Here is a 57,671-nt window from a genome sequence, read left to right on the forward strand (position 1 = left end):
CAGAACTTTTACTCGGCTGCTTTTCAGCCTCCGATCATCGGGAACAGAACTTTTACTCGGCTGCTTTTCAGCCTCCGATCATCGGGAACAGAACCTTTTTTGAGCTGTTTTCAGGACAAATCCGCATCCGGGCAGATGCCGAGATAAGCATCAAAGAAAACCCCGCCGACCTCTTTTGCAAGATCGGCGGGGTTTCTTTTATGAATAGTTTAATGAATGCGGAAAGATCAGGCTGCAAAGAAAACCATCAATCCTCCTATGATGATGTATCCGAGAGCATAAGGCAGTGCGGAGCGGAGAATATCTCCATCCTTGCCCGGCATGTCGCAGGAAGCTGTCGCAATGGCAATGCTCTGCGGAGAGATGATCTTGCCACCGGTTGCTCCCGTAGTGTTTGCCGCCACGAGCCAGTTGGGATCGGCATAGTTGAGCTGACCTGCAACGTTGGCTTGCAGCTTGCCGAAGAGGATATTGGAGGAGGTGTCGGAGCCTGTTACAAAGGTTCCGATCGCTCCGATCAATGGTGCGAAGAACGGATAATAAGCTCCCGTTGCGCCTGCCAATGCGGTTGCAATCACAAGAATCATTCCGGCATAGTTCATCACGGATGCCATGGCAACGAGACTGATAATGGTTACTGTCGTTTTCCTCAGATTGACAATGGTCTTCGCCAGTACCACCATGAGCTTTTTGAATGAAAGTCCTTGTATAAGTCCTCCAACAATGGTGCCGAGGAACAACATCAGTCCGGCATTGGAGAGCCAGCCGAAAGCGAAATACTTGCCTTGTTCATAGATGGGAAGATGAATCTTGGAGACCAGTGTGGACTTTAGAAGTTCGTTGATCGGCTTTACCAACGGTCCGCTCAGTACAATGAAGAGAAGGATGAACAGGTAAACACTCCATGCCTTGAAAGCACCGTAAAGCGTCGTCCCGGAAGAGGTGTTCTCTTCTTTCTTTGGTGCAAAAATCTTGGCATAGGCTATAATCGCCAGGATTGCAGCAATACTTCCCAAGATCGCAGGCGTCTCTGCTCCGAGATTCTTTGCAACGACATACTGCACGACAAGAGAGATACCTCCCACCCAAAGAGATAGTAGAATGTTCTTGACAATCTTCTTTGCGGAAGGATCCGTAATGGTGAGTATCACAAATGGTATGAGTATCATCAGCGGAGAACACTGCAAGACAAACTTTGCAGAGATGTCGCACACTTCCGCCTGAGTAGCCACACCGTTGGCAGCAACCTCATTGGCAAGAGTAGTAACCGGAACGCCTACGGCACCGAAACCTGTCGGAACGCTGTTGGCTATCAGCGAAACCAATGCAGAGAAGCCGGGCTTGAAGCCTAACCCTATAAGTATCGCCGCAGGTATGGCTACCGCTGTTCCAAAACCTGCCATCCCTTCCAACAGTCCGCCAAATCCCCAAACGAGCAAGAGCACCATTATTCCCTTGTCGTCCGTAAGAGAGGTAAACTGTTTCTTTATCACCTCTATCTCCTTGCTTTCAAGCAGAACATTGTAGCTGTATATAGCCATGAGAATGATGATAAGGATAGGGAAAACTGCTTTCAAAATGCCTTCCACAACAGCCCAACCTACTCCCGGCATAGAGAAACCATCCTTTGCAAACCCAAGAGCCGGAGCAGCAAACAATGCTATAAGAATGGTGATACAAAGAGTAATGAATGCGCTTCTGTGTCCGGGCTGCTTAAGCCCCAACATGAGCACAAACAGAAGCAAAATAGGTAATACGGATAATAAGACTGCCATAATTCTACTATTATTTAATTACACATATATACACCTTCTCTCTTGTCAGATCAAGAGGACCACAGACTCTTTTGCCCCGTGAGCTCCTTTTACCAAAGCCTGTTCGATATCTGCCGTCTTGGAGGGACCGGATATGAATCCTCTGAATTCTCCCTCAAACTTATGAGAGATGCGCGGCATCGCTTCGTGCATGGTATCTACCAATTCACTCTTAGGCAGAATAAAAAGAAGAGACTCGGCAATGAAGTAGATGGCTCTCTGCTTATACTGTTGCTCGTAATAGACTGCGCCATTTTCGCAGACACCAAAGATCCCCCGACAAACAACAAGGTCCGTTCCATTGAGTTCCGCAGGAGTATTGACATTATCCGGATTGAGCGTGGCACAAGTTACTTCCGGCATATTACAAGCGATGCTCTTTGCTTCCGGATATATGCGCTTTATCGCTTCGTCTATGGTTTCTCCATCTTGAAGCTCATACGCTTCGCCTCCCACTCCACGACATATCTCTTTGAACTGATCTACCTTATTTTCAAATCTCATGTGAGAGATACGGATCTCCGGCTTCGGGAAGACCTCCAGAATGTTCTCTCTCAAACTTTGTAGTATCGTATCTTTACTGTTCATAGGATCTGCTTTGTCTTATTTGTTTCGTATTTGAGTCTTTTTCCACCAGCTCTCAAAAGACTGCTTGGCAAATGTAGGCATCTCTCGCCCTTTACCCCAGCCGTTAAGACCGTTATAGATCAAGAAACGAGGCATATTATTGGCTATCGGAGCCATCTTCAGAGTGCGGTGAAACAGCTTCGGTCTTTCCATCAGGAACTTCATTCCACTACACATAAGCTTCTTCTCTCTGCTTGCTTTTCCTATGCCGTCAAGCTTTTGACGCCAAACATATATCTGCTCACCGAGATCTATCATTACAGGACAGACAAAAGAGCAAGACAAACAAAGAGAACAGGCAGAGACATTACCGCTATACTCTTTCGGATTATGCAGCATACCTAAATTTATACCTATCGGACCGGGAATGAAATAGGAGTAAGAATATCCTCCACTTCTGCGATACACCGGGCAAGTGTTCATACAAGCACCACAACGTATGCAGTTGAGTATCTTACGATGCTCTTTCATGCCCAATATCTTGCTTCTTCCATTATCTACGATGATGAAGTGTTGTTCCCCTCCTCCTCTTGGTCGTCCGAACATGGAAGTATAGGTAGTAATAGGCTGTCCGGTCGCAGAACGAGCCAATAAGCGAGTAAACACACCTGCACTCTCCAAATCGGGAATAAACTTATCTATACCAAAAGCCGTAATATTCAGCTTCTGGCAAGCCATCCCCATATCTGCATTGCCTTCATTGGTACAAACCATCACCTCTCCGGTGGAAGCTATTGCAAAGTTTCCTCCCGTCATTCCGGCATCGGCATTCAAGAAATCCTGTCTGAGAGCTTTGCGAGCCTGATGAGTGAGATAGGTAGGATCGTAATTTCCTTTTTCCGATCCCAACTTTTCTTCAAACAAAACTCCCACGGCTTCTCTCTTGATATGTATGGCAGGCATGACAATATGACTGGGATGCGCTTCCATAAGTTGCAAAATACGTTCTCCAAGATCTGTTTCTACCACATCTATACCTTTAGACATAAGGTAAGGATTGAGTTCACACTCTTCGGACAACATGGACTTGCTCTTGACAAGCTTCTTGACGTTATGTCTCTTAAGAATACTCTCGATGATTTGGCAATACTCTTTATCATCCTTGGCAAAATGAACATGACAGCCATTAGACACGGCATTCCGTTCAAATTGCTCTATAAGCTCGGGTAGATGAGATGTGCTATACATCTTGATCTCCCTTGCCATGTGTCTCAACTCTTCCCATTCCGGTATTTGATGAGACTGTCTATCTCTCTTCTCTCGTACAAAATAGAGAGTTTTATCGTGCCAGCTTGCATTCTCCTTATTCTTCAAGAACGCTGCTGCGGCTTTTGAATGATACGTACTCATAGCTGTGATGTTAGTATTTCAAGAAAATGGATAGTCTTTATAGGTAACTTCTCTCTGTCTATGACTCCCTGCATGTGCATTAAACAGGAACTATCTGCTCCGGTTATAAAAGAAGCTCCCGTTGCAAGATGGTTTTTCACTTTATCTTGCCCCATGCACACAGAGACATCATGCTCTTCCACGGAAAACAATCCTCCGAAACCGCAACACTCATCTATACGCTCCGGTTCTCTTACTGTTATTCCTTCTACTTTTTCCAAAAGAGCCCGAATCTTGTTGAAGTAAGGAACAGTCAGCTCGGAAGCAGAAGAAAGTCCCAGCTCTCTTACACCATGACAACTGTTATGCAGGCTCACTACATGAGGGAAGCTCGCGGGTATTCTCTCCGGCTGTATTACATCGTGAATAAATTCCGTGATGTCGTATATATGTTTTGCACTACGACATTCATGGTGTTCATGTTCGGCAAGAAGACGGGGGTGATTCTCTTTTACAAAAGAAACACAGCTGGCAGAAGGACCGACTATATAATCATAGTTTTGAAAAAGCTCTTCAAATCTCTTAGCCAACTTAACAGATTCTCCCTCAAATCCTCCATTTGCCATTGGCTGTCCACAGCAAGTCTGTCCAAGTGGATAATCCGCATCGACTCCCAGTTTTTTGAGTAACTCAAAACACGCTATTCCAACCTGCGGATACACTGCGTTGATATAGCAAGGAATAAATAATCCTACTTTCATAATCGCTTTTGTAATAGTTATTCTATTTCCAAATGTATTGTAATTCCACTAAAAGAGCAAATCAAACCACTCATTATTATCTTAAATTAACAAGAGATACATAATAAAGGATGCAAAAAGTGGAGCTTAAAAAACAAAAAAGAAGCATCTTTCAGGTAAAGATGCTTCTGCAAACAAGTTCTAAATTTCTATTGTTCAGTATCAAGATAAGTAGCAAAATCTACTGCTTCAATCCCAATACAATTTTATTCTGAAGAGCGATGGACTCATCATGTATGAGATCGAATATAGCTTTTATAAGAGCTTCCGAAAGTTCTTGACTTTTAGAGAACTGCAATCTCTCTTGCAAGAGAGAGTTGTAGCGTTCCGGCTGTACCACCGATATATCGTTAAGGGCTTTCAGCTTAGCTATCTCGGCAGAGATGGTCATGCGTTCGGAGATAAGTTCTATGATCGAATGATCCAACCCGTCTATCTTCTCTCGCAACGGAGCAAGGATAATCTCAGCATTGTAAGGAGACTCCTGAATGCAGATATGTTGCAATATCTCCAAGAAACCGTCCGGAGTGAGTTGTTGAGCCGCATCGCTCAGCGCCAAGTCCGGAGAGGGATGTACCTCCAACATGATGCCATCATAGTGGAGATGTATGAGTTGCCGGCATAAGCTGGGGATGAGATCCCTTCGTCCTGCCATGTGACTGGGGTCTCCCACCAAAAGGAGATTCGGAATACGAGATCTCAGTTCCATGACGAGGCTCCAATGTGGAGGGTTTCTGTACAACCCTCTTCCCAAGCTGGAGAAACCTCTATGAATAGCAGCGATTCTACGCAAACCTGCATTGTACAAGCGATCTATGGCTCCAATCCAAAGCTCAATATCCGGACTGACAGGATTCTTCACCAACACCGGAATATCTACCCCTTGAAGAGCATCCGAAATCTCCTGCATCATAAAAGGATTGGATGTTGTACGGGCTCCTATCCAAAGGGCGTCCAATCCGTACTCAAGGCAGAGACGCACATGGGTAGCTGTGGCAACCTCAGTGCAGAAAGTCATATACGGAAACTCTTTCTTGAGCTCCCGTATCCATGACAATGCTTCCTCTCCCATGCCTTCAAAGCCTCCCGGACGAGTACGAGGCTTCCACACTCCGGCTCTAAACCATGTAACACCCATGGCAGAAAGAGCAAGAGCTGTTTCTCTCATCTGCTCATAACTTTCGGCACTACACGGACCGGCAATCACCCAAGTACAAAGAGAGTGTGCACTTGGATCTTCTATTATAGGTAGAAAGTGATATGTTTGTTTCGTGTTATTACTCCTCATCAGAGGCTTTCATGTTTGTAAAGACATTTTGCACATCTTCATCTTCTTCCAGCTTCTCTATAAGCTTATCCAGTTGCTCGCGTTGTTCCGGAGTAACTTCCTTTTCATCGTTAGGAATACGAGTAAACTCTGCGGAAGTGATCTCAAAGCCTTTTTCTTCCAAGAACTTTTGTATTGCACTGTTTTGGGCAAACTCTCCGTAGATGATCACCTCTCCCTCATCTTCTTCAAGCTCTTCCACGCCATAGTCTATAAGCTCAAGTTCGAGTTCTTCAAGGTCGAGTCCGTCCGGTTTATTCACATGGAATACACACTTGTGGTCAAACAAAAACTCCAAGCTACCTGTTGTTCCGAGACTGCCTCCGAACTTATTGAAATAGCTTCTTACGTTTGCCACAGTACGTGTTGTATTATCGGTAGCGGTTTCTACGAAGATGGCTATACCGAAAGGTCCGTATCCCTCATAGTTCATCTCCTTATAGTCTGTAAAGTCTTTGGATGATGCTTTCTTGATAGCCCTGTCCACATTTTCCTTAGGCATGTTCTCTTTCTTTGCTGTTTGCACGAGAACACGCAGGCGAGGATTGGTTTCGGGATCAGGTCCGCCGGCTTTCACGGCAATAGTGATCTCTTTTCCCAATTTCGTAAAGACGCGAGCCATATTGCCCCATCTCTTCATTTTTCTCGCCTTTCTGTATTCAAAAGCTCTTCCCATGATTCTATTTTTATGATATAAGTTTTACGTTTTTCTTATCTGAGTGATGCACCCAACTCCTTAACCAATGCAGCATGTATGCGTTCCATTGCCGACTCTATGGCTTTATCGCTAAGAGTCTTTTCTTCATCCTGCAGTTCAAAAGCAACGGCATAAGACTTCTTTCCCGAAGGAAGATGTTTGGGATCTTCATAAACATCAAACAGAGTAATGCCTTTCAAAAGTTTCTTCTCCGCTTTGTAGGCCACTCTCTCTATATCCACCAAAGAGACACCATTGTCTATCAGTAGAGCAAAGTCTCTACGTACGGCAGGGAATTTGGATATACTCCTCATCTTGATCTCCGAGGAATGCGCAATCTTATACAGCTTGTCCCAGTAGAGTTCGGCATAGAACACCGGGAAAGCTATGTCCGCATCGGAAAGCACCGCTTTGGATAGACGACCCCATCTCGCCAAAAGCTCGCCTTTAACGTCTCGGATCTCCTCGCATACAGCAAACAGAGGACTATCACTCTTGCTCTCATAGCGGACATGATAAGGAGCAATCCCCAAACGTCTCATGATATTATAGACATAAGCCTTAAGATGGAATACGGTAGAGACACTATCGTTATTGGTTGCCCAGTGATCGTTCCACTTGTCTCCGCTCATCCACAAAGCCAGCATGCTGTCTTCTCTGTATCCTTTGGTAGGACTCTTCAGCTGTGGATCTATCCGGTGATAAACAGAACCATACTCATACAGAGATAGAGGTCCGCTCTTTCTCTTGGAGTTGAAGTCTATCACTTCCAATCCTCCTTTTACCATGCTCGGACGCATCACGTTAAGATCCGAAGAGAGCGGATTCACAAGCGTTACTATCTCATCTTCTCCCACGAGAGAGTGGTCAAGGAAAAACTTGGATGAGGTCAAAGAGTTGTTCAAAATCTCTGCAAACCCTGCGCCTGTGAGCATTTCGGCTATGATGCGTTGTGCTTCGACACTCTTGTCCGTCTCGGTAACATGGTTGAGAGAAGCCTTAAGGGTATAAGACATGGGGATATTGTTGTATCCGAATATTCTCATCACCTCCTCTATCATATCTATCTCTCTGGTAACATCTACACGATAACGAGGAACATCCAAAGCCCATAACCCATTGCTTTCTTTTGCAATGTTGATGTCCAAGTACTTCAATATGGTGCGTACCGTAGCTTCGGGTATTTCGTATCCGGCGGTGGCTGTGAGCTTTTGGAGAGAAAAATCGACCCGATAAGGCTCTTTCTTTTCCGGATAATAGTCTGTAAGAGGAGATGCTATCTCACCCCCGGCGATCTCTTTGAGAAGCTCTGCTGCCATGACCAAAGCCGGCAGAGTGGCTTCCGGATCCAATCCACGCTCGAAGCGGAAAGAGGAGTCCGTATTGAGTGCATACCTGCGTGCGGTCTTCCTGACGCAAGTAGCGTTAAAGTTGGCACTCTCCAAAAAGATTCGAGTGGTGGATTCGGATACGCCCGAATCTTCTCCTCCCATCACGCCACCCAAACAGAGCGGACGCTCTGCGTCTGCAATGACGACATCTTGAGGCACAAGTTCGTGTTCTGCTCCGCTAAGGAGAAGCAGCTTCTCCCCTGCCTTGGCACTGCGAACGGATATGGTATGTTGGGACAGCTTGTCGAGGTCGAAAGCGTGAAGCGGCTGACCGATGCTGTGAAGCACATAGTTGGTAACATCCACCACGTTATTGATCGGCTTTTGCCCTATTGCTTCCAATGCTTTTCGGAGCCATTCGGGGCTTTCTGCCACTTTCAGATTATCTATTACAATGCCGGAATATCTCACCACGGCACTCTCCTTATCTATCGTTACGGTAACAGGATTTTTCATACTTTGCTTCTCGTGAAGAAGCTCCACACTCTTCATCGGAGGAGTGAACGATACAATCTTCTCCGGTGCATGGGTTTTCAGATAGGCATGAAGCTCTCTTGCCACACCATAATGGCTTGTGGCATCCACCCTGTTGGGCGTTATGTCCACCTCTATGATATAATCGCTTTTGAGGTCAAAAAGTTCGGCTGCCGGCGTACCTGCTTTCACATCGTCAGCCAACACCATTATCCCATCCGAATCTTGCCCTACCTGAATCTCTTTAGCCGAGCAGATCATTCCGAAAGACTCTTCACCACGTATTTTGGACTTCTTTATGGTAAAGCTGTCCTCTCCGGAGTAGAGAGTTGTTCCCAATGTGGCTACCACAACAGTCTGTCCGGCAGCAATATTGGGAGCACCGCAAACGATTTGTGTAGGCACTCCATCGCCCAGATCAACCGTTGTGATATGAAGGTGATCGGAGTTCGGGTGGTCTATACAAGTAAGTACCTTTCCCGCGACCAAGCCTTTGAGGCCGCCGCGAACCGACTCATGCTCCTCCACTCCGCCTACTTCGAGACCGATGGAGGTGAGTATTTCAGACACTTCCTGTACATCCAATGTACTCTGGATATAGTTATTTAGCCATGCTAACGAGATGTTCATAATACTTTATATGTGTTATATCTATTTTCTGACCTACAAAATTACGATTTTTTCCCCATTCATTACTTGAGTTATCATTCTCCACTCTCCGCCCTCTCTTTTTTCACTCTCTTTTGTATCGGTTTCATCTGAAAAACAACCCGATGGAGATCTCAAAATAAACCTGTTCACAACTTCTCTTTAACACGTTCGGAAAAAGCTTTGATGCCTTATAAAATATCAAATCAAGGCTTGAACCTCACAAACCGGGTCTTAATCTTTAAGAATCAAAGCTTGATTTCCATACATAAAGGCTTGATTTTTAATTTTTAATACGTTTGGCAAAAGATACAAAGCTATTCGGAGCATCTTTCTAACAGGTTCGCAAAGCTTTTGCTGCTTTCAAACAGAGAGACTCTATCTTGAAGGCAGACTTAAACGACTCTTTTGCCGATTATCTTGACCTCCACTCCCTTAAATATCTTAAACTTTGCAGATACTGCACAAAAGGGGTTTCTCATCTCGTTACAATTGGTTATCTTTGCATGCTAATAGTATTATATACTCTGTAGAACAGTCATGCACAAAACATATAAAATAGTACTTGCTTCCCTTCTAAGCATCTTTCTACTCTCTTCTTGCGGAGAGTATGTTCGGGTACAAAAGAGCAATGACATCATGGAAAAGCTCTCGTATGCCAAGAAGTACTATAACACAAAAAAATATAGCCGCACCATAGAGCTGTTGGAAGAGATTACCCCTTACTTCAAAGGGCGTAATGAAGCGGAACAGGTGGATTATCTGCTTGCGGATTCTTACTTCCAATCCAAGAACTACGACTTTGCGCACCAGTATTTCAAGAAATACTACTCCTCTCATCCCACGGGCGAATATCAGGAGTATGCCAGATACATGAGCGGCTATGCACTTTTCCTGCACTCTCCGGATGTGCGTCTGGATCAGGCGATGAGCTTGGAGGCGATCAACGAACTGCAACTCTATCTGGACTACTATCCTACGGGGACTTATGCCGATGAGGCTAAGAAGATACTTTTCGAACTGCAAGAAAAACTTGCACAAAAGGAGCTTCTCGCTGCCAAACTCTATTACAACCTCGGCAACTACCTATTCAACAACTACCTTTCGTGCATCATCACCTCCCGTAATGCCATAAAGGACTATCCCTACTCCAAGTACAAGGAGGAGTTTAGCTACCTCATACTGGCTTCTCTGTACGAAACGGCTTACAACAGTATCGAGTCGAAGAAAGGAGAACGTGTGAGAGAACTTCGGGACGAATATTACAGCTATCTGAACGAATACCCGGACGGGGCGTTCTTGAAGCAGACCGTCAAGTTCAAAAACTTTATAGACAAGATGCTTCCTCAGGATGAAGATCTGGTGGAGACAGAAGAAACAACTAAAGAAGATACCGCCGAAGAAAAGGCGTAACAAGAATATAAAAGTACAAACCAATAAATATCAGGTTCTTTCATAATGGACTATAAGAAAATCAATGCCCCTCTGACTACGGCAACACGCGATGTGGTAGAACTCTCTAAGCCTACCGGCAATATCTATGAGACGGTAATGGTGATATCCAAACGTGCCAATCAGATCTCTCAAGAGATGAAGAAAGATTTGGAAACAAAGTTGCAAGGCTTTGCTGCCGTATCCGACAGCTTGGAAGAGGTCTTTGAGAACAGAGAGCAGATAGAGATCTCTCGTTACTATGAAAAGCTTCCTAAAGCATCTCTCATAGCGACAAAAGAGTTTGAAACAGGCAGTCTCTATTTCCGCAACCCGGTTAGAGAAGCAGAGACAGCAATAGAGAGAGACGACGATTGATGTTCGCCCTTGTCGATAAAAGGGAAAACAGACAACAAAGCACTCTTTACAACCTTATACAGTCATGATTCAACGTATTCAGACCATATATCTGCTGGTAGCCTCTATCCTTATGGCGATGTTGTCGTTCATACCTGTGGCTACCGTTAATCTCTCAGGAGATATTTTCTTACTTGACGGAACAGGATTTATGTCCCTTGACGAGTCTCTGTTTGAAGCCAAGTGGGGATTGTTGTTTCTTCTGATTCTTTCTGCTCTCATTCCGATGATTGCAATATTTCTCTACAACAGAAGAGTATTGCAGATGCGCTTGACAATGTTCTCCGCGCTTATCACATTGGGCATGATCGGGGCATTCCTGTTCTATGGCTACCAAGCTTTGGGCGGAACATTGGAAGGATTCAAACCGACATACGCCTTCTCATTTCCGATCGTAGCGGTTATCTTGGAGCTTCTTGCCTATCGGGGCATAGCAATAGACCATAGAACTATAAAGTATGCAGACAGATTGAGATAACGTCTAAACAACTCCTTTTCAAAACATCAGAAAAAAAGATTCGCATATTTCTATGCGAATCTTTTTTATTTCTCTGCAACTGTATTGCCCACAGATCTACATAGATCTGTCCGACAAATGCAGTAAAAACCACTTCCCTTTCTTACAAACAAAGACGGCCTCAAGGTTTATACCATTGTTTACACCTTGAAAGTGCACTATCGTAGTATCTTTCCGTTCTATAATCTCCCTGTCGTAAGCATCGGTTTCTCGTGTTTTATAGGATGGATCCCAACTTAGATCCACTTCCTCCCACTCCTCTTCCGGTATCTCTTGAAGCATCAAAGAGTCCGTTTCAATATCATACCCCTCGTATTTAAGAGGAAAAATCACCCGGCTTTTTTGAAACGAAAGATCCTCGTTGAACTGTTTCATGAAGAGGTCAAACTCCTCCACATTGTTTCCATTACAGGCTGTAAGAAGAAGAGATAGGAATAATCCTAAGAATAAAAAATGTCTCATAAATAGAAATGTTTGATAGAAAGCCAAAGTTACAAATTACAAGAAAAATGAAGTAAAGAGAATATGGTTCCTCCCAAACGATCTGCGCACCGAGATAAAAAAATAAAAACAAAAAAGCCTAAAGCAGTAAAATAAATACCATAAAGAAAGCATCCGCCATAAAGCTCTTATACTCTATCGACGGATGCTGCAATTCTTTGAAAACACGCACTATTTGACAACTATTCCATTCGCTTCATAACTTTCGATGTAAGAGTCTCCTCAAAATATCAGATTCTCTCAAAAGGATTCTTGCGTTAGTTATTCATTATTCAAAGCTCAATAAGCTCTTGAAGCAGACTTTAATAATTGACTTGTTTTACACTACAAATGTAGATCTTTAGCCGGCTTCGACTCTTCACTATATCTGCACACTTCTACATTTTCAGGGCATTAACAGTTGTGCCTATCTGTACTATTCAAGCATAAAAAGCATATAAAACACTTACTGCCAATAAAATAAAAATATAGACAAAGAAGACAAAATAAAACAAGGAAATCGTGTAAGAATAGACGATTTCCTTGTTTTTTATTGAAGAATATGCTTTTTAGGCATTATGTGTCAAGCGTCATTTTCTGATATTGAGAGGGAGGAACGCCCACTTCTTTCTTGAAAACACGAGAGAAATAGTTCGGATCGGAGAATCCGCAAGCATCGGAAATCTCTACGATGGAGAGAGATTCTTCTCTCAACATCTTCTTTGCTTTGGAGAGTCTGATCTGAAGAACATAAGATATTGTAGAGTATTCGGTCAAGGCATTCAGCTTTCGATTCAGTTGAGAGGGGCTCATAGCCATCTTGTCTGCCAAGTATGAAGCATTCATTTCAGGATTTCTCAACTGAGAATATATGAGATCCGTCACTTTCTGTAAGAACTTCAAGTCTCTATCGTTAAGCTCTCGAAGCTCGGATCCGTTCTCTTTATCTATAACCTCCTTATACTTCTGTTTCAAAAGACGTCTGTTTTCAAGGATATTCCGCATCCTTATCCGAAGCTCTTCCGGGCTGAATGGTTTATGCAGATATGCCTCTACACCCAAGTTCAAAGCCTTTAATCGATCCGGATCGGAAGCTTTTGCCGTAAGCACTATAATGGGAATATGATTGAGTAACATACTCTCCTTCATCTTTTTACAAAATTCAAATCCATCCATGACAGGCATCATAATATCCGTTATAACAATGTCGGGAATATGCTTTTCTGCCAACTCCAATCCCTCTTCCCCATTCTGAGCAAACAACAGATTGTAATGCTCTCTTAGCATAGACTTAAGATAGAGAGAGACATCATTGTTATCCTCGACAATAAGAATCATCGGCTGTATGCCGTTAAGCTCGGAAGACTCTATCGGATCGCTTTTCTTATGATCTACAATAACAATATCGGATGGAGATAGAAGAGAATGAGAAGCCTCGTCAACGGGTATAGACTTAAATGGAGCCTTACTCCTTACCGGAAGAGATACCGTAAATGTGGAACCCTTACCCGGCTCGCTGTAAACGGAAATCTCTCCATTCATTTTCTCCACCATCATTTTACAGAAAGAGAGACCTATTCCGGAGCCGGTATCATTCTTGGTATTCGGACTCTGATAAAAGACTTCAAAGACCTTATCCTGCTCTTCTTTCGGAATCCCTTCGCCTGTATCCGATACTTGCAACTGGATATTTTTCTCTTTTCGTCCCTTAGTAAGTACAACGTTAATAAATCCCCCCGGAGGAGTATGCTTGATGGCATTGGAAAGCAGATTGCTAAAAATCTTATCTATATAGAATGGTATAAAATCCATCTCAAGAACATAAGCCCGGTTATAAAAGTTTAGCGTAACTCCTTTTTCCGCTGCGTATAGCTTGAAAGTCTCTACTATCATCTGAAGATAAGAGACAATATCTCCTCTTCTCCAGTCCGGCTCATATCCTCCACTTCTCAGCTTCGCAATATCAAGTAGCTGATTCACCAGCTTTAACAGGTTGCTCCCCTGCCTGTCTATGGCTGAGTGATAGACTTGTCTCTCTTTCTCGGACAGATTTCTTGCTTCTGCAAGTTGTCTGTTCAGCCCTTTTATAACCGTCAAAGGTGTCCGAAGTTCATGCGTAATATTGGTAAAGAACTCCGTCCGACGACTTTCAATCTCTTTCAGAAGTCTATTACTCCGAGTCCGTTGCCTATACGCATAGTAAAAAAGAGCCGAGGTCATGAGAGCCACTAAAATCACCGCCCAGAGCGTGTATATGGCTCTCTCTTTTTCGGTTTTCTTCTTTTTCACCTCAGTTTCTATCTCTTGAAGTTGGCGAAAAGTTTGTTCGCGTTCGTAGTTTACCTTCAGTTCTATATACCGATCTGCCTTCTGAACACTCAAGATACTGTCTTTAATGACCTGACCTTTCTTGTAATGGTTGAGAGCGGAGTAGAAATTTCCATCTTGAAAATCCCGCTCATGCCTCAACATATATATGGTTGAGAGGTGCTCCGGAGCATTTATCTCCAAAGCCGTTTGCTCTGCTTGGCATATATAGCGTTCAAATTCCGACTTGTTACCAACAAGATGATTGATCTCGGCAATAGATATACAGGAAGTAAGCCAATGGAATCTATCGCTGTGCTCCTGCATTATATCATAAGACTGTCGGTAGTATTCCTTGGCTTGTTCGTAGCGTTTCTGCTTCTTATAGATATCTCCCAAATAGGAGAGACAAAGCCCTTCCCCAACATAGGATTTGCCCAGCCGATTCTGTTCCAAAGATTTCTCGTAATACTCTTGAGCAGCATCATACTCTTTCCGAGCCTCATATACTGCTCCCAGATTAGCCAAGTTGATCGCCTGCCCGATATTATTTTCAAGTAAGACTTCCCCCTCCAATGCTTGCTTAAAATACTTTTCAGCCTCATCGTAATGTCCAAGAGTCAGAGAGATGTTCCCGATACCATTCATGGAGGAGATCTTACCTTTCAATCCTTCGGGAGTGTCTACTTTAGAAAATGCTTCGGAATAGACCAATGCCCGGTAGTGATACTCCGATGCTTGAGAAAGTGCTCCTATACGACGGAAATCGGTACCAAGATTATTCAATCCCTGTACAATAAAAATAGTATCGCTTAATTTAAGGGACATCTCAAGTTCTTTTCCATGAAACTCTATTGCTTCCGAAAAGGAGGAGTTTGCTCTATGAAGATTTCCAAGAGTCTTATAACATAACATTGCCGCTCTGTCATCTCCTCTATCCAAACTTCTATTCAGTAAGTAGAGAAGAGAGTCTTTGTTTTTTCTATTTCGAAACAGCTCTTTTGAGATAGCATGAGAAGAGAAAGAGCTACGTGCATCTTTACTCTTACGAGAACAGGATACTAAAAAAGACATACCCCAAAACAGCACCATTAAGAGCAGATAAAATCGGAGAGGTCTATATGTAGAGAGTCGAATCATGACTCATTGCTTCGTTTAGATTATTGTACCAAGTTTTCAACAAAGATAAGATATTCCAGAAAATAAAGGAAAATGAACGAATTTCTTCATCTACTCTGCTGGTCGTTCTCTACCGACAGAAAAAGTGCTGACTGGACTTGCCTTGTTTCCGAACAAAATTCACTTGTCAAATTCACCTAAAACTCAAAAGGAGAAAAATATTTTTTATATATTCCATACACCTCTTCCCATTCCGTTTTTTAGAGTTTCTATTTTGATCGAAGAGGTTGTTTTCAGAGCATAACCGAACTGTTAAATTCGGGCTGTTTTATTAACACAAATTTCGACACCTGTTAAGCAAAAACACTAAACGAGCATATTCTTTCGGCTTAACGTGTTTAATTTTTCAATGAACACGTTTACCGATTTCATTAAACACGTTTACCGGATTCGGTTAACGTGTTTAGAAATTTCACTTATAGTACTGACAGTTAGAGGATTGAGTGTTTTGCGCTCTTTTTTGCTGCTTTTAGGCTCAAAATCGCATTAGGTTTCATTCACAAACATGGGCGTTAAAATTCACCTATATTAACGCAGAAACAGCCCCTGAATCCGACCAAGAGGAAAAATTTTCCGAATTTCCACTTTTTCGTATTTCCCTTATAGTAAGATATTTATATAGTTCGTCTCTTTATGTCTTGAGTGAAGATGATTTGAAACAAGAAGGTCTCGAAAAAGAAAAGAGTCCACTAACGGAATCCGTTTTTATATAAAAAGACACGCCATGATCCCCTTTTCTCCTCTTGGCATTCCCTCTTGGCATAGTATATGTATGTATAAACTTCGGAAGGTTTTACCAAAGAACATGACCGATATGAAGCAAAACAGATACAATACTGTCTTTACAGACGAAACAACCGATAGCCCATTCATGACAGCTGTCATGGAAGAGGTAGTAGACTCTGCCCTTACAGAGCAGCCCTCTTCCGAAGAAGAGGGAGAGTCTTGGGACGAACTACTGACCGGAGAAAACGACAAAAGCAGTGCCGCAAAAACCTCTTCCGACTCCGGAAAAGGCAAAGGGAACAAAAGCCGTACACCCAACCTCGATCTCTATGGTATATCTCTCAATAGAAGAGTAAGGGAAGGAAAGATAGATCCGGTATATGGAAGAAACAAGGAGATAGTGCGCATCGCACAGATTCTTCTGAGAAAAAAGAAGAACAATCCGATTCTGCTCGGTCTGCCGGGAGTGGGAAAGACCGCAGTGGTAGAGGCTCTTGCACAACGCATAGAGCATGGAGAAGTGCCTCCTTTCCTTATGGGCAAAACCATATACTCTCTCGACCTTGCAGGCTTACTCGCAGGAGCGGTGTACAGAGGTCAGTTTGAAGAGAGACTGAAAAAGCTCATAGATGAGGTGCAGAGCAATAGCGACATCATCCTGTACATAGATGAGATACACACCATCATGGGTGCGGGAAACTCTCAAGGCAGTTTGGATGCTGCCAATATACTGAAGCCGGCATTGGCTCGTGGAGATATCCGCTGCATCGGAGCCACGACTCTGGATGAGTATAGAAAGTCCATCGAAAAAGATGGTGCCATGGAACGAAGATTCCAAAAGGTAATGATAGATCCTCTGACAGAAGAGGAGACCAAAAATGTCTTGCTCGACCTGAAAGAGACCTACGAAAAGTTTCACCACGTTCAGTATGAAGAAGAGGCTCTCGAAGCATGTGTCTCTCTTACTGCCCGATATATAACAGACCGCAACTTCCCCGATAAGGCGATAGATGCAATGGATGAAGCGGGATCTTATATTGCAATCCTCGAACAGAATAAACCAAACAAGCTGGACTCCCTAAAAGAATCCCTTAAAGAGATCAGGCTGAAAAAAGATGCCGCTGTAAAGGAGAACAACTACGAACTTGCAGCGAAATACAGAGACCGGGAGTCTGCCACAAAAGAGGAAATAGAGCGTTATCTGGAGGCTTTGAAGAATAAAGACTTCACGACTCCCCCTCCTGCCGTGACGGTCGAGGATGTCGAGCGCACGGTCTCTCTCATGTCCGGAGTACCGGTCTCAAACATATCGGCGGATGATCTTACCAAGCTATCTACTCTTGCTCCTACGATCAAGTCCAAAGTGATAGGGCAAGATCATGCTGTGGAGACACTTATAAAGAGCATACAACGCAACAAAATCGGATTGAGAGACCCTAAAAAGCCTATCGGTTCGTACCTGCTTTTGGGATCTTCCGGTGTGGGAAAGACTTATCTCGCAAAGCAGATAGCAATAGAACTTTTCGGAACCGAGAAAGCTCTCATCAGGGTAGACATGAGCGAACTGATGGAGAAACACACCGTTTCTCGCCTTGTGGGAGCTCCTCCGGGATATGTAGGATACGACGAAGGAGGACAGCTGACCGAAAAAGTGCTCCGCCGTCCCTACTCTGTGGTGCTCTTCGACGAGATAGAGAAAGCCCACCCCGATGTGTTCAATATCCTGCTTCAGGTGTTGGATGATGGTATCTTGACCGATGGTAATGGCAAGACCGTGAACTTTAAGAACACGATCATCATCATGACTTCCAACATAGGCACTCGCCAGCTAAAAGACTTCGGCGTTGGGATAGGCTTCCGCGACACATCCGGAGACCTTAGCTCTCTCTCTCAGCAAGTGATACAAAAAGCTTTGCGCAAGACTTTTGCTCCGGAGTTTTTGAACAGAATAGATGACATCATCACCTTTAATGCACTGGGTACAGAGTCTATACTTAAAATAGTAGACCTCGAACTTGCATCTCTTCTTAAACGTATCGCAGAGATAGAAATATCGGTGCAAATCTCTCCAGAAGCAAAGTCTTTCCTCGCAAAAGAGGGATACGATGCCACCTATGGTGCTCGTCCTCTCAAAAGAGCCATAAGCAAGTATATAGAAAACAAGATATCGGATGGTATGATTTCGGGAGAAGTACAGAAAGGAAAGTGCTATCTGATAGATGTTGTCAAGGATGACAACGGCAATGCAACCGATACAATCGTAAAGGAAGTGTTCAGTATGGAAAACCTGAATATCGAACCTCAAAAAAAGGTACAGGAATAACACCAGCACTTCCAACAGACAGGACATAAAACAACAATAAATGATATGAGTACAAAACAAGGAAACATTGGTGTAACAAGCGAAAACATTTTCCCTATTATTAAGAAGTTTCTCTACTCCGATCATGAGATCTTTCTGAGAGAATTGGTTTCTAATGCAGTGGATGCCACGCAAAAGCTCAAGACTCTCAGTGCCAAGAACGAGTATAAAGGAGAGCTGGGAGACCTTACCATACGTCTGCGTATAGAGGATGACAAGCTCATCATATCGGATAGCGGTATAGGTATGACTGCCGAAGAGATAGAGAAATATATCAATCAGATAGCAATCTCCGGAGCTGAAGAGTTCATGGAGAAGTACAAAGACGATGCCGCTGCCATCATCGGGCATTTCGGTCTCGGCTTCTACTCCTCTTTTATGGTGGCTTCCAAGGTAGAGATAGACACTCTAAGCTATAACGAAGGAGCAGAGCCTGTTTTGTGGAGCTGTACCGGTACTCCCTCTTTTGAAATGCAAAAGGGTACTCGCACGACACGAGGTACAGACATTATATTATATATAGATGAAGAGAATAAGGAGTTTCTCAATCCGGACAAGATAAAAGCCCTGCTCAAGAAGTACTGCCACTTCCTTCCCGTACAGATTGCTTTCGGATACGAACAGGAGTGGAAGGATGGCAAATATGTGGCTACAGATAAAGAACTTATTATCAACACCACAGAACCTGCATGGACCAAGAAACCTGCCGACCTGAAAGACGAAGATTATCTCTCTTTCTATAATGAGCTTTATCCCTCTGCAGGTTTCGGCGGTATGGATGAGCCTCTCTTCTGGATCCATCTGAACATTGATTATCCGTTTAATCTTACCGGTATTCTCTACTTCCCTCGTATAAAAGATAATATAGACCTCTCCAAGCATAAGATACAGCTGTATAGCAATCAGGTTTTTGTTACTGAGAACGTAGAAGGTATCGTTCCGGATTATCTCAACATTCTGCATGGTGTGCTTGATTCTCCGGATATTCCTCTGAACGTTTCTCGTTCCTACCTCCAAAGCGACCGCAACGTCAAGAAAATATCTTCTTACATCACAAGAAAAGTGGCAGATAAGCTGGACGAACTGTTCAAAGACAACCGTCCTTCGTACGAGGAAAAGTGGTCTGCTTTAGAGCTATTCGTGAAATATGGTATGCTGACGGAAGAAAAATTCTACGACAGAGCCAAGAAGTTCTTCCTTTTGAAAAACTCGGAAGAGAAGCTCTATACGGAAGAGGAGTACAGAAACCTTATCTCCTCTGTTCAAACAGACAAGGATGGTAAGCTTGTTCTACTCTACTCCACCAATATAGAAGAGCAATACTCTGCCGTAAAAGAGGCAACGGATAAAGGATATGATGTACTTCTTTTGGATGGCAGACTGGATATGCCTCTTGTATCAATGCTCGAACAAAAGTGGGAGAATGTTCGCTTTGCACGCGTCGATAGCGATGCCATAACAAACTTGATCCCCAAAGAAGAGAACAAAAAAGAGGTAGAGAAAGAGCTATTTGCAGGTCTTAACGGACTCTTTGCAGGGGCTGTTCCTAAAGCAAATGGAAAGAATTTCCATATCATTCCTTCTCACATGGGGTCAGATGCAAGACCTATCACTATCGTCAGAAATGAATTTATGAGACGTATGAAAGATATGTCCCAATTCCAGCAAGGGATGAACTTCTATGGGGATTTACCGGACAGCTTCGAGCTTTTGGTAAACGTGGATCACCCGATAGTGAAAAAGGTTTGGGAAGACTTTAATGCAACTCACGCAGAAGAAGCAAAAAGGCTGAACGGAGAGCTGAAAGGATTTGAAGCCAGAAGAGATGTGCTGACACAACAACTCTCTACCGATAAGACGGAAGAGGAAAAGAAAACATTGGAAGCCGATCTTGAAGAAACAAAAAAACAGCTCTCGGATATCGAACAGCAAAGACAAGATCTGTTTGAAAAGTACGGCAGTGAGGACAAGATAATATCACAACTGATAGATCTTGCACTCCTTGCCAATGGACTATTGAACGGGAAGCAGCTGGACAGCTTTATTTCTCGCTCGCTCGAAATAGTTGGAAAATAAATGCTATTTTTGTACAGGTGGAATCTTATGTTAGGTTTCACCTGTAACTTTTTTGAAGAACGGACTAAGAGACAAAGTAGCTTGTCGCTGCGCTAAGGTTTCAAGGCGGAGAGGAAAGTCCGGGCAACGTAGAGCACCATACTTCCTAACGGGAAGCTGCCTGTCCTTTCATGCGTGATAGAGAAAAAGGCAGACTAATGCAACAGAAAAGAACCGCCATTGGAGTCTCGACTTTAACGGTAAGGGTGAAAAGGTGAGGTAAGAGCTCACCGGAGGCATAGTGATATGTCTCGTCCATGTATGTTATGGGTTGTAAGATCATGTATACCGACGTCTAAGTGTTGCTCGCACAATGTCGGGGGGTAGATCGCTAGAGATTGCAGGCGACTGCAATAGTAGATAAATGACAAGCACCTGATCTTCTGAGAGGGCACAGAACCCGGCTTATAGCTTTGTCTCTTTCGTTCTTCACACTTTATATTCGATATATGACAGACTCTGCTCCAAAGAAGAAGCCTGACGGGCAAAGAAAACCCAAGAAGAGCCTTGCAAAATGTATGTCTTACTCCTTCCGGATGGCGTACAAATTTATCACTGTAGATATGTGGCGCATATTCCCTGACGAGACTACCGGAGTGAAGGGAAAGATGACCAATACTCTTAGGGTGCTTTATATCACCATAGCGGAGTTTATTGAAGGTAACACGATGCGCAAGTCCGCAGCTCTGACCTACTCTACCATTCTGTCCATTGTCCCGTTATTGGCTATTATTATCAGTATTGCTGCCGCATTTGGTGTACAGGAAACCGTACAACAGCAGCTGTATGAATATCTCCCTGCACACCGCTTAGAACTGTCGCAAGGGCTGGAATTTGCTCAAAAGTATATCGCTGAAACAAAAGGAGGAGGGCTGTTCATCGGTATTGGTGTTATCTTTCTTCTATGGGCGGTAATCTCTTTGCTCTCCTCGATAGAAGATACTATCAATGATGTCTGGCAGATTAAAGAAGCTCGAAGTTGGAGCAGACGTATTCTCGGATACCTTGCTGCCTTTATCCTCCTCCCTGTTCTGATGACTTTAAGTTCCGGTATCAACATCTTCATTTCATCCTTAGGCAACGTAAACATAATAGATAGCATCAGTCTCACACCCATTGTTACACTTCTTCTTCACGCCGTTTCTTTCTGCATCGTTATAGGTATATTCACTACCCTCTTTCTCATCTTTCCCAACACAAGAGTACACTTCTCCAGTGCGCTCATAGGGGGAACGGTTGCTGGTATTGGTTTCTCCCTATTCCAATGGGTGTATATCTCCGGAATGCTTTGGGTTACAAAATATAATGCGATATATGGAAGTTTTGCAGCTATTCCACTTCTACTCATGTATATCAACTTTTCATGGGTCATCTGCCTATTCGGTGCGCATCTAAGCTATGCCATAGAAAACACATCGCTATATCTGTTCCGAGCAGAAAAAGATAACGTATCCAGAAGATTCCAAGACTTTGTTGCCTTGATACTAATGAAGAAGATCGCCACGGCATTCAAGAATGAGAGAAGCAAACCATACTCTATCGAAGGTCTTTCAAAAGAGAGCCGCATCCCAATCACCGTTGTAAGAGATATGTTAAACAGGCTTGTTGCCACAGGGCTTATACGTGAGATCCCCAATATTGATCTCCCGAGAACTCTCAGATACATGCCCAACGTAGATATTCATACCATCAGTGTGCAGAAAATATTACACGCGTTGGATACCTTGGGCTTTGAAAATCTTTCACAAGAGACCTATAAGCGGTTCGATCAAGAGTGGCAAACCATATTGGCAACAAGGGATATCAGAAAAGACGAAGCCGTAATGCAGCAGAATATTCTCGATATTTAGTTGATTCCCAATTATTTCTTCCGGAACAAAAACAGATAGTACACATTCAAGAATAAAGATATTCTATTAAAAATCACAAATCAAAATCATGAAACTAAAAAGAGTTTTGTTAGGAACGTTCTTCGCCACGATTGCTTGGAGCGGTGTTGCTCAAGAACGTCCCTTATGGATGCGCTATCCGGCAATCTCTCCTGATGGAAAAGAGATTGCGTTCAGCTACAAAGGAGACATCTATAAGGTATCTGCTCAAGGCGGTCAGGCTGTCCGTCTTACTACAAACGAGGGGTACGAGAAAAGCCCTGTCTGGAGTCCCGATGGCTCAAAAATTGCTTTCACCAGCACTCGCAACAATGCCGGTGTAAACATCTATATCATGTCCTCAATGGGAGGAGTGGCTAAGCAGCTTACTACTCACTCCACTACGGAAACGCCATACACATTCACTCCGGATGGCAAAAGCGTGGTATTCAAAGCACACATCCAAGACCCTCATACCAGTGCCCTTTTCCCCACAGGACGTTTATCCGAGCTTTATGCCGTGTCTGTCAATGGAGGAAGACCCGAGCAGATTATCTCCACACCTGCTGAAGCTGTATCATACTCCAAAGACGGTAGCAAGTTCTTGTATCAAGACCTCAAAGGATTCGAGAATGAGTGGAGAAAGCATCACACTTCCTCTGTTTCCAGAGATATTTGGGAATATGACCTCAAGAGTGGTAAGCACAGGTTTGTAGTCCAACATGATGGAGAAGATAGAGATCCGGTGTACAGTTCGGACGGGAAAAAAGTCTACTTCCTAAGCGAACGCAAGGGTGGCTCTATGAATGTATATGAAACAGACATCAATGGTAATGGCGAGACTGTCAAGGCTCTGACATCGTTCAAAGGGGATCCGGTTCGCTTCCTTTCCACATCCAAAGACGGAAAGCTATGCTTCGGATATGCAGGAGAGATATATACCATGACTCCGGGACAAAAGCCTCAACGGGTCAATATATCTGTTGCGACAGACATCTCTGATGTTCAAGACAGACGTCTTTTCCTACAAGGCTATCAGTCTGCAAGTGTCTCTCCCGATGGGAAACAGCTTGCTTTCGTATCCAGAGGCGAAGTGTTTGTAACATCAGTGGATTACAGCACAACAAAGAGAATAACCAACACTCCTTCCGGAGAGCAAAGTGTAACCTTCGGAGCAGATAACCGCTCTATCGTATATGCAAGCGACAGAAGCGGCAAATGGGATCTCTACAAAGCAACAATAGTAAACAAGAACGAGCAGAACTTCCCCAATGCCACCATTATTAAGGAAGAACTTCTCATACCGGGCAATAAAGTGGAGAAGATGCATCCGGCATTCTCTCCCGACGGAACAGAGGTAGCATTCGTGTTGGGACGTAAAAAACTTGCCGTGTACAACCTCAAAAGCGGAAAGATAAGAGAGATCACCGATGGTTCTACACAGCATGGAGAAGATGGCGATATGAACTTCGAGTGGAGTCCGGACGGCAAATGGTTTGCCATTTCTTACGTTGCCAGAAACCACGCACCCTATTATGACATAGGTATCGTTAGTGCCAAAGGCGGAGAACCGATATTCAATGTAACCAACAGCGGCTACTTCGACATGAATCCGCATTGGGCTATGGACGGCAATGCCATCATCTTCCACAGCGAACGTTACGGTATGCGCAACCACGCCTCTTGGGGTTCTCAGTCCGATGTCATGATCGCTTTCATGAACAGAGAAGCCTACAACAAGTTCAAGATGAACGAAGAGGAGTTTGAACTCTTCTCGGAAGAAGAAAAGAACATCAAGAAAGAGGCAGAAGAGAAAGAGAAGAAAGAGAAAAAAGGAAAGAAGGAGGAGGATAAGAAGAAAGCATCCGAAAAGAAAGATCTCAATATCGAGTTCGACAACATGGAGGATCGCATCATTCGTCTTACACCGAACTCTTCTGCCTTGGGAGATGCTATCGTCACCAAAGATGGCAAGAAGATGTACTACCTCTCTGCATTTGAAGGCGGATACGACCTTTGGTCTTATGACTTGAGAAAACGCTCCACAAAACTGCTAAGAAAGATGGATTCGGGAGGAGCACAGTTCCAGATGGACAAAGAGGGCAAGCAGATCTTCATCCTTGGTGCTCAACCTCAGAAGATGACCGTGGCAGGAGAGACCTTTAAGCCGATCTCGTACCAGGCTGAATGGAAGACAGACCTTGCCGCTGAGCGCGAATATATGTTCAATGTCGTTAAACGTGAAGAAGGTCTTCGCTTCTACGATGCCGGCATGCACGGTGTAAAGTGGGACGAACTTACCAAACACTACTCTCGCTATCTCCCTTACATCTCCAACAACTACGACTATGCCGAAATGCTGAGCGAATTGCTTGGAGAGCTTAATGTCTCTCACACCGGATCCGGTTACAGAGGAAGCGGAGCTTCCGAACCTACTGCGGAGCTCGGACTATTCCTCTCTTGGGAAAAGGGCAAGGATGGTCTGCTTGTGGATGAAGTGATAACAGGTGGTCCGTTTGACAACTTCAGAAGCAAAGTTAAAGCCGGCGACATCATCGAGAAGATTGATGGTGAAGATATCAAGGCAGGCGAAGACTACTTCCCTCTCCTTAATGGAAAGATCAGACGCAACATTTCCGTATCATTCTACTCCCCTAAGAGCAAAGAGCGTTGGAGCGAAACCGTGAAAGGTATCTCCTCTTCACAGCTCGAAGATCTGCTATACAAGAGATGGGTTAAGCAGCGTGCCGATGAGGTTGATAAGCTATCCAAAGGACGTTTAGGCTATGTACACATCCCTTCAATGGGAGACCCAAGCTTCCGTACGGTTTACTCCGAAGTGATGGGACGCTATTACGACCGCGAAGGCATCGTTATAGATATTCGTTACAACGGTGGCGGACGTCTTCATGAAGACTTGGAAGTATTCTTTACCGGAAAGAAATATCTGCAACAGCAGATTCGTGGAAAAGATTACTGCGAAATGCCGTCTCGCAGATGGAATCATGAGTCTGTCATGGTCATGTGTGAAGCGGACTATAGCAACGCTCACGGTACACCATGGGTGTACAAACACCTTGGAATAGGTAAGCTCGTCGGTATGCCTGTCCCGGGAACCATGACGAGTGTCAACTGGGTTACACTTCAAGATCCAAGCTTGTACTTCGGTATTCCTGCCGTTGGGTACAAAACCGCAGAGGGTATATACCTTGAAAACTACGAGCTGCACCCTGACGTTAAAGTGCGTCTCGACTTTGATAAAGCCCTAAAAGGCAAAGACACACAGATGGAAGCAGCAGTAGAAACATTGCTAAAAGAGGTCGGTAAAAAAGAGTAACCTCTTCCGTCCACAATATTGGAGAAAAGCTCCGGTGTGAAGATTGAAAAATCTCATACCGGAGCTTCTTTTTTATGTCTCTCTTTTCTGCTCCTTTTGCCCCAAAATATAGGGGGATTTTGCGTGCACTTTTATATAAAAACAGAGTGCAGAGAAGAGCCACCGCTCTCTTCCACTTTTGCTCTCTTTTCCCTCAACCAAATCACAAGAAGAGGATAATCCCCTAAAAATAAGGCAAATATAAATCAGCTCGAATTTGGAAAAAATTTTTTCTCAGTCCATTTCATGGGGCTTTTTCGCGTTAATTGGTGTAAATTTTAACACCCACTCCTGTAAACGTTTCCTAATAAAGAAATCTGCCTTTTTGGGTACTTTTTAGGGTAAAAATACATAAAACACTGGCATATAGCATTTTAGCAATTTTAGCTAAACACGTTAATCGAAATCGGTAAACGTGTTCAATGAAATCGGTAAACGTGTTTACTGAAAAATTAAACACGTTAAGCCGAAACAATATGCTCGTTTAGCGTTTTGGATGAACATGTATCGGAATTTTTGTTAATAAAATGAGACAAATTTAACAATTTTATCATGCTCTGAAAACGACCCCTCCGATCAAAATAGAGAGCAAGAAAAAAGGGAGCATTTTTCGGGATGGAATATATAAAAATCCACTCTCGCCAAAACATCCGAAAAGCAATAAAAACTTGTAGCTTTGCAAACAAAATCGGGAGTGGAAACAGTGCATAAAACTGCCTTGCACCATCCGCCCCGGTTACAATACCCTAAAACAATATTGTGAACAAGAAATTTCATCTCAAACAGTTCAGCATCGCTCATCACAGAAGTGCCATGAAAGTGGGTACGGATGCGCTTATCCTTGGAGCCGTTGCTGGCAGCACAATGCAGTTTGAGCCGGATACCATACTGGATATAGGCACCGGATGTGGCATTGTGGCACTGATGCTGTCGCAGAGATTCTGTGGTAGCAGCGTTGTGGGGGTGGATATACACGAAGAGAGCATTGCGGATGCGGAGGAGAACAGAAAGGGTTTTCCTCATCCCGACAAACTGCAGTTTGTCCATGCCGATATAGAACATTTTTCTTCGGAACGCTTCCCCCTCTATGACCTTATTGTCTCCAATCCTCCCTACTTTACGGCTACACACAGCTCTCCATCCGAGTTAAAAACTCTTGCCAAACACGCCATCACACTCCCGGCAATCACTCTGTTTCGGAGGGCAAAGCAGACGCTGAGCCGACACGGAGAGGTTGCCATCATATATCCTGCATCTATGGCACAGGAGTACGAAGCAGCCGCCCAAGAGTGCGGACTGATACTACACCGGAGAGTAGCCATACGAGGGCGACAGGATCTTCCGGTAAAACGCTTTCTAAGTACATGGAAAATGGAGGAGAGAGAGGGTTTAATAGAAGAGTCCGAGCTGGTCATAGAGGTAGAGAGACACAGGTACACAGCGGAGTACAAAGCTCTTATGATGCCGTTTATGCCGGATTCGGTCTTGAATAAATAGCACTATTTTCTTGGCAGTCTAAAATAAATTGACTATCTTTGCCCGACCAAAGAAAGCAAGACAAATCAAAACAGCATAAAAAGTTAAAAAGCAATGAAAAGAACATTCCAGCCTTCTAACAGAAAGAGAAGAAACAAACACGGCTTCCGCTCAAGAATGGCAACGGCAAACGGACGTAGAGTTCTCGCAGCCAGAAGAGCTAAAGGCAGAGCTAAGCTAACTGTTTCTGACGAGTATCCAAGATAACAAGAACAGATGCTCCCTGCGGAGCTGTTATCATAGACTTCCCTTACAGTTTCAGACTGCAAGGGAAGTTTTTTATTGTACAGACAGAAAGCTTCAAGCAGATACCTTGACCTCCTCACCCCAAAATGGTTCTCTTCCGGGGCAGAAAGGTTGCGCTCTCTGCCTTAAGAAATCACAATAGACAAAAGAGGGAGATAGCCCGATTCGGAATTGGCTATCTCCCTCTTGTTGTGAAATAATATTGCTAACTTTAGAGGTCAAAAAAGTCAATAAAAAATGAACAAAAATATAGTACGAATAGCGCTCACGGGAGGGCCTTGCGCCGGTAAGACCACAGCAATGGCGAAGATCATAGAGCGATTTACCATAAGAGGATATTTGGTGTATGCCTTACCCGAAATCCCCACGATATTTACGGCGGCTTCCGTGAACTTCCTTACGGACGACAAGACCTACTTCTACAACGCGGAGAAAGCGGTCTTGAAGTTTCAGCTCCAAATGGAAAACATCTTCTATGAGCTGGCAAAGTCTGTCAATAAACCGGTACTGATCATATCCGACAGAGGTACCATGGATATTTCTGCATACATGGACCCAAATATGTGGCAAGCCATGCTGGACGAACTCTCCCTTTCGGAAGTGATGCTGAGAGATGCCCGATACGATGCGGTAATACACATGGTAACAGCGGCAGACGGAGCGGAAGACTTCTATACCATCGAAAACAATGCGGCAAGAACAGAGACGGTAGAATTGGCTCGCGAGTTGGATGGTAAGATTCTAAGTGCCTGGACAGGGCATCCGAACCTGCGCATCGTCCAAAACAATAGTGATTTCGATGCCAAGATAGAGCAGACCATCCGTGAGATTGCCTGCGTTGTGGGAGATGAAACAGCCGATGAAACCCGAAGGACATTCAAGGTAGAGGTAACCGGTGATGTGCCTTATGGTATAGAGACAGAGATATTCGAGTACATGCTCAATACGGACATAAAAGGAAATACAAAGATCAAGAAACGCGGAACAGCCGGCAACTTCGTCTATTTTCACTCTTTCTTCCGTACCACTTCGGAGGGTAAGAGTGCAGAAGTAGAACGCCTTATCACACCGGAAGAGTTCGTTATATATCTCAGACATATAGAGCCGGATGCTCCCGTTATACACAAAAGGAGAAAGAGCTTTGTCTGGAGAGGACTTGCCCTCGAAGTGGACACCCTCTTATCTCCCGAGTACAGCTACTCGCTTCTACACACCATGACCTCCAAGCCTATGTCCGAGATCAAATTTCCGCCGTTTATAAAGGTATTGGAAGAGGTGGATAGAAGCGTAATGGAACATCCGCAACAATAGAGAAGAAACAACCTAAATCAATCCATTATATGAGAAAGAATCTATCTTTAATACTTTCCATCCTGCTTGTTACGCTGGGTGGATCTTCATTTTCTTCATGTTCTAAGTCCGGAGAGAAGAGTACGGACTCTGCTCTCTTCCCCAAGAGCATTCTTGATGAAGCCATCAAAAGCTATCAGGAGAAATGTTCCTATCTCGGCTTGCCTGTTTCCGACCATGTTCCGGCAGGTGAAGTGTCCCAACCGGTACAAGAAGCATTGGACTTTTTGTATGGCTATATGATCACCCCGGATATGCTCGATTACAGCACGGCATTCTATGTAAAGAACATAGAGACCAGTTACAAGGCAAGAGAGGAAATGCCTTGGGGAAAGTCTGTTCCGGCAGATGTTTTTCGTCATTTCGTACTTCCCGTTCGGGTCAATAACGAAGCTCTGGACAATAGTAGAGAGTTGTTCTACGAAGAGCTAAAGAACAGAGTAAAAGGTCTATCCATGATGGATGCCGTGCTGGAAGTGAATCACTGGTGCAACGAACACGTAACCTACGAGCCATCGGACGGACGTACCTCTTCTCCTGTGTACACTCTGCAAAATGCTCTTGGACGTTGCGGTGAGGAGAGTACCTTTACCGTTGCCGCACTGCGTTCGGTGGGTATTCCTGCCAGACAGGTCTATACTCCCAGATGGGCGCATACGGACGACAACCATGCCTGGGTGGAGGCTTGGGTAGATGGCAAGTGGTACTATCTGGGAGCGTGCGAGCCGGCACCGGTACTCAACAACGCCTGGTTCGATGCCCCTGTACGCCGTGCCATGATGCTGCATACCAAAGCATTTGGTGCTTATAGCGGATCGGAAGCATCCTTGAAGCAGTTCCCGACATACACCGAGCTCAACCTCACTTCTCTCTATGTGCCGACAGCTCCGGCGAGAGTAAAAGTGTTGAAAGACGGCGTTCCGCAAAAAGATGTGAAGGTATCGTTCAGACTCTACAACTATGCGGAGTTTTTCCCTATCACGAGCATTCTTACGGATAAAAACGGAGAAGCCTCTCTCGAAACCGGCATCGGAGACATGCTTGCCACAGCGGAGCATGGAATAGAAGCCATGGCGATGGGCGTGGTACGCGCAGGAGGCGAGACATTGGAGCTGAACCTCCAACCATTTGCGGAGATGCCTTCGGAGCTTCACTGGGTCATCAACCCTCCGGAAGCGGTAACACCTTCCAACACTATCGACAGTACGGCTATCAGGGCTTGTGCTCTCCGCATCGTGGAGAACGACTCCATCAGAAAAGCCTACCTCGCGACCTTCCCCGGCTCTCTCCGGGCGGAAGAGACATTTAAGTCGCTCGGTCTGAAAAACAAAGAACTTTGGAGCAAAGTCTATATCGAAAGCAGAGGACACCATCATACTATCCTGAAGTTTATGGAGAACCTCGCTCCCGAACAGAGGGAACTCGGACTTCTGCTTCTCTCTTCGCTCACAAAGAAAGACCTGCATGACGTTCCGTACGATGTGCTGACCGATGTCATGAAACATTATAAAGGCGGAACATCCGACAAAGAGGTGAAGTATCTCCTCTCTCCTCGTGTCGGCACCGAACAGCTATTCCCCGTACAAGAGGCTCTCAACGAAGCCTTGAAGGTCATCTTTGCCGATAACGCCACAGAAAGTTCGGAGAAAGAAGCATCTTGGACTGCTCTTTCCGCAACAGAGAGAGCCGAAAAGATAGCCACCTATCTTCGTACATTCAAAGTGGACGAGCAGTATAACCCCATCCGCCATCCGCTTTCTCCGGCAACGGTACTCTCTCACAAGGTGGGGGATGTCCGCAGTTTGGCATTTACGTTTGTGCGCTTGTGCCGTGCGGCAGGCGTGCTTTCGGAATACGACGGCACCATCGGCGTCTCCAAGATCTACACCGAAGATGGTGGCTACAAGCTTTTTGCCATAGCTCCGGAAGAGGAGAGCAAAGTGAATCCGGACAAAGCGGGCACATGCAAGATCAGTCTCGACTATACACCGCTGCCCTATCTTTCAGATCCGAAGTACTACTACAACTTCTCTCTTGGCTACATCTCGCCATCCGGTGCGCCTGTTACTTATGACATGGCAGACGGTCTGAGCTACAAGGAGACCGTAAAGAATCCTTTGGAATACGAAAACAACTACATCATCACCGGGACACGTCTTGCTTCCGGAGGTGTATTGGTTGCATTCCGCAAGCTCACTTGTGGAGACACTCCCAATATAATGGCATTCGACAGAGACACCACGGCAATATCCGTCATCGGCAGCATGAATCCGGAAGCCCTGTATCACGACCTCAAGACAGACAGCAAAAAAACGCTGCTAAGCTCTACGGGAAGAGGCTACTATGTACTGGTGCTGGGCAAGGATCACCATGAGCCTACCGACCACATCTTGAGAGATCTTCGCAAGTCCATGTGGAACGAAGAGAGCAAGAGCCTCACACTGCCGGTCGTTGTCCTTCAACAGATGCAGGGAGACGGAGCACCTTCTGCCATGGGTCTGCTTCCGGAAGCGTTCTGGGGCAAAGACACGGACGGCTCCATACTGAAGCTCCTCACCACCGGTACGGAGACCGCCATTCCTTTCGAGTATCCTCTGCTTGCCGTTTGCGATACGTTCGGACGTGTCGTGTTCGTATCCCAAGGTTATACCATAGGCATAGGAGACAGAATATCCAAGGTCGTTTCAGAAGTCAAGTAACATTCATCTCAAATACACTACATCAATGAAAATAAGACTCGCCCTCAAATCTGCGACAGCGGTTGCTGTCTGTGTTCTTTCCGTATGGGCATCCCTTCCGTCGGCAGCTCAGACCACCAACGGAAAACCTGTGAAGCAAGCCAAGAACGTCATCCTTATGATTGCCGACGGCACCTCACTCTCTGCTGTGTCGGGAGCGCGTTGGTATCAGAGGTACATGGATGCGGAGAGCAAGCATCTGCATCTGGACCCTTACATGAGTGGGACCATCATCACATTCTCTTCGGACGCACCCATCGGGGACTCCGCGCCCACCACTTCCTGCTATATGACCGGGATGCCATCGAGAGCGGGATACATCTCCACTTATCCCATGAGCACTCCGGGAGCCGACCTTGTTCCGGTGGATACGACCAGATCTTTGAGGCCGCTCATGACGCTGCTCGAGGCTACAAGGATCAAGCACAACAGAAAGACCGGGCTGGTGTTCACCTGCGAGTTTCCGCACGCCACTCCGGCGGACTGCGCGGCACACTCTTATTCGAGGAAGAGGTACGATTGGATCGTGCCGCAGATGGTGCACAACCGGCTCGATGTCGTCATCGGAGGAGGTGCCGGTCTGCTATCCGAGCAGCACCGCAAACATCTCACCGAGTCGGGCGTGAGTGTCTTTCTGAACGACAAAGAGGGAGCCTCCAAAGACACCAATCCGAGGATGTGGCAGCTCTACGAGAAAGCCGATGTCCCTTACGACATAGACCGCGATCCGGCAGAGATCCCCTCTCTTGCGGAGATGACTGCAGATGCGCTGCGCCGCCTCTCTTCGGGAGAGCGTTCGGAGAACGGATTCTTCCTGATGGTCGAGGGCAGCAAGGTGGACTGGGCTGCGCACGCGAACGATCCCGTGGCACTCGTCACGGAGTTTATCGCGTTTGACAAAGCGTTTGCCGAGGCGTTGGAGTTTGCCAAGAAGGACGGCAACACGGTGATCATCGTAACTTCCGATCACGGCAACAGCGGATTTTCTTTGGGACGGCGCGAAGTGCCCTACACGACGGCGAGCGGACAGCACCTGTTCGGGGCTCTGACCGCAGTGCGAAAGACCTCCGAGTTCATAGCCGAAGAGCTGAACAGGCACCCCTACTCCGAAGCTCGCGCCATCGTGGAGAAGCACGCCGGCTTTGCACTCACGGAGGAAGAGTTGGTGCTTCTTGCCGATTGCAAAGGGTACAAAAACAGCCCCAAGCCTGCCGAGGAGCGTTCCGAAGAGCAGATAGGCGACGGAGGCTATAAGGGCACTCTTCCGGCGCTGATCAACCACTTTTTCCATGCCCGGATACCGCTCGGCTTCACCACCAACGGGCACACGGCGGAAGAGGTGTTCCTTGCCGTGTACACGCCGGAGGAGGTGGACAAGCTCGTGGGCGTGAACCAAAACACGGATCTGCACCGCTACATGGCTACGCTCTTGGGCATGGGCGATGAGCTGCCTGCGATGAGCGACCGCTACTTTGCCCCGCACGACGAAGTGTTCAAAGGGATGAAGTTCCGCCTGACTTCCGACGAAAAAGGGCAAGCCACGCTCACGGTGAAAGGCAAGCGGGGGAAGGCTCTGGAGATCGAGGCGTACACGAACATCGCCACGCTGAAGCAGGGGAAAAAGATCCTCTCCAAACGGGAGATGCCCACCGTGGCGGTCTATGTGGACAAGCGCGACAAGCTCTATCTCCCTGCCGACATCAGAAGCTGGATAGAGTAACGAGCCGTGCCCGGAGGGCGCACGAGGAGACAAAAATTCCCGATAGGAGCGAATCTCTTATCGGGAATATTTTTTTGTCCTCATCGGGCAGAGCGGCTGCCTACTTGTCTCTGTCCATGTTCAGGATCTTGATCACGAACACCGAGTGTGGCGCCTCGAAAGCGCGCTCCATCGCCTCCGTGAGTATCCTCATCACCGTGCGATACTCCCCGAAGACGCGCGTGGATATGCTTCCCGGCTCCACCTTGATCTCGTCATGCGTTTTCAGGTCTGCGATGAACGCCTTTACCGCCGGTTTGAACTCATTGCCGAGGGGGTAATAACTCAGCTCTACGGAACACTTCATAATGCACATATTTTAACATAGGTTCAACAATAATTTGTTTTTCACGCGAGAAAGTTAGCACATTTTTTCCGGTCCGCCACCCTCCCTTTTCGGAGAAAAAACGGCTTTTTTGCCTGTCTCTCAGAAACGGGATCAGTACTGGGCTGCGAGGGGGTCGGCAAAAAGCCCGGATTTTCGTGCGCACGAAAATATTTTTTTGTGCGCACGAAAATTTTTTTTCTTGCGCACGAAAATTTTTTTCTGTGCGCACAAAAATTTTCTTCCGTGCGCACACCTCTTTTTCGGGCTCCCTCGTAATGAATTTCGGGAGCGCGCTCTGCGTTAAAAATCTCTAATTTTTTGAGCCTTGCTTTCGACCGGAATCTTGCCAAAAAGAGTGCTTTTCTTTCCGCTTCGGAGGCACCGGAGAAGATTGGAAAGCTTCTCGGAAAAACGTATCTTTGCTGCGTTTATTCGGAACACTTTCCCTCCATGAAAGAGCTTGACAAGAGAAGAGATACAGACAGAATAGAACACGGCGTGCTCCAAGTGCGCGGTGCGCGTGTCCACAACCTCAAAAACATAGACGCGGATCTGCCACGCAACTCCCTCTGCGTCCTGACCGGACTGAGCGGCAGCGGGAAGTCTTCCCTCGCTTTCGACACCATATTCGCCGAAGGAAGCCGGCGCTACATCGAGACCTTTTCGAGCTATGCGAGAGGGTTTCTCGGCAACATGGAGCGTCCGGATGTGGACAAAATCACAGGGCTCAGCCCGGTGATCTCCATCGAACAGAAGACCACGAACAAAAATCCGCGCTCCACCGTCGGCACCACAACGGAGATATTCGACTTCCTCCGCCTCCTCTACGCCCGCGTCGCCACAGCCTACTCCTACAACACCGGCAGACCCATGGTGCGCTACACCGAAGAGCAGATCGTCTCCTCGATATGCTCCGCCTTCGCCGAGCAAAAGATTTATCTCCTCGCCCCGGTCGTGAAAGACAGAAAAGGACACTACCGCGAACTCCTGGAGCAGCTGCGCAAAAAAGGCTACCTCAACGTCCGGATAGACGGGCAGATGAGAGAGATAGAACGCAACATGGCACTTTCGAGGTATCAGATCCACAGAATTGAAGTAGTGATAGACCGGATAAAAGTCTCCGAAAGCTCCGAAAGCAGGATAAAGGAGAGCGTCCGCACCGCTCTCAAGCAGGGGAAAGATCAGATGGTGGTCATAACGTTCGACGATCCCGACACACCACACTACTACTCCCGCTCGCTCATGTGCCCCACCACGGGTCTCTCCTACTCCGAGCCGGCACCCCACTCTTTCTCTTTCAACTCGCCCCGGGGAGCCTGTCCGAAGTGCAAAGGCCTCGGGCAGGTAACAGCCTTGCAGGCAGAGAAGATATTCCCCAACCCGAAGCTGAGCATCCGGGACGGAGGAATAGAGCCGATAGGAAAACTCAAGCGGAACATGATCTTTGCACAGCTCATGGCGATATGCGAGCATTACGGCTTCTCCATAGACGACCCCGTGGGAGAGCTGCCCGAAGAGCTGATAGACGATATCCTGAACGGAACAAACTACACGCTGAACCGACCCAAAGAGATCCCCTCCGGGATGTTGCCCGAAAAGCTGCTGGAGTACAACGGACTTGCAGAGTACATCAACCGGTATGCGGAGATGGAAGAGTCGCACGCGGCAAGGAAGTGGGCAGAGCAGTTCAGCACTCATGTGCAGTGTCCGCTCTGCATGGGCAAACGGCTGAAAACCGAAAGCCTCCACTTTAAGATAGACGGCAAAGACATCATGGAGGTATCCTCGCTGCATCTGCCCGACTTCAAAGAGTGGATAAAGTCCCTGAAAACAAAGTTCGACAGCAGACAGTGGAGCATCGCAGAAGAGATCATCAAAGAGATAGATGCCAGAACGGACTTTCTTCTTGACGTCGGCTTGGATTATCTGAGCCTGAACCGCTCCTCCGGATCCCTGAGCGGCGGAGAGAGCCAACGCATACGCCTGGCAACTCAGATAGGAAGCAAACTGGTCAATGTCCTCTATATCCTGGACGAACCGAGCATCGGTCTGCATCAGAGAGACAATGTAAAGCTCATTCATTCCCTCAAGAATCTTAGAGATCAGGGAAACTCTCTTATCGTCGTCGAGCACGACAAAGATATGATGCTGGAGGCAGACTATGTCGTAGACCTGGGCCCCGGAGCCGGACGCAAAGGCGGACGAGTGGTCTTTGCCGGCACGCCGAAAGAGATGCTCGAACAGGATACTCTCACCGCCCAATACCTCAAAGGGACAAAGAGGATAGAAGTCCCCGCCTCTCGCCGAAAAGGTTCGGGGGAACTCTTGGTGCTGAAAGGCGCTACGGGCAACAATCTCAAGGGAGATACCATGCGCCTTCCCATCGGGACATTGACCTGTATCACCGGAGTGTCGGGAAGCGGAAAGTCTTCTCTCATCAACTCTACCCTCTACCCCATTCTAAGCCAACACTTCTACCGCTCACAGACTGCCCCGCTGCCCTATGAGGAGATAGAGGGACTGGAATATATAGATAAGGTAGTCGCCGTGGATCAAAGCCCCATTGGCAGAATGCCTCGAAGCAATCCCGCAACCTATGTGGGGATTTTCACTTTGATACGCAGCCTCTTCGTGGAGCTACCCGAAAGCAAAATGCGCGGCTACAAGCCGGGACGCTTCTCATTTAATATTAAGGGCGGCAGGTGCGAAACCTGCAAAGGCAATGGCTACAAAACCATAGAGATGAACTTCCTGCCCGATGTCTACGTACCTTGTGAAGCGTGCAAGGGAAAACGCTACAACAGGGAGACGCTTGAAGTTCGGTATAAAGGAAAATCCATCTCCGACATCTTGGACATGACAGTCAATAGGGCTGTGGAGTTCTTTGAAAACAATCCGTCGATCCTAAAAAAAATAAAGACTCTGCAAGATGTCGGACTCGGTTACATCAAGCTTGGTCAGCCCTCTTCAACGCTATCCGGAGGAGAGTGCCAACGCATCAAGCTGGCAACAGAGCTCTCCAAAAGAGATACGGGAAAGACGATCTATTTCCTGGACGAACCCACCACGGGACTCCACTTCGAGGATATAAGAATGCTTCTGAACATCCTCCAAAGCCTTGTGGACAGAGGAAACACGGTGGTTGTGATAGAGCACAACTTAGACGTGATAAAGTCCGCAGACTATATCATAGACCTTGGCCCGGAAGGAGGTACGGGTGGCGGAGAAATCATCTTTCAAGGTACTCCGGAAGAGATGACTGCTCCGGAAGTACTCTCCAAATCTCACACGGCATACTTTCTAAACAAAGAGTTATGAATATAGAATCCTCTCTCGAAACTCTCAACAATGAGCAGCGAGAAGCTGTGCTATACTGTCAAGGACACTCCCTGATACTTGCAGGTGCAGGATCCGGTAAGACCCGTGTGCTGACAACCAAGGTGGCATACCTGATAGCACAAGGCTACGCTCCTTACAGCATTATGGCACTTACCTTTACCAACAAGGCAGCCAGAGAAATGCGAGAGCGTATAGCTTCTTCCGTTGGCAGGAGTGTAGCGCAGATGATACCCATGGGGACATTTCACTCTATATTCTCTCGTATTCTAAGACACTACGCTTCCCATATCGGCTTTACCTCCTCTTACACGATATACGATACGGCAGACTCCCGTGCTCTCATCAAGAGTATCATAAAAGATATGAAGCTGGATGAGAAGCAGTATAAGCCCAATGCTGTTCAGAGCATCATATCAGGGGCAAAAAACAACATGGTATCTGCCAAGCAGTATGCCCTTTCTCCTGTTTTGACAGATGCGGACAGAAAGCGTCAGATGCCAAGGATAAAAGATATCTTTCTGCTCTATTCCGAAAGGTGTATTGCTGCCAATGCAATGGACTTCGATGATCTCTTGCTCTATACTTACAGGCTTCTCAATGACCATCCGGAAGTAAGGGAAGAGCTGCAAGAGCGGTATAAGTTCATACTCGTAGATGAGTATCAGGACACCAACAGGGTGCAACATCAGATTGTGAAGCTTTTGTGTGGTGAAGACTGTATGGTTTGCGTTGTCGGCGATGATAGTCAAAGCATCTACTCATTTCGAGGAGCTCGGATAGACAACATACTCAACTTCCGGAAGTCTTTTGAGAATGCCGCACTCTTCAAGCTCACAAAGAACTACCGCTCCACTTCCAATATCGTAGATTTGGCAAGCGGACTCATAGAGAAAAACACACAACGCATCCCGAAAGAGGTAGTAAGCGTGAAAGGACCGGGACAGAAGACTACCCTTATTTCGTCTTACTCTGCCAACATAGAGGCACAAGCAGTAGGGGCAAGGATACTGCACCTTATACAAAGCGGTGTAGATCCGGAAGATATAGCCATCCTCTACCGCACCAATGCTCAAAGCCGTATATTGGAAGACCAGATCAGAGTGTTGGGCATCAAGCTAAGGATATATGGAGGGATGTCTTTCTACGAACGCAAAGAGGTGAAAGATGTTATCGCATACCTTCGCCTGTTGGTCAATATGGATGATGACGAAGCCTTCCGACGCATCTACAATATGCCGGCAAGAGGTATAGGAGCAACCTCTTTCGAGCAGTTGCACACGTTTGCCAAAGAAAAAGAGTGTTCCTATATGAGTGCCATTCTCAATGAGCCCGACTTTTGCAATGCCCTCAAACCGGCCGCCGTAAAGAAGTTTAGAGCCTTTGCCGATATGATTTTGGGATTTAAGACAGAGGCTGCAAGCTCCAACCTGCTGGAGTTAACACAAAATATCCTTCACAAAAGCGGACTGTATAGCCTGCTGGAATCCGATAAGACGGCAGAAGGAGAGGATCGTAAGCAGAATATCTCGGAGCTACTCAACGCAATGGACGAATATACGGCTCTGAAGGAAGATGAAGGCGTGGAAGCACCTACACCGGAAGAGTATCTGCAAGAGGTTGCTCTCTATACGGATAGAGACCAAGACGAGAAAGACGATGCCCCTAAAATAACACTTATGACCATGCACACCTCCAAAGGGTTGGAGTATGACTATGTGTTTATAGTAGGTGTGGAGGATGGACTTATCCCGTCCGAACGGAGCATTGATACCATAAACGGAGTGGAAGAGGAGCGACGACTGCTCTATGTGGCTATCACAAGAGCCAAGATCGAGTGTTGTATCTCTTTTGCATACTCTCGTAGCAGCTACGGCAAGTATGTACAATCTTTCCCCAGCAGATTCTTGTACGACCTTGATGAAAAGTTCATCAACAACGAGAGCGATCTCAAATTCAGGAAAGAGAAACACTCTCCCTCATTTCTTGCAAAAGCCATAACACGAGAGAAAAAGCTGGAACCCCTCAAAAACGTTCCCCAAGCAGCCACTACGCAAGCACTCTCCTACAAAGAAGGAGATCGCGTCAATCATCATATCTTTGGGGATGGGACCGTTCAAGAGATGGTTCAGAGCGATCATGGAATAAAAATAAAAATCATATTTGATACCGAAGGAGAAAAGCTACTCATAGCCCGCTATGCAAAGCTCACTCCGATCGAATAAAACAGACAACACCATACAATGGATACAGCATCTCTATTTCAATGGGCATTAGAGTCTTTGGACTACTTTACCATTACTCTCTTGATGATCATCGAGAGCTCTTTTATACCATTTCCTTCCGAAGTGGTCATACCTCCTGCCGCATATAAAGCGGCTGCAACAGGTGAACTCAATGTCTATCTTGTAGTCTTATTCGGAACAATAGGAGCTACGATCGGAGCTCTCATCAACTACTATCTGGCTCTCTTTCTCGGACGAAAAATAGTTTACAGATTTGCCAATAGCCGCATAGGAGCAATGTGCCTTATCAATGAAGCCAAAGTACAGAAAGCGGAAAGCTTCTTCTATAAAAACGGAATCATCTCGACCCTTATGGGTAGGCTTGTTCCGGGTATTCGCCAACTCATTTCCATTCCTGCCGGACTTGCCAAGATGAAACTTCCACAGTTCATCCTCTATACTTTTATCGGTGCAGGTGTTTGGAACGCTATTCTTGCAGCCATGGGCTACTACTTCGCTTCATTTGTTCCGCAAGACAAACTTATGGACTATGTCATGGAGAACAGCCACCTTTTAGGTTACATCTTCATGGGAATAGGTGTCATAATTGTTGCCGTACTCATCTACAAGGGGAGCAAAAAGCCCTCTAAGTCCTGAATATATCTTGTTGTTTAAAGTTCATCCATACTCTTATAAGTATCGTTCTGTACATTGATTGACACAGATAGAACGAAAGTACTTTTCACATTACAGCAAAGAAACAGTTAAGGGCTGACTCCTTTATGGGAAGTCAGCCCTTAAATTTTATGCGGTAATAATCTGGAGATTTTGTTTTTAACACTCCGATTTTCTTCATAAGAGTCTTCTTCATTCAGCACATTGAAAATTGTTTTCGCTCTTTATGATTTCCATACCGGGTCCATTTTTTAGAACTCCATTGGATTATAGTATGCACTCCAGCTCTCAGGAACAGAGTGGCTACCTTTTTCAGAATTATCCATAATCAATACGCGAACGCCAAGATTCTTAATGAAGCGCCCGGCTTGCTCATACATATACTTCTCAAATTTTAGCCACTCCTTTTTCGTTGCGTTCTTGTATTTCCAATTATAATTGAGAATCGGTCGTGCTTGTTGGGACAAACCAACACATTCGAATATGAAGTTATTTTTTGTGTCCGTTATCTTCAAAATTGCACCGGGCAATCCCTGAAATTTCCACGGACCGAATCCGATAGGTATTTCTGATGTAAACCAAGCGATATAGTCCCTTCCGGCATAATGCAATGTCGCTTTTTGACAATTATATCCCATAATAGAGTCTGTTTCGTTTTGAATATGCCAAGTCATCATTGGCACTTTTTCTTCATAACGATAAACTTCCGTTGTAAATGGAATTCTATTATCAACCGTAAACTCTTTTTTCAACAGATTTTGTCGTATCTCATACCCTTGCCAGCCAATGTCATTTGGTTCAAAATATCCTACTACACGAACCAATGAATCATTGAGTATGTCGTTTTCTCTGAGATTCTTACTAAAGAAAGAGGTGTATCTCTTACCAATGAGCAGCACCATATCATCTTCGATACTTAGTTGTGTGTCATTCTCTGATGCTTTGGTCTGAAAATGATAGGTTAAGGTAAGATAGGCACTATCCAATACGCTGTACTTATTGGGGTTAAGCGATGCTAATACAAATTCGGGACTATCCATTATATAAGACATCTGAACTTGAGCTTTCAGTTGCATGGAATAGCTCAAAGAGATAATGAGAAGAATTGCCGAACGGACTAAAAATCTTGCATTCATAATTCATTTCTATTTTAATGATTAAAATAACTTAACTCTTACTCCAACCAAGAAAGTACGTCCTCTCAGTGCAACATCATTGACAGAAAGCAAAACACCACTATCTATGGCGCGATGATAAACAGTTTGATTAAATAGATTGATACACATGAGATTGAGAGTGGCACGTCTCAGTTTCCACTCAAGAGAGGTATTGAAAAGCTGAGTAACTCTATCGGATGAGAAATAACTGTTGTAATACACTTCAGATTCTGCTTTTAGCATAACAGGATCGAATAGATTGATCAGAAGATTGTTGCTGCTCTGTAGCATCCAGTAGTTATCCTTTTTTCCTTGATCCGTCACATAAGATTGAGAAAAAGAGACATTATTATTCGATGAAACTGATAGCCATTTAAGAGGTTGAGCCATACCACTTATCTGAGCCACTAAGAAGTTAGTATATCCATCATAGTGCTTGCCTCTGATTAGATAATTCTGCCGATCACGTCCGAGACTGATCATTTCAGATACTTTGCTGTTCCATTTATAAAAACCTTTTGAGAACTCCTGAGTAATCTGAAAAACCTGATAATATTTCTCTTGTTTAATAAGTTGATGAATGATTTTATCATTTTCCGATCCGTAAGCATTCATATAGCCTTTCCGTAGATCAGCCACAGTAAAGGATATATTGGCAAAGAGCATCTGTAATATGTCTTTATAATTGATGACGGCAGATGCTTTCAAACTTTTGTTACGCAAAGGAGCCAAACTTGCTTGGTTGTTAAAGAGAGTATGATAGTTGATATAATAACGATGAGACAACAATTCAAGTAAGCCATTGTACTCATCTTGATAAGAAGCGGAAGCCTTCACCTCAAAACGATCACTCGCTTTGTAATTGATTGAAAGCATTGGAGTGATATTCCAATAATGTTCCGATTGGATTTCGTTCTTTTCGCTCTCTTTTTGATAGCCTTTTATCCCGATTGGGCAATAGACAAACCATTGCCATGCTTGATGGGGATGAAAATAGGATAAGCGAGGCACTACATAAAGACCATATTGAATCATAGACTCATTGGAGTGTTCATCGGATAGTGCTATTTTTAGTCTTTCAGCCTTGGTGATGTTATTGGCTCTTATATCAAAATGCGTCCATCCCACTTTCGTCCGATATAAAGACAAAGAGTGCTCCGTATCGAAAGAATATCTGTCGAATGTCTGTTGATTAAGTGGTATTTTTAGAGTCGATTGCGTTGTTCTAAAAGATAGCCTGGAGGAGATATGAGACAATAAGTGTTTGGAGGGTGTTTGCACTATCAAGCTATTGGATATGGCAAAATTTGTCTGACTCAAATTCTGTTGAACTGCTTCATTCATTTGCTTTAGATCTCCATCTGCATGACCGGTATTGAAGTGGGTATTAAAAGTATTTTTCAGATACCACTTCTTCGAGTTTAGTTTATAGTTGATATTGCTTGCTAAGTAGTGCCGTCTGTTTTGTAGGCTATTTTGCTCTTTGAAAATAAGCTGTTCGTTGTTATCCAAAAAGAAATTCCGATAATCGTTTGACTCTCTCTGCTCTTTATCATAGAGATAGTTGACATTTAATGCCAGAGTCCTGTCTTGATCAATCTTAAATAACTGATTTATAGAAGCCGAGTGAGTATCATTCAGATAAGACCAAGAGTTATTGATGGGAGCTTTATTGGGTAGTACCAGTCCTATTCCCTCTTCAGTATTGATATTGGTTGGTGCTTTGAGCTCTTGCCTCAAGTCGGTTCCTATATTGTTGCTTTTAAGCAAAGATATATTCTGATGCTTGGAAGCAAACTTCATTATATTAAAGTTTACATCTCTTGCCAGTGGCACTCCTCCCGCTTGGGCATCTAAAGTAGAAGCCCAAACTCCTTTGGCTCCCTGCTTTAGTCGGATATTGATAGCCGGCTGGTCGCTATACTCTTTGCCTCTTAATATCTTTGCCTCTTGATGATGTTGTAGAATTTGAACCGAAGCAATATCTTCTGCATTGATGTTATTTGTGGCAATATTGTACCTATCGTCAAGCAGGTTATTGCCTTCTATATAGAAATCTTTAATCCACTGACCATTGACCTGTATTTTACCTTCATTATCGACACTAATACCGGGCATCTTTTTTAGAAGATCTTTCAAAACTCGATCATTCTTACTGAAATAAGCTCCCGCAGTATAGCTGATAGTATCCCCTCTTGTTCTTATTTTGGAAGCTTTGACTGTAACTTCTTGCAATCTGTGAACTTCTTGTTCTACCTTAAAATCTATCTTTTGTGATTTATTCTCTATCTCTTTTACAATCGTTTTTATACCCAATCCTTTAACTGTCAAACGAATCCGTTTTAGCTCCGCAGCGTTAATAACTAAAGAATAGCGACCATTTGTATCTGCTTGCGTATACGAAAGTGGTCGATTATTCTGCAGAGATGTCCCTATTACGAATATTAAGTTATCACCAATTGGAGTGATTGTACCTTCTATCCGAACTTGAGCATAAGAGACTTTGAAAGTAGTAAATATGAATATCACCAAAAAGAGCAGACGTTTCATAGGTTTAATATAAGGTATAGAGAGGAGCAATATATCTTATAGGAAATTCGCCCCTATGCTAATTCATTGATTAAAACATCAACTTCAAGATTGTGTCAAGGATTTATTCTTTATCCCATGTGCATTTGTAGCCCTACAATCTGTGTAATCATAAAAAAGCGATTAACAAAAAATACCCTAATAGAATTTTCTAACTCTAATAGGATATTCCAAAAGTAATACATTTATTTTACCTTAACAATGTCTATACGAAGCATCTTCACATTTTTATATTACTATCTGACAAAGCCTTTATCTTATATTCACCTATACAATCAAAAGGTTGGTCTCCATACAGTCATAACTTGTTAAGAATTTCGCTAAGAGAAACACGAAATGATATAATCTTTTCTGTTCTGCACATTCCGGTATTAAGGGCAATGAATAGCAAACTAAATGTTATTCTCTTATTATTAAGTCCTTAGGTTTTATTCTTTTTTTATCCGAAGGTCTATATTTTCTTAGGGCAGCAAACGCCTCTTTTCCGGTGTAAAATATATGTATCCCAACACCATCCCTCCTCCCAAGAGTATCAGGTTGGCAATGTCTCGCATATCGTATCCCATCAGTTCTTCTATCGGACGTACTGAGCCAATGTAAGTATAGGTTGCAAATGGCAGATAAGAGCCAATCGGTTCGTTCGTAACAAAGATTGCAATACCTGTCAAAAGAATGCACGAAATAACGGGCAGCGTAAAGTTTCGGGAGAACAAACTGAAAACCAACTCTATCATCCCGACACAGAATGAAGCCAGCAAGATCCTTGAGAGAATTTGTAGCGATGGCAACCAAACGGCATACTCTGCAAATGGATATGCCGGCATTAAAAAACCTAACAGATACCCGCCCAAAATGAAGCCTGCCCACGTAATAACAGACACTATTACGATCAGAAAAAATAGCACAAGCACTTTAGACAGATAGAGCTTCCACTTCGTAACGGGCAGAGAAAAGAGAGACCTGATGTTGTCATTCTGAAACTCGATCTCACAAAGCAGATAAGATACAACTGTTACAACCAGTGGCAGCATCAACGAAAGGAAAGGAAAGCTGTGGCGAGACCAGATCGTCATCCATGGATTACCGACATACTGAGGCATCTCATAGCCAAAAAGTCCGCTCCGCCCCTTATAGAGCATATAGATAAGTGCAAGCAGGTAGACGAGCAAAGGGGATAACAGACAGGAAACAATGATCCTGTTGTGAAAAACTTTATAGATCTCTGCTCCGCATAGAGCCGAAAGAGAGAGCTTGGATTTCATAACTATCTATTCTGTAAGGTGGATAAAAGCATTTTCGAGAGCAGAGCCTTTGTGGGTTATGTTGTATATAGAGATTCCGTCTTTCGACATGGAAGCTATCAGGCGAGCAAATTCATTTTCGTTCCCGATCTCAAACTCCACATGATTTGAATCATGAACGCCCAGCAAAGAAAAGTTGGAGTCATACCCCAGACGAGTGATGACAGAGGTATCATTGACCTTAAAACTTACGATGTCGGGCTGTTTTCTTGTCAGACCGTCAATATTCCCTTGGTAAAGTATTCTGCCTTCGTGGATGATGGCGACGTGGTCTGCCAGCTTCTCCAACTCCTCCAAGATATGGCTCGAAAGGAATATGGTTACTCCCTCTTCCCGGTTCAGCCGCTTCAAGATCAATCGTAACTCATATATCCCTTGGGGATCCAACGCATTGAGAGGCTCGTCAAGAATCAACATCTTCGGGCGATTGAACAGACACATGGCCAGACCGAAACGCTGCTTCAATCCGGATGAAAGAGAAAGGGCTTTCTTGTCGGCATGATCACTAAGTCCCATTAGGGACAATACCTCCTCTTTTCGTTGTTTGCCCATCCCGAATATAGTATCAAGGTAGTTCAGATTTTCCGATACGGTCAGAAACGGATAAAAAAATGGGTGTTCTATCATACTACCGGAGAAAGAGCGCAGAAGGAGTGGAGACTCTTTAAGATTAACACCTCGAAAAAAAATCTCCCCCCTCCCTATCGGAAGCAACCCCAATAACAGCCTTATGGTGGTAGATTTTCCCGCTCCGTTTTTTCCCAGATAGCCAAACACGGATCCTTGAGGCACTTCCATATCGACTCCTCGAAGGACTTGGTTGCCTTGATAAGCAAAATGCAACCCTTTTATAGATAGTATGCTATCCATAGAACTAAATTTTTAATTAAACTATGCATCAAAGGTATATAATATATCTGTTATTATCAAAATCCAACGAAGGCTATTGTATCAGAAAGTAAGCTTTAGGTGGTTTATCAATACTTTCTACCCTTTTATTAGATAGCTTTGTGTCTTCTCTGTTTCTAACTTAAACACGAATGAAAAGTGTTCCATACACGTATAAAAGAAAGATTGATGCCTTACAGAAGTGTAGTTCAAGGCTTGATAGGTAAAAACCGAGCTTTGAATATTGGAAAGCAAGGCATGAAGTGGAAAGAGCAAAGTGTGAAGCGGAGAGAGCAAGCCTTGCTTCTAACTTTCTAACCTATTCAAGAAAGAAAAAGACCATGTTTAGCAGATAATCTAAACATGGTCTTTATGATTATGATAGTGGGATAACAGTGAGGGCTGCCTTTATCTTAAATAAGAGGCAATCTTCTACCGATAATCTTTCTACGGCTCTACCCTATCGAACAGAAAGGAGTATATGATGTAGTTGTCCAATCCAAACTTGGTTTTCCACTCAATGGGCGGAACTTTGCTATAATTGATGGCGCAGTAGGAACCGAATCCGTCCTCCATATAGAGGGGAGGAATGAAAACAAATAAAGGTGTAAAGACTCCGCGTTCAAACTTCGGATAGGCATGAGCGACGGAGAAAAAGATATAGTCTTTTGCCTGCTGCTCGTCCACTTTCAGTTCACGAGTGGCATCTTGCTTGAGTATGGGCAGATTGAAGCTCACTTTTAACGTGGCTTTTCCATCTTTATTCTTTGAAATCTGCCCAAGTCCGGAAAGAGGGTAAGATGTATATAGATCATTTTGGGAACGATGTGCCAAAATGTCGGCGAAAGAGATCGTGTCTCTCGCTACCGAGCCTCCTTCGATCTTCTCAATAAGTATCGCCTTGGGATGAGTCAGGGGCAAGGAGGAAGAGATTTTCAGTTTGTAGAGACGGACACCCAGAAAGTCCAACAGGTCGGACATATCACCTTCGGGAAGAGTATCGGTAACGGATAGAGTGTCGTCCTGCTCCCGGTTCTGCGCATTAGAAAGCAGAGGAAAAGAAAGAAGGAGTAGAAAGAGTAGAATTTTGTTCATAACAAATAAGTAGAATAAGGGTATAAAAAAGGGGATCTTCGACCGGGCAAAGCCGATGAAAGATCCCCTTTCTGTTTTATCTATGTCTTTATTGCTGTTTAATAGAAACGTACTCTATTGTCAACAACATCCATCTTAGACATGAGCAGTCTCAAAGCCTGCATTCTTACCTTAGACTGAAGGTTGGCTTGGATAAGATCTCCTGCGTTTGCACCGGTTAGAGGAGAGTTGATATTAGGTACTCTCTCTTCAACCTTCACTACATAAACGCCGTTCATACCCTTTACAGGAAGAACCTTATTGAGCGGAGCAGAAGCTGCCACAGCATTAAGAGCAGGTTCAAAACCGACACCGTCTATTCTGGTACTTGCAAAGCCCAAGTGTTTCAAAGTATCTGCCGGAAGAGAGTGAGCAGCTGCAAATGCTTCCAAAGACTGAGGATTTTCAGACTTCAACTGTGCGAAGAGCTTTTCAACCTTCTTTTCGTTCAATAATACAGGACGAATCTCTTCTTTTGATTCTTCAAACGGCTTGTAACCTTGAGGTATCTCCTTGCGTACAACAGCCATTACGAACTTGTCGTCATAGTCTTTAATGTCGGAGATAGATCCCTTTGGGTTATTGAATGCCCAGCGTACCAGCTCTCTACTGCTTTGGATATTTTGAGCAATAGCGGAAGATGATGGGTAAACTTCCATGTTGTAAAGCACTTGATAACCCTTGTTGATGGCAGCTGTATCTATGCCTTCTGCCTTATTGTAAGCAGCCTTGAATGAGCTGATATCGTTGTATGCCTTGGTATATGTCTCTGTTCCAGGCTCTACACTCTTTGAAAGATATGCCACCTTATACTTATTGACCGGAGCTGTAGCCTTATCGACCAAAAGGATGTGCTCTCCAAAACGAGAAGAGAACTTGAATGGCTTATTGATCTGAGCAGAGAAAAGAGCATCGCGGAACTCTTCACCGAACGATTGCAAGGCTTGTACCTCTGTTACCCAACCAAGTTCGCCTGCGTTGTCTTTAGAGCCGGGATCTTGAGAGAACTGTGCTGCAAGATCCGAGAACGCTGCCGGAGTAGAACCCAATACATTCAAAAGGCTGTCTATAACCTTAGTGCCTTCGGCTGTTGAAGGTTGTAGGATGTGGCGGATAAATATTGAGTCCGGAGCCACTTTCCTGCCAACAAGCTTTGCCACTGCGTATGTACCGCTGTTGTGATGTACCGGCAGTACGGCACCAACCTCTGCACTCTTCAGCTCGTCCAACATTCCGGTGTAGAAGTATTCCGAAGAGAGAAGACCTTCTGAAAGGTATGAGTCGATATACTTCATATCTGAATAAGAAGAGATGATATCGTCATAGTTGTCTCCTTGAGCAAGTTCTGCCGCAGCATCTTCTATATCTTTCTTTGTGTCTTCCTTATCTTTTTCACTCGGAAGAAGAGTAGAGTAAATCACATCAACCACTCTATATGCAGGCACTTTGAACATCTCTTTGTGAGTGTTGTAGTACTCTTTCATCTCTGCATCAGAGACAGAGACAAGAGAGTCCGGCATTGCAAAAGAGTTTTGTGCAACATAAGCGATGGTTGCAATCTCTTTTTCTTCTGTGGTTGCAGCTGCTATATCCAGCTTATTTGCAACAATTCCTTTGGTCAAAAGAGCATCGTACTTCTCATTCAAGCGAAACTCTTTGACTTGATTTTCTATGGACAACCAGTAAGCACGGTATTGTAGCAACTGCTGACGAAGTTCGGGAGATGCTTCGTTTACTTGCTTCTCTCCAATAGACTTTCTAAACTCGATAAATCCATTTCTGTCAAAGTTGCCCTGCTCATCCTTAAACATCGGAGATTGTAGGATAAGAGGAGAAATGTTTTCACCTTGAACAAGATCGTAAACCTCTTCCGGAGAGATGGTAAGACCTATCTTTTCGGCTTCGCTATTCAAAACATTCTCCATGATGATCATAGAGTAGACTTGATTGCGAATCTGTTGGTAGTCTGCCTCTGTGAGCTCTCTGTTTCCACTGAACATCTTGTAGTTCTCAGTAGTCTCTTCCACCCTCTTTTCAAAATCTTGAATCTTGACATTCTCACCATTTACACTCAATACAACCATCTGGCTGTCTTGAAACAAAGCAGACCCTCCTCTGAAAAGGTCTCCAAGTACAAATGCAAGCATAGCCAAGCCCAATAGTACAACGAGCAAGATTGCATACTTACTTCTGATTTTCTCTAATGTTGCCATATAATGATATTATAGTTTTAATTTACATGATTTACGAGGAACAAAGGTACATATTTTTTACTGTATAGCTACACTATTCAGGGGAATTAGCTATGGTCAAACGTACCAACATTATTTTATTTTTTGTCGCTCTTATAATATTAAACTTAAAGCTTGGTTCCAAGAAGATAGCATCTCCTCTATTGGGCAGGGATTGATGATGATCCAATATCAATCCGGCTATGGTAAGATAGTCCGGAGAGGTAGGCAGATCAAGATCAAATTTATCGTTAATGTCATCAATCTCGGCACGCCCCGAAAAGATGTATTCGTTATCTCCGATCTTCTTCATCACAACCGATAGAGTGTCGTGCTCATCCTCTATATCACCAAAGATCTCTTCCAAAAGATCTTCGAGTGTAACTATTCCGGCTGTACCTCCAAGCTCATCCACGACAACGGCAATGCTCATCTTTTCCTGCATGAGCTTCTTCATCATCTTCTGAGCAAGTACACTTTCTGGAGCGTAAAGCGTAGATCGGATGCTCTCTCTCCAGTCTCCTCTCTGCTCGGAAAACATTTCCACCGAGTGTATATAGCCGATGATGTCGTCTATTGTATCTCTATAAACTATTATTTTGGAAAATCCGGAAGAGATAAACAACTCTAAAAGCTCTTGCCTTGTGGTGTTTTCCTCTACAGCAACAATCTCGTTGCGAGGGATCAGACAATCTCTTAGGTGAATGTCGGAAAAGTCTATCGCATTCTGTAGTATCTTTACTCCTCCTACCGTAGTCTCTTTACCTGCAGAGGTGTCGCCTTGATTTATCTCTATATAATTGTCCAAATCTATTTTGCCGAGCTTTACCTCTGCACTCATGTCCTTTCTTATTCCGAACAGGAACAGCAACAGATTGGACAAGAGAGCGGAAAACTTTGCGATAGGATAGAGGATGATGTAGATCAGAGCAAGGGGGAAAGAGAAAAATCTCAAGCTCCAGTTGGGATTGATTTTAGCAATAGCCTTAGGTATAAACTCTGCCGTTATGAGAATGATCGCCGTAGAGATAAGTGTCTGAGCAAGGACAACAAGAAACGGATTGGAAATAAAACGGGAAAGAGGAGGCTCCAAAAGCTGAGCCATAAGGAGACCAAAGACGACCAAAGCGATATTATTCCCCACAAGCATTGTGGTAATAAACTGTCCCGGATTGTTAAAGAAAAGTGTTTGCAGCCGTCCAATACGGTTGGAAGAAGATTTGTCTAACTCTATACGTAGCCTGTCCGATGAGACAAAAGCAATCTCCATCCCGGAGAAAAAGGCTGAAAATAAGATGCAAATAAAAATGTAAAGATAAATCATGGCTCTTCCTGATAAGTCTTGACTTAATTGGTCGTCGTGTTAATATCGGACTTATGTTTAAGTTTTTTCTCCTCTTTCTTTTTAGGAAGAGAGTCCGTAGGAGTGGTAAAAGCAGAAGATGTTCCGGAAGAGGCTTTCGAATTGACCATCTCTCCGTCTTGCAGTAAAAAGTTTGCCATAGACTTCTTAAACTCAAACCGGGTCATCTGTTCGTTACTCTCAAATCCCTCGATACCTTCTATCTGATTTCCATTGGCGAGATCTACCCTCACATATTCATCGGAATATATAAGTTGTCTTGTTCTATTCCAAAACATTCTATTGGTTGTAAACCTATCTCCCAACAGATTGATGATCTCAACATTTCCTATCAACTCCCAAGTATCTCGTCCTACATAGTAAAAAGCTGTATCGGACTTTACGGTAGCTTGCGGTACAAACAGGGTATCAAACTGCTCCAGATATATTCCTTTCGGGAAGCTCCACTGATCCAAAGTATCGTTATTATAAATATACCATTCGTCTGCCTTTAGCTTATATTTCGTAACACCGGAGTCCGAAATCAGTGTCTCTACTCCACTGGTATATACGGTATATGCAATGCTGTCCGAATTATCTTTTATCGCATCCGTCTTTGCACCTCCGCAAGATGCCAGAATAGATGAGAGACATAATGCAACAATAACACAACCCCATACTTGAGGTTGTGTTATTGTATTTATAAGGGTCTTAAAACCTTGTTTATGATCTTTGTCGTTGTCCACGTTTAGCTATTACTTCACACGAATAGTGGTACTTTCACCTATCCATCCACCGATAGCCATGCTTTGTCCCTCTTTAAGATCGGGGTGCATAAAGACATCTTCCTTGCTTGGATAGTAAGATCTGTATCTTGCGATCAATCTTCCTGCTTCCGCTGCGATGGATGGGTCTATTGCTCGTGCTCTTTCAAGCTTATCCACTGCAAGGCAATAAACGATGCGAGACTTCACTGAGTCATCCGGGAAGATTGAGTTAGCTGTTGCCGCATAAGCATTAGCAATCAATACCAATGGTGCTCCAAAGCCCGACTTTTCTTCCATAGCTTTATTGGCATATTGTCTTGCACGAGAGTACTGACCTTGTTCGTATGCAAGCTGGGCGATGATATAATATATATCTCCCTTTTGGTCTGAAGAGGTAGAAAGAGATGCAGCTTCCTCAAAGAGTTGATTCGCTCTTACTCTATCCTTATTCAGGTGAGCTCTTTTAGCGAGCCCCAAAGCAGCTTCAGCCGAAGGAGAGATAGCGTAAGCAAACTCAGATGCACGGAAATAGACATCACTTTCCTGGCAGTTTACTCTACGAAGAAGAGCGATAACATTATCCAAGTACTCCTTGTTGTCTTTGTTCTCTTCTATCTTACTACCATATATCTTTTGAAGCATATCGCAACTTGCAGCTCCACTTGAAGCAAATTGTGTATCTGCTGCAGTTTTAAGGTCTGTGTAGAGCTGTTGTCTGTCTGCATCACCACTTCCTTGAGCTTTCTTGAGAGCATCTTCATAGTACTTGGAGATAGTCAGATACTCATTTATATATTGCTCTTTGTGATCTGCATTCTTAATCACCTTCACCATGGAAGAGTAGAGGTAGAAGTTCAGAGCCATGTAGTCTGTTTTTTCTTTCTTCTCTGCCACAATATCCTTAAGCCAGTTGTAAACCAGTTCATAGTCTGCCTTTTCAGCCATTACCTCTATATAGTCGGCAACCTTAGAAGCTAAAATATAGTCAGGACCAAATTGCGGATCGTTTGCGAAATACTTCATTCTTGTATCGTAAACCTCCATAAGCTGGTTGATGAACTCTGTTTTCTCTTGTGGCGTTTTTGCTTGTGCCACTTTCCATTTCAAGATTTGAGGACCGACGATATAGATATCCTTAGTCATATCGGGGCAGTTCTTGTAAACCTTCAACCAGAAATCGTAAGCATCCTGAAAGTTGTTGGTCTTAGCATGAATCTTGAAGTAAGACACATTCTTACGACACTCTGTTGTATCAATAGCAGCATTCGGAGTAGAGTCTGCTATCACAGAAGCAACATTGTTAGCCTTAGAAGACCATGCACTCATTGCGATCATGGCAATGGTGAAAAGTAGTGTTTTTTTCATCTTATATTCTGTTTTGCTATTTTACATTCTTTGTTATCTATCACAAAAGACCTTTACAGTCGTTATCATCAATATATCTTGAGTTTACGGAACCACGTTTCACTGAAGTTTATACTCACGGAGAGCTTTATCGCGTCCTCTTTCAAGATAGCTTGTTTATCATTCAGACTCTTAACGTACTCCAAGCTCAGATTAAGGAGAGAAGCTCTCTCGTCATTAACATATATAGGAAGTCCGAGACCGAGAGATAGCCCTAAGGTCGAAGACTGTCCCCATTTATGATGTTGTATATAAGGTGTTGCATAGTTGAGCCCTGCACGATACACTATGTTGTCCGAATAGGTTCGAGAGAAAGGATTAGGAGTATAAGAAGCACCCAAAGCAACCTGCCAAGCATCCTTATATGATACATTCTGCTTTTCAAACAGATTGGGAACGCTTTCCCAATTTGTATATTTGACGTCCAATGCAGTCAAAAGTTTATTCTTATAATTAAAACTTCCACCGACTCCTATCTCCATAGGCAACTTACCAACGTAAGACTCTTCTTTGGTGGTAACATCGGGAGTAAGGACTTTACCAAAATCTCTATCTTCAAAAAGTACCATCTTAGGCCTATGACCCAAAGAAGGAGAAAATGTAGCTCCCAACACGGACTCCCACTCTTTGGTGCGATGATGATACTGTGCTCCAAACGCAGCCGACCATGTGGATGTATGCCATGTTTCTCTCACAAAACGTGTATTGATCAACGATGAATTGGGTTGAGAAAGCACTTCGTGTATCGTAGAACCGAAAAGGTAATTGACCTTTGCTCCCAACGATAACTTCTCAAACAACTTGAAACCAACTCCCATGTAAGCATTTTGCAACGATCCCTCACCCTTGAAAGTCTGTTTATAAGTTGCATTGGGGAATCCTTCAATATCTCCGGAAGTTTGTGCCAAATACCCCACTCTCGAATAAGGGATAACGCCAAGGCTCAGACCCACAGAGTTGAAAAGAGACATCTGAAACGCCAGATAGTCTATGTTCGCCTGGAATGTACTCTTTTTAAGCTGATTCTCTCTGAACATCTTATAGTTCGAAGTGAGAGCTATATCAAAGACAAAAGATAGAGAATCCACAACGGAGAAGGCAGCCGGATTTTTGAAGTTGATCATACCATCTTGACGCAACCCTACACCGACACCTCCCATACCTCTGTACGAAACAGGGGAGGGATCCACCAAAGAGCCGTAACCATAACGAGAGAGGGGCGAAGTCTCAATATTTTGAGCCTCGGCTACTCCCACGAAACAAACCATTGCTACTGCAAACATTGCAGCAAGCCTTTGTACTATCTTTCTATACATTCGCTATCAATATCTCATTTAGTCCTGTCTGAACAAGACAACCATCTGCAAAGATGGTATTTTTCGCTATTGTTTCAAAATAAATTCGGTCTCCGCCCGTTAAATAAACCAAAACAGGAGCAACCTCTTTCGTTATCTTCTCCACCCATCCAGCCACTTCCAACACAGCGGAAGAGACGGTACCGTGATAGATACACTCTTCGGTGTTCTGTCCTATGAGAGACCCCGGATTCAATTTCTTGGATACCAAAGGCAGTCTGTGCGTGTAGTCGTGAAGAGCTTTCAGCCTCATATCCAGTCCGGGAGCTATGACACCTCCTTCGTAAACTCCATTCCGAACAAGATCTATCGTAATTGCCGTTCCGCAATCTATGACCAAAAAATCTTTTCCTTCAGCAAACAGATAAGCCCCTACACACGCTGCAACCCGATCCTGTCCCAGTTGCTCCGGAGAGTCGTAGGCAATCTTGAAAGGCAGACGAAGTGTCGAGAGGTCGAAAGGAATGGTTTTCAACCCTATTCCATTCAGCTCGGCTTCCAAGACCGAACAAGGTACCGACGTCGATATTACCATGCTCCTGACACTCTCTTTCGGTATATCAAGGTCTTCCAAAGCCTTCTGCAACGGAACAATAAGCTCCTTTACCGAAGAGGAAGAATATTCCCAAAGAGCCATCCGTCCATGGTATAGAGTCGCCTTTAAGGCGGTATTACCGCTATCTACGGTCAAGAAAAAAGAGCCGACCAGAGATGTTCCTGCCGGAGACTTCCAGCAGTCGGTAAGGAGCGACAACTCCCTTTCCAGCACCTCTGCAACCACAAAATTGCTTCCGCAAACCAGAACGACAGACTCTTCCGGTGCTATCATTGCTGCCGAGTATGCCTGTTCCAAAGCCCTCCACACCGGCTTAACCACAGTGTGGTCAAGCGCATTGGAAGATGCCAGATCCGATAGTTTCTCTGCCGCACAAGCACGTTCGCCTCTGCTTTGGGTGATGTAGTAGCGTGCACGTTTGGGCAGCATATCAAAGACGGCAGAGACATCCTTATCTTCCGCCATACCTATCACGATATGGAGCTTTTTCCCTTTATCGAGCACGGACTCCAGGTAAGGGCTGAGATGAGCCCATGCTCCGACATTGTGCCCGGTGTCTATATAGAGATCCGGCATGCTGCTCAGCTTCTGCATCCGACCTGCAAGCCCTACACTCTCTACGTTCCAAAAACCTTTCTGGACAGCGTCCGAGTCTATTTTCGATCCCTTCAAAAGAGTCTCAAGAAGCCCTAAAGCGGTCAGCACCGTAGTGGCATTCTCCAGCTGATGAGCACCTTTGAGAGGGAGCTTTATCTCTCCAAAACGACAGCTATCCAGCTTATATCCTCCCTCCGGATCCTCTTCGTAAGAGCGCAGAACGGCTTTTCTGTCGCAGAGATAAAGCGGAGCACTCTCCTGCCGAGCCTTATCTTCCACCACCTGTCTCACCTCTTCACTCTCATGGTTACCCAATACAACGGAAATGCCGGGCTTTATAATACCGGCTTTCTCACCGGCTATCGCAGCCAATGTATCTCCCAAGTAGGTGGTATGATCGAGGCTGACATTGGTGATAATACTCAAAACGGGCGTGATGACATTGGTACTGTCCAAGCGTCCTCCCATTCCGACCTCTATCACGGCGATATCCACTTTTTTATGGACGTAGTAGGCAAATGCCATTGCCGTGGTAAGCTCGAAAAAAGAGGGAGAGAGCCCAAGCTCCCTGCACCATTCTCTAACAGAGTTGCAGAAATCTATAACAAACTCTTGCTCTATCACTTTGCCATCTACACGGATTCTTTCGGAAAAATCTACAAGGTGAGGGGATGTGAACAAGCCTACTCGAAGTCCGCTTTCATGCAGCACCGAGGCAAGAAGAGAAGAGGTTGATCCCTTCCCATTGGTACCTGCCACATGAATGGTAGATATTTTCAGATGAGGATTGCCAAGCTTCTCGAGGAGTTTTAAGACCGTTTCCAATCCCGGCTTATACGCCTTCCCTCCCACGTTTTGAAACATAGGAAAGCTATTGAAAAGATAAGTGGTTGCTTCTGAATATGTGGATATTCTGTCCTTCATTTTTCTATTCAAGGGGCAAAAATACACATAATTTTTCTTCCTTAATAGCTTTCAGACAAGTTATTTTATACTCCTCTCCGATGCTCGTTCAAAGAACAGCTATGCCACCCGACAGCACAAGAGAAAAAGAGAGCATTTCAAGACAAAATGGCAGTACTCTATTTTTATATATTCCGTACCGAAGCCTCTGCCCGATTTTCCCTCTCTCTATTTTGATCGGAGGGGTCGTTTTCAAAGCACGACCGAATTGTTAAATTCGCCCCATTTTATTAACACCATTTTCGATACCCGTTCACCCAAAACAGTAAACGAGCATATTCTTTCGGCTTAACGTGTTTAATTTTTCAATGAACACGTTTACCGATTTCATTAAACACGTTTACCGGATTCGATTAACGTGTTTNCATATTCTTTCGGCTTAACGTGTTTAATTTTTCAATGAACACGTTTACCGATTTCATTAAACACGTTTACCGGATTCGATTAACGTGTTTAGCCAAAAACATCAAACTGCTAAATATCAATAGATTAACTATTTTCGCCCTAAAATGCCCCTGAAAAGGCAAATTTCTTTATTAGGAAACGTTCACAGACAAAGGCGTTAAATTTTATGTTTATTAACGCGAAAAAGCCCCATCAAACGGACTGAGAAAAAAATTTTTCCAAATTCGCGATTTTCTGTATAACCCTAAAAATCAATACTCTAAGCCACCTCTTTGTGATCATGAAGTGCAACATCGGAAAAAAAGAGAGCAGATCGGAGAGAAAATCGGGAGATTCATTTTTATATAAAAGCACCACCAAAATGCTGCTTTTTTGAAGTTCGGATTGTGGAAAAATGCGGCATCTTTTTCTACCTTTATACCCTAAAAAGAAAAAAGATGGAAGAAAAAAAGATTGCACTTATAGAGACTTCGGATGGGAGTCATACCATTCTCATTGATGGTGGTAATGAAAGCTATCATTCGACCAATGGGGCAATAACCGAGTCCAAACATGTTTATATCCGTGCCGGACTGGAACATTTTCTGGAACAGACCTCAAGCAGAGAGGTTCGGATCGGGGAGATAGGGTTTGGTATGGGGCTGAATGCAGTGTGTGTACTGGAATACGCCCTTGCACATCCGGAACTGTCTTTTGAGATGCGGAGCATTGAGTACGAGCCTCTACCCACCGGCGTTCTTCTCTCTCTGAACTATGCGGAAAGGCTCGGTATGGAAAAAGAGCATGTCGAGCAGATTTTCCGTGCAGAATGGAATGCCCGAACCGGGATTCTTTCCAATCTGACCCTGATAAAAGAACACGCCGATGCTCTTGATTTCAACTTTGAAAACGAGAGCATCGACGT

38 protein-coding genes and 1 other RNA gene (1 of these 39 running past the window's edge) are annotated in these 57,671 nt (G+C 44.5%); 18 read left to right on the top strand and 21 right to left on the bottom strand.

Translation table 11 applies throughout. The features are described from left to right. Positions 1-227: 227 nt before the first annotated feature. The 7 genes from HQ39_RS01515 to pheT all read right to left on the bottom strand — a co-directional run bounded on the left by HQ39_RS01515 (position 228) and on the right by pheT (position 9,089). A complete protein-coding gene (locus HQ39_RS01515) occupies positions 228-1,775 on the bottom strand; it encodes an L-lactate permease (RefSeq protein ID WP_036863095.1) in 1,548 nt (515 codons plus the stop codon). Between the two features lie 45 nt (positions 1,776-1,820). Then, a complete protein-coding gene (locus tag HQ39_RS01520) occupies positions 1,821-2,402 on the bottom strand; it encodes a lactate utilization protein C (protein WP_036863100.1) in 582 nt (193 codons plus the stop codon). A gap of 15 nt (positions 2,403-2,417) precedes the next feature. Then, a complete protein-coding gene (locus HQ39_RS01525) occupies positions 2,418-3,791 on the bottom strand; it encodes a lactate utilization protein B (protein WP_036863102.1) in 1,374 nt (457 codons plus the stop codon). After that, positions 3,788-4,531 (bottom strand): (Fe-S)-binding protein, encoded by a 744-nt coding sequence (locus HQ39_RS01530; protein WP_036863103.1) that lies wholly within the window; start codon positions 4,529-4,531, stop codon positions 3,788-3,790. The genes HQ39_RS01525 and HQ39_RS01530 overlap by 4 nt, the downstream gene beginning before the upstream one ends. A gap of 220 nt (positions 4,532-4,751) precedes the next feature. After that, positions 4,752-5,858 carry a bifunctional 3-deoxy-7-phosphoheptulonate synthase/chorismate mutase type II gene (locus tag HQ39_RS01535; protein WP_081965353.1) on the bottom strand — a complete coding sequence of 369 codons (1,107 nt, stop codon included), beginning with the start codon at positions 5,856-5,858 and terminating at the stop codon, positions 4,752-4,754. Further along, complete coding sequence (locus HQ39_RS01540; RefSeq protein ID WP_036791837.1) at positions 5,848-6,573, bottom strand: YebC/PmpR family DNA-binding transcriptional regulator; 726 nt, start codon at positions 6,571-6,573, stop codon at positions 5,848-5,850. Before HQ39_RS01540 ends, HQ39_RS01535 begins: the two co-directional genes overlap by 11 nt. Before the next feature lie 35 nt (positions 6,574-6,608). Beyond that, positions 6,609-9,089: a phenylalanine--tRNA ligase subunit beta gene (pheT, locus tag HQ39_RS01545; protein ID WP_036863104.1), complete on the bottom strand. Its 2,481-nt coding sequence runs from the start codon at positions 9,087-9,089 to the stop codon at positions 6,609-6,611. A 558-nt stretch (positions 9,090-9,647) separates the two neighbouring features. Here pheT and HQ39_RS01550 point away from each other — a divergent pair. From HQ39_RS01550 to HQ39_RS01560, 3 genes are all read left to right on the top strand, one after another. Next, complete coding sequence (locus HQ39_RS01550) at positions 9,648-10,520, top strand: outer membrane protein assembly factor BamD (protein ID WP_036791833.1); 873 nt, start codon at positions 9,648-9,650, stop codon at positions 10,518-10,520. Between the two features lie 45 nt (positions 10,521-10,565). Beyond that, positions 10,566-10,916, top strand: a complete 351-nt coding sequence (locus tag HQ39_RS01555; RefSeq protein WP_036791831.1) for a DNA-directed RNA polymerase subunit omega — start codon at positions 10,566-10,568, stop codon at positions 10,914-10,916. A 64-nt stretch (positions 10,917-10,980) separates the two neighbouring features. Then, on the top strand, positions 10,981-11,433 hold the full coding sequence (locus HQ39_RS01560) for a DUF4293 domain-containing protein (protein WP_036791828.1): 453 nt from the start codon (positions 10,981-10,983) through the stop codon (positions 11,431-11,433). A gap of 96 nt (positions 11,434-11,529) precedes the next feature. Here the strand turns inward: HQ39_RS01560 and HQ39_RS01565 are convergent, their stop codons facing one another. Together HQ39_RS01565 and HQ39_RS01570 are read right to left on the bottom strand one after the other, a co-directional pair. Further along, positions 11,530-11,934 (bottom strand): DUF4348 domain-containing protein, encoded by a 405-nt coding sequence (locus tag HQ39_RS01565; RefSeq protein WP_036863112.1) that lies wholly within the window; start codon positions 11,932-11,934, stop codon positions 11,530-11,532. Between the two features lie 594 nt (positions 11,935-12,528). Then, on the bottom strand, positions 12,529-15,399 hold the full coding sequence (locus HQ39_RS01570) for an ATP-binding protein (protein WP_036863113.1): 2,871 nt from the start codon (positions 15,397-15,399) through the stop codon (positions 12,529-12,531). Positions 15,400-16,252: 853 nt separating this feature from the next. On the opposite strand from HQ39_RS01570, the gene HQ39_RS01575 reads away from it, so the two are divergent. The 10 genes from HQ39_RS01575 to HQ39_RS01620 all read left to right on the top strand — a co-directional run bounded on the left by HQ39_RS01575 (position 16,253) and on the right by HQ39_RS01620 (position 33,475). Then, entirely contained in the window at positions 16,253-18,487 is a 2,235-nt protein-coding gene (locus HQ39_RS01575; RefSeq protein ID WP_235317633.1) for an ATP-dependent Clp protease ATP-binding subunit, read from the top strand. Positions 18,488-18,532: 45 nt separating this feature from the next. Beyond that, a complete protein-coding gene (htpG, locus tag HQ39_RS01580; protein ID WP_036863114.1) occupies positions 18,533-20,602 on the top strand; it encodes a molecular chaperone HtpG in 2,070 nt (689 codons plus the stop codon). A 68-nt stretch (positions 20,603-20,670) separates the two neighbouring features. Then, positions 20,671-21,065, top strand: an RNA gene (gene rnpB / locus HQ39_RS09125) — RNase P RNA component class A. Between the two features lie 94 nt (positions 21,066-21,159). After that, positions 21,160-22,491: a YihY/virulence factor BrkB family protein gene (locus HQ39_RS01585; RefSeq protein ID WP_160216097.1), complete on the top strand. Its 1,332-nt coding sequence runs from the start codon at positions 21,160-21,162 to the stop codon at positions 22,489-22,491. Positions 22,492-22,579: 88 nt separating this feature from the next. Then, on the top strand, positions 22,580-25,846 hold the full coding sequence (locus HQ39_RS01590) for a S41 family peptidase (RefSeq protein WP_036863117.1): 3,267 nt from the start codon (positions 22,580-22,582) through the stop codon (positions 25,844-25,846). Positions 25,847-26,644: 798 nt separating this feature from the next. Beyond that, entirely contained in the window at positions 26,645-27,382 is a 738-nt protein-coding gene (locus HQ39_RS01600; protein ID WP_036863122.1) for a tRNA1(Val) (adenine(37)-N6)-methyltransferase, read from the top strand. Between the two features lie 93 nt (positions 27,383-27,475). Then, entirely contained in the window at positions 27,476-27,628 is a 153-nt protein-coding gene (rpmH, locus tag HQ39_RS01605; protein ID WP_036845879.1) for a 50S ribosomal protein L34, read from the top strand. Between the two features lie 276 nt (positions 27,629-27,904). Beyond that, positions 27,905-28,978, top strand: a complete 1,074-nt coding sequence (locus tag HQ39_RS01610; protein WP_036863126.1) for an ATP-binding protein — start codon at positions 27,905-27,907, stop codon at positions 28,976-28,978. A 29-nt stretch (positions 28,979-29,007) separates the two neighbouring features. Further along, positions 29,008-31,716: a transglutaminase-like domain-containing protein gene (locus HQ39_RS01615; protein ID WP_052079333.1), complete on the top strand. Its 2,709-nt coding sequence runs from the start codon at positions 29,008-29,010 to the stop codon at positions 31,714-31,716. A gap of 25 nt (positions 31,717-31,741) precedes the next feature. Next, positions 31,742-33,475 carry an alkaline phosphatase gene (locus HQ39_RS01620; protein WP_081965354.1) on the top strand — a complete coding sequence of 578 codons (1,734 nt, stop codon included), beginning with the start codon at positions 31,742-31,744 and terminating at the stop codon, positions 33,473-33,475. Between the two features lie 100 nt (positions 33,476-33,575). On the opposite strand, the gene HQ39_RS01625 is transcribed toward HQ39_RS01620, so the two are convergent. Further along, positions 33,576-33,821, bottom strand: coding sequence for a thiamine-binding protein (locus tag HQ39_RS01625; RefSeq protein ID WP_036845870.1), 246 nt, complete (start codon positions 33,819-33,821; stop codon positions 33,576-33,578). A 471-nt stretch (positions 33,822-34,292) separates the two neighbouring features. Here HQ39_RS01625 and uvrA point away from each other — a divergent pair, with 471 nt between their 5' ends. From uvrA to HQ39_RS01645, 3 genes are read left to right on the top strand one after another with little or no spacing between them, the layout of a single operon-like run. Then, the gene (gene uvrA / locus HQ39_RS01635; RefSeq protein ID WP_036863199.1) at positions 34,293-37,160 is read left to right on the top strand and encodes an excinuclease ABC subunit UvrA; all 2,868 of its coding nucleotides are present in this window, start codon (positions 34,293-34,295) and stop codon (positions 37,158-37,160) included. Then, positions 37,157-39,403 carry an ATP-dependent helicase gene (locus HQ39_RS01640; RefSeq protein ID WP_036863131.1) on the top strand — a complete coding sequence of 749 codons (2,247 nt, stop codon included), beginning with the start codon at positions 37,157-37,159 and terminating at the stop codon, positions 39,401-39,403. Before uvrA ends, HQ39_RS01640 begins: the two co-directional genes overlap by 4 nt. Before the next feature lie 18 nt (positions 39,404-39,421). After that, complete coding sequence (locus HQ39_RS01645) at positions 39,422-40,060, top strand: DedA family protein (RefSeq protein WP_036863133.1); 639 nt, start codon at positions 39,422-39,424, stop codon at positions 40,058-40,060. A 269-nt stretch (positions 40,061-40,329) separates the two neighbouring features. On the opposite strand, the gene HQ39_RS09115 is transcribed toward HQ39_RS01645, so the two are convergent. The 4 genes from HQ39_RS09115 to HQ39_RS01665 form a co-directional block, all read right to left on the bottom strand. Next, positions 40,330-41,214 carry a GLPGLI family protein gene (locus HQ39_RS09115; RefSeq protein WP_052079337.1) on the bottom strand — a complete coding sequence of 295 codons (885 nt, stop codon included), beginning with the start codon at positions 41,212-41,214 and terminating at the stop codon, positions 40,330-40,332. A gap of 21 nt (positions 41,215-41,235) precedes the next feature. Then, entirely contained in the window at positions 41,236-43,785 is a 2,550-nt protein-coding gene (locus HQ39_RS01655) for a hypothetical protein (RefSeq protein ID WP_036863136.1), read from the bottom strand. A gap of 500 nt (positions 43,786-44,285) precedes the next feature. Then, positions 44,286-45,086, bottom strand: a complete 801-nt coding sequence (locus HQ39_RS01660; protein WP_036863139.1) for an ABC transporter permease — start codon at positions 45,084-45,086, stop codon at positions 44,286-44,288. A gap of 6 nt (positions 45,087-45,092) precedes the next feature. After that, positions 45,093-45,995 (bottom strand): ABC transporter ATP-binding protein, encoded by a 903-nt coding sequence (locus tag HQ39_RS01665; protein ID WP_036863141.1) that lies wholly within the window; start codon positions 45,993-45,995, stop codon positions 45,093-45,095. Between the two features lie 207 nt (positions 45,996-46,202). Here HQ39_RS01665 and HQ39_RS09735 point away from each other — a divergent pair, with 207 nt between their 5' ends. Further along, on the top strand, positions 46,203-46,331 hold the full coding sequence (locus tag HQ39_RS09735; RefSeq protein ID WP_262498708.1) for a hypothetical protein: 129 nt from the start codon (positions 46,203-46,205) through the stop codon (positions 46,329-46,331). Positions 46,332-46,460: 129 nt separating this feature from the next. On the opposite strand, the gene HQ39_RS01670 is transcribed toward HQ39_RS09735, so the two are convergent. The 7 genes from HQ39_RS01670 to HQ39_RS09120 all read right to left on the bottom strand — a co-directional run bounded on the left by HQ39_RS01670 (position 46,461) and on the right by HQ39_RS09120 (position 56,323). After that, positions 46,461-47,108 (bottom strand): hypothetical protein, encoded by a 648-nt coding sequence (locus HQ39_RS01670; RefSeq protein ID WP_036863144.1) that lies wholly within the window; start codon positions 47,106-47,108, stop codon positions 46,461-46,463. Positions 47,109-47,206: 98 nt separating this feature from the next. After that, on the bottom strand, positions 47,207-49,360 hold the full coding sequence (locus HQ39_RS01675) for a peptidylprolyl isomerase (RefSeq protein ID WP_036863147.1): 2,154 nt from the start codon (positions 49,358-49,360) through the stop codon (positions 47,207-47,209). Between the two features lie 73 nt (positions 49,361-49,433). After that, positions 49,434-50,702 carry a hemolysin family protein gene (locus HQ39_RS01680; RefSeq protein WP_036863150.1) on the bottom strand — a complete coding sequence of 423 codons (1,269 nt, stop codon included), beginning with the start codon at positions 50,700-50,702 and terminating at the stop codon, positions 49,434-49,436. Between the two features lie 23 nt (positions 50,703-50,725). Then, entirely contained in the window at positions 50,726-51,466 is a 741-nt protein-coding gene (lptC, locus tag HQ39_RS01685; protein ID WP_052079339.1) for an LPS export ABC transporter periplasmic protein LptC, read from the bottom strand. Between the two features lie 9 nt (positions 51,467-51,475). Then, a complete protein-coding gene (locus HQ39_RS01690; RefSeq protein ID WP_036863152.1) occupies positions 51,476-52,852 on the bottom strand; it encodes a tetratricopeptide repeat protein in 1,377 nt (458 codons plus the stop codon). 68 nt (positions 52,853-52,920) lie between these two features. Further along, entirely contained in the window at positions 52,921-54,207 is a 1,287-nt protein-coding gene (locus HQ39_RS01695) for a hypothetical protein (RefSeq protein WP_036863154.1), read from the bottom strand. Next, complete coding sequence (locus tag HQ39_RS09120; RefSeq protein WP_052079341.1) at positions 54,200-56,323, bottom strand: type III pantothenate kinase; 2,124 nt, start codon at positions 56,321-56,323, stop codon at positions 54,200-54,202. Before HQ39_RS09120 ends, HQ39_RS01695 begins: the two co-directional genes overlap by 8 nt. An 881-nt stretch (positions 56,324-57,204) precedes the next feature. Between HQ39_RS09120 and mnmD the strand changes: the two genes are divergently transcribed. Next, positions 57,205-57,671, top strand: the 5' portion of a protein-coding gene (gene mnmD / locus HQ39_RS01705; protein ID WP_036863156.1) for a tRNA (5-methylaminomethyl-2-thiouridine)(34)-methyltransferase MnmD. Its footprint extends 220 nt past the window's final position; the window shows 467 of its 687 coding nt (coding positions 1-467); its start codon is at positions 57,205-57,207; its stop codon lies off the right edge, out of view.

Source organism: Porphyromonas sp. COT-108 OH2963, from assembly GCF_000768895.1.
Taxonomy (GTDB): domain Bacteria; phylum Bacteroidota; class Bacteroidia; order Bacteroidales; family Porphyromonadaceae; genus Porphyromonas_A; species Porphyromonas_A canoris.

Bases quoted from the DNA above. Each gene is read 5' to 3' on its own strand.
- HQ39_RS01540 (WP_036791837.1), bottom strand. From the start codon at position 6,573: ATGGGAAGAGCTTTTGAATACAGAAAGGCGAGAAAAATGAAGAGATGG.
- HQ39_RS01555 (WP_036791831.1), top strand. From the start codon at position 10,566: ATGGACTATAAGAAAATCAATGCCCCTCTGACTACGGCAACACGCGAT.
- HQ39_RS01645 (WP_036863133.1), top strand. From the start codon at position 39,422: ATGGATACAGCATCTCTATTTCAATGGGCATTAGAGTCTTTGGACTAC.
- rpmH (WP_036845879.1), top strand. From the start codon at position 27,476: ATGAAAAGAACATTCCAGCCTTCTAACAGAAAGAGAAGAAACAAACAC.
- HQ39_RS01695 (WP_036863154.1), bottom strand. From the start codon at position 54,207: ATGTATAGAAAGATAGTACAAAGGCTTGCTGCAATGTTTGCAGTAGCA.
- uvrA (WP_036863199.1), top strand. From the start codon at position 34,293: ATGAAAGAGCTTGACAAGAGAAGAGATACAGACAGAATAGAACACGGC.
- HQ39_RS01550 (WP_036791833.1), top strand. From the start codon at position 9,648: ATGCACAAAACATATAAAATAGTACTTGCTTCCCTTCTAAGCATCTTT.
- HQ39_RS09115 (WP_052079337.1), bottom strand. From the start codon at position 41,214: ATGAATGCAAGATTTTTAGTCCGTTCGGCAATTCTTCTCATTATCTCT.
- pheT (WP_036863104.1), bottom strand. From the start codon at position 9,089: ATGAACATCTCGTTAGCATGGCTAAATAACTATATCCAGAGTACATTG.
- HQ39_RS01615 (WP_052079333.1), top strand. From the start codon at position 29,008: ATGAGAAAGAATCTATCTTTAATACTTTCCATCCTGCTTGTTACGCTG.
- HQ39_RS01610 (WP_036863126.1), top strand. From the start codon at position 27,905: ATGAACAAAAATATAGTACGAATAGCGCTCACGGGAGGGCCTTGCGCC.
- HQ39_RS01670 (WP_036863144.1), bottom strand. From the start codon at position 47,108: ATGAACAAAATTCTACTCTTTCTACTCCTTCTTTCTTTTCCTCTGCTT.
- HQ39_RS01680 (WP_036863150.1), bottom strand. From the start codon at position 50,702: ATGATTTATCTTTACATTTTTATTTGCATCTTATTTTCAGCCTTTTTC.
- htpG (WP_036863114.1), top strand. From the start codon at position 18,533: ATGAGTACAAAACAAGGAAACATTGGTGTAACAAGCGAAAACATTTTC.
- HQ39_RS01525 (WP_036863102.1), bottom strand. From the start codon at position 3,791: ATGAGTACGTATCATTCAAAAGCCGCAGCAGCGTTCTTGAAGAATAAG.
- HQ39_RS01590 (WP_036863117.1), top strand. From the start codon at position 22,580: ATGAAACTAAAAAGAGTTTTGTTAGGAACGTTCTTCGCCACGATTGCT.
- HQ39_RS01690 (WP_036863152.1), bottom strand. From the start codon at position 52,852: ATGAAAAAAACACTACTTTTCACCATTGCCATGATCGCAATGAGTGCA.
- HQ39_RS01625 (WP_036845870.1), bottom strand. From the start codon at position 33,821: ATGAAGTGTTCCGTAGAGCTGAGTTATTACCCCCTCGGCAATGAGTTC.
- HQ39_RS09735 (WP_262498708.1), top strand. From the start codon at position 46,203: ATGCCTTACAGAAGTGTAGTTCAAGGCTTGATAGGTAAAAACCGAGCT.
- HQ39_RS01575 (WP_235317633.1), top strand. From the start codon at position 16,253: ATGAAGCAAAACAGATACAATACTGTCTTTACAGACGAAACAACCGAT.
- HQ39_RS01570 (WP_036863113.1), bottom strand. From the start codon at position 15,399: ATGATTCGACTCTCTACATATAGACCTCTCCGATTTTATCTGCTCTTA.
- HQ39_RS01655 (WP_036863136.1), bottom strand. From the start codon at position 43,785: ATGAAACGTCTGCTCTTTTTGGTGATATTCATATTTACTACTTTCAAA.
- HQ39_RS01620 (WP_081965354.1), top strand. From the start codon at position 31,742: ATGAAAATAAGACTCGCCCTCAAATCTGCGACAGCGGTTGCTGTCTGT.
- HQ39_RS01660 (WP_036863139.1), bottom strand. From the start codon at position 45,086: ATGAAATCCAAGCTCTCTCTTTCGGCTCTATGCGGAGCAGAGATCTAT.
- HQ39_RS01675 (WP_036863147.1), bottom strand. From the start codon at position 49,360: ATGGCAACATTAGAGAAAATCAGAAGTAAGTATGCAATCTTGCTCGTT.
- HQ39_RS01565 (WP_036863112.1), bottom strand. From the start codon at position 11,934: ATGAGACATTTTTTATTCTTAGGATTATTCCTATCTCTTCTTCTTACA.
- HQ39_RS01530 (WP_036863103.1), bottom strand. From the start codon at position 4,531: ATGAAAGTAGGATTATTTATTCCTTGCTATATCAACGCAGTGTATCCG.
- HQ39_RS01515 (WP_036863095.1), bottom strand. From the start codon at position 1,775: ATGGCAGTCTTATTATCCGTATTACCTATTTTGCTTCTGTTTGTGCTC.
- HQ39_RS01560 (WP_036791828.1), top strand. From the start codon at position 10,981: ATGATTCAACGTATTCAGACCATATATCTGCTGGTAGCCTCTATCCTT.
- HQ39_RS01535 (WP_081965353.1), bottom strand. From the start codon at position 5,858: ATGAGGAGTAATAACACGAAACAAACATATCACTTTCTACCTATAATA.
- HQ39_RS01665 (WP_036863141.1), bottom strand. From the start codon at position 45,995: ATGGATAGCATACTATCTATAAAAGGGTTGCATTTTGCTTATCAAGGC.
- HQ39_RS01520 (WP_036863100.1), bottom strand. From the start codon at position 2,402: ATGAACAGTAAAGATACGATACTACAAAGTTTGAGAGAGAACATTCTG.
- HQ39_RS01640 (WP_036863131.1), top strand. From the start codon at position 37,157: ATGAATATAGAATCCTCTCTCGAAACTCTCAACAATGAGCAGCGAGAA.
- HQ39_RS01585 (WP_160216097.1), top strand. From the start codon at position 21,160: ATGTCTTACTCCTTCCGGATGGCGTACAAATTTATCACTGTAGATATG.
- HQ39_RS09120 (WP_052079341.1), bottom strand. From the start codon at position 56,323: ATGAAGGACAGAATATCCACATATTCAGAAGCAACCACTTATCTTTTC.